The 57,671-nt window shown below is 56.4% G+C and carries 54 protein-coding genes (1 of these 54 running past the window's edge); 34 read left to right on the top strand and 20 right to left on the bottom strand.

Annotated features, from left to right (window positions below; all coding sequences use genetic code 11):
• The 5 genes from ACESLM_RS10955 to ACESLM_RS10935 form a co-directional block, all read right to left on the bottom strand.
• A protein-coding gene (locus ACESLM_RS10955) for a trans-sulfuration enzyme family protein (protein ID WP_372631617.1) crosses the window boundary here: on the bottom strand, positions 1 to 461 show its start. Its footprint begins 745 nt before the window's first position; only the first 461 of its 1,206 coding nucleotides appear in the window; it begins with the start codon at positions 459 to 461; its stop codon lies beyond the left edge, outside the window.
• Positions 462 to 513: 52 nt separating this feature from the next.
• Positions 514 to 1,341: a carbohydrate ABC transporter permease gene (locus ACESLM_RS10950; protein ID WP_372631616.1), complete on the bottom strand. Its 828-nt coding sequence runs from the start codon at positions 1,339 to 1,341 to the stop codon at positions 514 to 516.
• Between the two features lies 1 nt (position 1,342).
• On the bottom strand, positions 1,343 to 2,272 hold the full coding sequence (locus tag ACESLM_RS10945; RefSeq protein ID WP_372631615.1) for a carbohydrate ABC transporter permease: 930 nt from the start codon (positions 2,270 to 2,272) through the stop codon (positions 1,343 to 1,345).
• Positions 2,273 to 2,344: 72 nt separating this feature from the next.
• Positions 2,345 to 3,697: an ABC transporter substrate-binding protein gene (locus ACESLM_RS10940; protein ID WP_372631614.1), complete on the bottom strand. Its 1,353-nt coding sequence runs from the start codon at positions 3,695 to 3,697 to the stop codon at positions 2,345 to 2,347.
• 163 nt (positions 3,698 to 3,860) lie between these two features.
• Positions 3,861 to 4,538: a FadR/GntR family transcriptional regulator gene (locus ACESLM_RS10935; protein ID WP_372631613.1), complete on the bottom strand. Its 678-nt coding sequence runs from the start codon at positions 4,536 to 4,538 to the stop codon at positions 3,861 to 3,863.
• 189 nt (positions 4,539 to 4,727) lie between these two features.
• On the opposite strand from ACESLM_RS10935, the gene ACESLM_RS10930 reads away from it, so the two are divergent.
• Positions 4,728 to 5,201 carry a MarR family winged helix-turn-helix transcriptional regulator gene (locus ACESLM_RS10930; RefSeq protein ID WP_372631612.1) on the top strand — a complete coding sequence of 158 codons (474 nt, stop codon included), beginning with the start codon at positions 4,728 to 4,730 and terminating at the stop codon, positions 5,199 to 5,201.
• 121 nt (positions 5,202 to 5,322) lie between these two features.
• On the opposite strand, the gene lspA is transcribed toward ACESLM_RS10930, so the two are convergent.
• Positions 5,323 to 5,775: a signal peptidase II gene (gene lspA / locus ACESLM_RS10925; protein ID WP_372631611.1), complete on the bottom strand. Its 453-nt coding sequence runs from the start codon at positions 5,773 to 5,775 to the stop codon at positions 5,323 to 5,325.
• Between the two features lie 140 nt (positions 5,776 to 5,915).
• The gene (locus ACESLM_RS10920; RefSeq protein ID WP_372631610.1) at positions 5,916 to 6,470 is read right to left on the bottom strand and encodes a hypothetical protein; all 555 of its coding nucleotides are present in this window, start codon (positions 6,468 to 6,470) and stop codon (positions 5,916 to 5,918) included.
• A gap of 181 nt (positions 6,471 to 6,651) precedes the next feature.
• On the opposite strand from ACESLM_RS10920, the gene ACESLM_RS10915 reads away from it, so the two are divergent.
• The 7 genes from ACESLM_RS10915 (at position 6,652) to ACESLM_RS10885 (ending at position 15,645) form a co-directional block, all read left to right on the top strand.
• On the top strand, positions 6,652 to 8,751 hold the full coding sequence (locus ACESLM_RS10915; RefSeq protein WP_372631609.1) for a GAF domain-containing sensor histidine kinase: 2,100 nt from the start codon (positions 6,652 to 6,654) through the stop codon (positions 8,749 to 8,751).
• A 10-nt stretch (positions 8,752 to 8,761) separates the two neighbouring features.
• Entirely contained in the window at positions 8,762 to 9,460 is a 699-nt protein-coding gene (locus ACESLM_RS10910; protein ID WP_372631608.1) for a response regulator transcription factor, read from the top strand.
• Positions 9,461 to 9,532: 72 nt separating this feature from the next.
• Positions 9,533 to 10,096, top strand: coding sequence for a cupin domain-containing protein (locus tag ACESLM_RS10905; RefSeq protein WP_372631607.1), 564 nt, complete (start codon positions 9,533 to 9,535; stop codon positions 10,094 to 10,096).
• A 302-nt stretch (positions 10,097 to 10,398) separates the two neighbouring features.
• A complete protein-coding gene (locus ACESLM_RS10900) occupies positions 10,399 to 11,157 on the top strand; it encodes an IclR family transcriptional regulator (protein ID WP_372631606.1) in 759 nt (252 codons plus the stop codon).
• A 93-nt stretch (positions 11,158 to 11,250) separates the two neighbouring features.
• Positions 11,251 to 12,126, top strand: coding sequence for a fumarylacetoacetate hydrolase family protein (locus ACESLM_RS10895; protein ID WP_372631605.1), 876 nt, complete (start codon positions 11,251 to 11,253; stop codon positions 12,124 to 12,126).
• Between the two features lie 30 nt (positions 12,127 to 12,156).
• Entirely contained in the window at positions 12,157 to 13,620 is a 1,464-nt protein-coding gene (gene gucD, locus ACESLM_RS10890; RefSeq protein ID WP_372631604.1) for an alpha-ketoglutaric semialdehyde dehydrogenase GucD, read from the top strand.
• Between the two features lie 33 nt (positions 13,621 to 13,653).
• The gene (locus ACESLM_RS10885) at positions 13,654 to 15,645 is read left to right on the top strand and encodes a YjhG/YagF family D-xylonate dehydratase (RefSeq protein WP_372631603.1); all 1,992 of its coding nucleotides are present in this window, start codon (positions 13,654 to 13,656) and stop codon (positions 15,643 to 15,645) included.
• Between the two features lie 139 nt (positions 15,646 to 15,784).
• Here ACESLM_RS10885 and ACESLM_RS10880 read toward each other — a convergent pair whose 3' ends face one another.
• Positions 15,785 to 16,357 carry a Uma2 family endonuclease gene (locus ACESLM_RS10880; protein WP_372631602.1) on the bottom strand — a complete coding sequence of 191 codons (573 nt, stop codon included), beginning with the start codon at positions 16,355 to 16,357 and terminating at the stop codon, positions 15,785 to 15,787.
• A gap of 612 nt (positions 16,358 to 16,969) precedes the next feature.
• On the opposite strand from ACESLM_RS10880, the gene ACESLM_RS10875 reads away from it, so the two are divergent.
• Positions 16,970 to 17,428: a hypothetical protein gene (locus tag ACESLM_RS10875; RefSeq protein ID WP_372631600.1), complete on the top strand. Its 459-nt coding sequence runs from the start codon at positions 16,970 to 16,972 to the stop codon at positions 17,426 to 17,428.
• Between the two features lie 23 nt (positions 17,429 to 17,451).
• Positions 17,452 to 17,739 carry an RpnC/YadD family protein gene (locus ACESLM_RS10870; protein ID WP_372631599.1) on the top strand — a complete coding sequence of 96 codons (288 nt, stop codon included), beginning with the start codon at positions 17,452 to 17,454 and terminating at the stop codon, positions 17,737 to 17,739.
• A gap of 120 nt (positions 17,740 to 17,859) precedes the next feature.
• On the opposite strand, the gene ACESLM_RS10865 is transcribed toward ACESLM_RS10870, so the two are convergent.
• From ACESLM_RS10865 to ACESLM_RS10855, 3 genes are all read right to left on the bottom strand, one after another.
• Positions 17,860 to 18,582, bottom strand: a complete 723-nt coding sequence (locus ACESLM_RS10865; protein ID WP_372631598.1) for an amino acid ABC transporter ATP-binding protein — start codon at positions 18,580 to 18,582, stop codon at positions 17,860 to 17,862.
• Positions 18,575 to 20,080, bottom strand: coding sequence for an ABC transporter substrate-binding protein/permease (locus tag ACESLM_RS10860; RefSeq protein WP_372631597.1), 1,506 nt, complete (start codon positions 20,078 to 20,080; stop codon positions 18,575 to 18,577). Before ACESLM_RS10860 ends, ACESLM_RS10865 begins: the two co-directional genes overlap by 8 nt.
• Positions 20,081 to 20,238: 158 nt before the next feature.
• Entirely contained in the window at positions 20,239 to 21,240 is a 1,002-nt protein-coding gene (locus tag ACESLM_RS10855) for an alpha/beta hydrolase (RefSeq protein WP_372631596.1), read from the bottom strand.
• Positions 21,241 to 21,503: 263 nt separating this feature from the next.
• On the opposite strand from ACESLM_RS10855, the gene ACESLM_RS10850 reads away from it, so the two are divergent.
• From ACESLM_RS10850 to ACESLM_RS10810, 9 genes are all read left to right on the top strand, one after another.
• Positions 21,504 to 23,291: a sensor histidine kinase gene (locus ACESLM_RS10850; RefSeq protein ID WP_372631595.1), complete on the top strand. Its 1,788-nt coding sequence runs from the start codon at positions 21,504 to 21,506 to the stop codon at positions 23,289 to 23,291.
• Positions 23,266 to 24,903: a response regulator gene (locus ACESLM_RS10845; RefSeq protein ID WP_372631594.1), complete on the top strand. Its 1,638-nt coding sequence runs from the start codon at positions 23,266 to 23,268 to the stop codon at positions 24,901 to 24,903. Before ACESLM_RS10850 ends, ACESLM_RS10845 begins: the two co-directional genes overlap by 26 nt.
• A 77-nt stretch (positions 24,904 to 24,980) precedes the next feature.
• Positions 24,981 to 26,525 (top strand): ABC transporter substrate-binding protein, encoded by a 1,545-nt coding sequence (locus ACESLM_RS10840; protein WP_372631592.1) that lies wholly within the window; start codon positions 24,981 to 24,983, stop codon positions 26,523 to 26,525.
• An 84-nt stretch (positions 26,526 to 26,609) separates the two neighbouring features.
• Positions 26,610 to 27,539: an ABC transporter permease gene (locus ACESLM_RS10835; RefSeq protein ID WP_372631591.1), complete on the top strand. Its 930-nt coding sequence runs from the start codon at positions 26,610 to 26,612 to the stop codon at positions 27,537 to 27,539.
• Between the two features lie 15 nt (positions 27,540 to 27,554).
• Positions 27,555 to 28,439, top strand: a complete 885-nt coding sequence (locus ACESLM_RS10830; protein WP_372631590.1) for a carbohydrate ABC transporter permease — start codon at positions 27,555 to 27,557, stop codon at positions 28,437 to 28,439.
• 25 nt (positions 28,440 to 28,464) lie between these two features.
• Positions 28,465 to 30,990, top strand: coding sequence for a glycoside hydrolase family 3 N-terminal domain-containing protein (locus tag ACESLM_RS10825; RefSeq protein WP_372631589.1), 2,526 nt, complete (start codon positions 28,465 to 28,467; stop codon positions 30,988 to 30,990).
• 24 nt (positions 30,991 to 31,014) lie between these two features.
• Complete coding sequence (locus tag ACESLM_RS10820) at positions 31,015 to 33,276, top strand: glycoside hydrolase family 3 C-terminal domain-containing protein (protein WP_372631588.1); 2,262 nt, start codon at positions 31,015 to 31,017, stop codon at positions 33,274 to 33,276.
• A gap of 106 nt (positions 33,277 to 33,382) precedes the next feature.
• Positions 33,383 to 35,314 carry a beta-N-acetylhexosaminidase gene (locus ACESLM_RS10815; RefSeq protein WP_372631587.1) on the top strand — a complete coding sequence of 644 codons (1,932 nt, stop codon included), beginning with the start codon at positions 33,383 to 33,385 and terminating at the stop codon, positions 35,312 to 35,314.
• Between the two features lie 182 nt (positions 35,315 to 35,496).
• Positions 35,497 to 36,174: an MIP/aquaporin family protein gene (locus ACESLM_RS10810; protein WP_372631586.1), complete on the top strand. Its 678-nt coding sequence runs from the start codon at positions 35,497 to 35,499 to the stop codon at positions 36,172 to 36,174.
• Positions 36,175 to 36,222: 48 nt separating this feature from the next.
• On the opposite strand, the gene ACESLM_RS10805 is transcribed toward ACESLM_RS10810, so the two are convergent.
• Both ACESLM_RS10805 and ACESLM_RS10800 read right to left on the bottom strand, forming a co-directional pair.
• Positions 36,223 to 36,513 carry a transporter gene (locus tag ACESLM_RS10805; RefSeq protein ID WP_094050557.1) on the bottom strand — a complete coding sequence of 97 codons (291 nt, stop codon included), beginning with the start codon at positions 36,511 to 36,513 and terminating at the stop codon, positions 36,223 to 36,225.
• A gap of 35 nt (positions 36,514 to 36,548) precedes the next feature.
• Positions 36,549 to 36,872 (bottom strand): hypothetical protein, encoded by a 324-nt coding sequence (locus tag ACESLM_RS10800; protein WP_372631585.1) that lies wholly within the window; start codon positions 36,870 to 36,872, stop codon positions 36,549 to 36,551.
• A 206-nt stretch (positions 36,873 to 37,078) separates the two neighbouring features.
• Between ACESLM_RS10800 and ACESLM_RS10795 the strand changes: the two genes are divergently transcribed.
• The 3 genes from ACESLM_RS10795 (at position 37,079) to lgt (ending at position 39,140) form a co-directional block, all read left to right on the top strand.
• Positions 37,079 to 37,489, top strand: a complete 411-nt coding sequence (locus ACESLM_RS10795) for a BlaI/MecI/CopY family transcriptional regulator (RefSeq protein ID WP_372631636.1) — start codon at positions 37,079 to 37,081, stop codon at positions 37,487 to 37,489.
• Entirely contained in the window at positions 37,486 to 38,289 is an 804-nt protein-coding gene (locus tag ACESLM_RS10790; protein WP_372631584.1) for a M56 family metallopeptidase, read from the top strand. The genes ACESLM_RS10795 and ACESLM_RS10790 overlap by 4 nt, the downstream gene beginning before the upstream one ends.
• Before the next feature lie 62 nt (positions 38,290 to 38,351).
• Positions 38,352 to 39,140 (top strand): prolipoprotein diacylglyceryl transferase, encoded by a 789-nt coding sequence (lgt, locus tag ACESLM_RS10785; protein WP_372631583.1) that lies wholly within the window; start codon positions 38,352 to 38,354, stop codon positions 39,138 to 39,140.
• Between the two features lie 282 nt (positions 39,141 to 39,422).
• Here the strand turns inward: lgt and ACESLM_RS10780 are convergent, their stop codons facing one another.
• The 4 genes from ACESLM_RS10780 to ACESLM_RS10765 all read right to left on the bottom strand — a co-directional run bounded on the left by ACESLM_RS10780 (position 39,423) and on the right by ACESLM_RS10765 (position 42,420).
• On the bottom strand, positions 39,423 to 40,277 hold the full coding sequence (locus tag ACESLM_RS10780) for a helix-turn-helix transcriptional regulator (protein WP_372631582.1): 855 nt from the start codon (positions 40,275 to 40,277) through the stop codon (positions 39,423 to 39,425).
• Positions 40,278 to 40,385: 108 nt separating this feature from the next.
• Positions 40,386 to 41,516 carry a glycoside hydrolase family 88 protein gene (locus ACESLM_RS10775; protein ID WP_372631581.1) on the bottom strand — a complete coding sequence of 377 codons (1,131 nt, stop codon included), beginning with the start codon at positions 41,514 to 41,516 and terminating at the stop codon, positions 40,386 to 40,388.
• 228 nt (positions 41,517 to 41,744) lie between these two features.
• Positions 41,745 to 42,059 carry a hypothetical protein gene (locus ACESLM_RS10770; RefSeq protein ID WP_372631580.1) on the bottom strand — a complete coding sequence of 105 codons (315 nt, stop codon included), beginning with the start codon at positions 42,057 to 42,059 and terminating at the stop codon, positions 41,745 to 41,747.
• Positions 42,052 to 42,420 (bottom strand): DUF6864 domain-containing function, encoded by a 369-nt coding sequence (locus ACESLM_RS10765; RefSeq protein ID WP_372631579.1) that lies wholly within the window; start codon positions 42,418 to 42,420, stop codon positions 42,052 to 42,054. The genes ACESLM_RS10770 and ACESLM_RS10765 overlap by 8 nt, the downstream gene beginning before the upstream one ends.
• 199 nt (positions 42,421 to 42,619) lie before the next feature.
• Between ACESLM_RS10765 and ACESLM_RS10760 the strand changes: the two genes are divergently transcribed.
• The 10 genes from ACESLM_RS10760 to ACESLM_RS10715 all read left to right on the top strand — a co-directional run bounded on the left by ACESLM_RS10760 (position 42,620) and on the right by ACESLM_RS10715 (position 53,346).
• Entirely contained in the window at positions 42,620 to 44,242 is a 1,623-nt protein-coding gene (locus tag ACESLM_RS10760; protein WP_372631578.1) for a transglutaminase domain-containing protein, read from the top strand.
• Between the two features lie 79 nt (positions 44,243 to 44,321).
• Entirely contained in the window at positions 44,322 to 45,221 is a 900-nt protein-coding gene (locus ACESLM_RS10755; RefSeq protein WP_372631577.1) for a GyrI-like domain-containing protein, read from the top strand.
• Positions 45,222 to 45,514: 293 nt separating this feature from the next.
• Complete coding sequence (locus tag ACESLM_RS10750) at positions 45,515 to 46,375, top strand: ankyrin repeat domain-containing protein (protein WP_372631576.1); 861 nt, start codon at positions 45,515 to 45,517, stop codon at positions 46,373 to 46,375.
• Positions 46,376 to 46,491: 116 nt separating this feature from the next.
• Entirely contained in the window at positions 46,492 to 47,481 is a 990-nt protein-coding gene (locus ACESLM_RS10745) for an aldo/keto reductase (protein ID WP_372631575.1), read from the top strand.
• Between the two features lie 46 nt (positions 47,482 to 47,527).
• Positions 47,528 to 48,895: an LLM class flavin-dependent oxidoreductase gene (locus ACESLM_RS10740; protein ID WP_372631573.1), complete on the top strand. Its 1,368-nt coding sequence runs from the start codon at positions 47,528 to 47,530 to the stop codon at positions 48,893 to 48,895.
• Between the two features lie 19 nt (positions 48,896 to 48,914).
• Complete coding sequence (locus tag ACESLM_RS10735; RefSeq protein WP_372631572.1) at positions 48,915 to 49,724, top strand: ABC transporter permease; 810 nt, start codon at positions 48,915 to 48,917, stop codon at positions 49,722 to 49,724.
• Between the two features lie 32 nt (positions 49,725 to 49,756).
• Positions 49,757 to 50,788 (top strand): ABC transporter substrate-binding protein, encoded by a 1,032-nt coding sequence (locus tag ACESLM_RS10730; protein WP_372631571.1) that lies wholly within the window; start codon positions 49,757 to 49,759, stop codon positions 50,786 to 50,788.
• Between the two features lie 18 nt (positions 50,789 to 50,806).
• Positions 50,807 to 51,580, top strand: a complete 774-nt coding sequence (locus tag ACESLM_RS10725) for an ABC transporter ATP-binding protein (protein ID WP_372631570.1) — start codon at positions 50,807 to 50,809, stop codon at positions 51,578 to 51,580.
• Positions 51,581 to 51,610: 30 nt separating this feature from the next.
• Positions 51,611 to 52,468: a sulfurtransferase gene (locus ACESLM_RS10720; RefSeq protein ID WP_372631569.1), complete on the top strand. Its 858-nt coding sequence runs from the start codon at positions 51,611 to 51,613 to the stop codon at positions 52,466 to 52,468.
• Between the two features lie 266 nt (positions 52,469 to 52,734).
• Complete coding sequence (locus ACESLM_RS10715; RefSeq protein WP_372631568.1) at positions 52,735 to 53,346, top strand: phosphotransferase; 612 nt, start codon at positions 52,735 to 52,737, stop codon at positions 53,344 to 53,346.
• 81 nt (positions 53,347 to 53,427) lie between these two features.
• Here the strand turns inward: ACESLM_RS10715 and ACESLM_RS10710 are convergent, their stop codons facing one another.
• Positions 53,428 to 54,252 carry a helix-turn-helix transcriptional regulator gene (locus ACESLM_RS10710; protein WP_372631567.1) on the bottom strand — a complete coding sequence of 275 codons (825 nt, stop codon included), beginning with the start codon at positions 54,250 to 54,252 and terminating at the stop codon, positions 53,428 to 53,430.
• 120 nt (positions 54,253 to 54,372) lie between these two features.
• On the opposite strand from ACESLM_RS10710, the gene ACESLM_RS10705 reads away from it, so the two are divergent.
• Together ACESLM_RS10705 and ACESLM_RS10700 are read left to right on the top strand one after the other, a co-directional pair.
• Complete coding sequence (locus ACESLM_RS10705) at positions 54,373 to 55,152, top strand: SDR family NAD(P)-dependent oxidoreductase (protein WP_372631566.1); 780 nt, start codon at positions 54,373 to 54,375, stop codon at positions 55,150 to 55,152.
• 536 nt (positions 55,153 to 55,688) lie between these two features.
• Positions 55,689 to 56,321 carry an ATP-binding protein gene (locus ACESLM_RS10700; RefSeq protein WP_372631565.1) on the top strand — a complete coding sequence of 211 codons (633 nt, stop codon included), beginning with the start codon at positions 55,689 to 55,691 and terminating at the stop codon, positions 56,319 to 56,321.
• Positions 56,322 to 56,346: 25 nt separating this feature from the next.
• On the opposite strand, the gene ACESLM_RS10695 is transcribed toward ACESLM_RS10700, so the two are convergent.
• Both ACESLM_RS10695 and ACESLM_RS10690 read right to left on the bottom strand, forming a co-directional pair.
• Positions 56,347 to 56,715, bottom strand: coding sequence for a hypothetical protein (locus ACESLM_RS10695; RefSeq protein ID WP_372631564.1), 369 nt, complete (start codon positions 56,713 to 56,715; stop codon positions 56,347 to 56,349).
• Between the two features lie 158 nt (positions 56,716 to 56,873).
• Positions 56,874 to 57,671, bottom strand: a 798-nt coding sequence (locus tag ACESLM_RS10690; protein WP_483862597.1) for a DUF7507 domain-containing protein, incomplete at its 5' end; no start/stop codon positions are given.

Raw genomic sequence — 57,671 nt, 5'->3', positions numbered from 1 at the left:
TACAGCAGCTTCGTATTCGGCCGCAGCGCGGTTTCGATTGCCTCGATGGAGCGGCCGTCTACGAACGTCGTCTCCACCTGGAACCGGGCCACATAATGCTGCAGGAAATGCCGCGTCGGCCCGTAAGCCTGATCGATGCAGACGACATGATCCCCCGCTTTCACGTTCGACAGAATCGTCGACGAGATCGCCGCCATGCCGGACGCGAAGCATTTGGACATCTCCGCGCCTTCCAGCTCCGCCAGCTTGTCTTCGAGATACCGTACGGTCGGGTTGTTCCCCCTGGAGTAGACATGCCGCTGCTGTTCGTTCGCGTGCGCCTGCGTAAACCGTTCGTAGGTGTCGAAGGAAAACAGACTCGTCTGGTAAATCGGAATATGGATCGATCCGTGGTGCCTGGCGTCGTACGGATCGTGCGCGACCGACGTGTGGAGCCGTTCTCGATGATTGTCCTTGTGCATGATACGCATACCTCTTTCTTCACTAGCGTCAGTGCTTGCCGGCTCGTTCAAGTTATCCTTTGACCGCGCCTTGCGTCAGTCCTTCGACGATATACCGCTGCGCGATCGCGAACAGCACGACGGTCGGAATGACGGACATCATCGTGCCCGCCGACATGGCGCCCCAATCGATGTCGAACTTCATGACGAACGAGTTCATCGCCACGGGCAGCGTCTTCAGCGCCTCATTATCGATGAACATGACCGCCATGAACAATTCGTTCCAGTTCTGAACGAACGCGAAAATAAACGTGGCGGTAATGCCGTTCATCATCACCGGCAAGATGACGCGCACGAGCGCCGACAGCCGCGAGCAGCCGTCGATCATGGCGGCTTCCTCCAGACTCTTCGGAATTCGCTCGAAAAACCCTTTCAGCAATATGGTCGAGAACGGGATCAACCCGACGGTGTACATCAAGATGAGCGAGAAACGCGTGTTGACCAAGTCCAGACTTGTCATCATCATGTATAGCGGTCCCAGCGAGATGAATCCGGGCAGCATCTGGGTCAGGAAGAAGCCGAGCATGACCTGGCCGTGTCCCCGGAACGAGAACCTCGCCATGACGTAGGCGCTAAGCACGGAAATGACGGCGACGATCAGTGCCGCCGTGAGCGCCACGAGCAAGCTGTTAGCGATATAGATTTGAAACTTGGAAACCCGAATGATGTCGGCATAGTTTTGCCAAGTCAGAGTTTCTGGCCAATAGCGGATCGGGTACGTGAAAATATCCTTCTGCGGCTTGAGGGACGTGATGGCGATCCAGAGAAGGGGGAACACCATCAGCGCGAAATACACGGCCAAGGAGACGACTTTTAATCCTCTCAACGAATATCGCTTCATGCTAGAAATCCCCCAGTTTCCCGGCTTTCGTGACCGTCAAATAGAAGATCGTGTACAACAGCAGCAGGCCGATCATGACGAGGCCGATCGCGGAAGCCGCTCCGTAATCGCCGCCGTACATGATGCGGTCAAGCATAAGCGAGGACAGAATGTGAGTCTTGCCCGCCGGACCGCCGTTCGTCAAGCCGTAGATGATCGCCGGATCGTTGAAAATCCAGATCGCCCGCAGCAGCGTCGTCGTCAGCACCGTCGGCATAATATAGGGCAGCGTAATGTTGAACAGCTTGCGAATCCCGCCTGCTCCGTCCATGCTGCCCGCTTCGTACAGCTCGGAAGGAACCGACTGCAGCGCGGCCAACAGCATGATCGCGAAGAAGGCGATACCGTACCAGACGTTGGCGACGATGACGGAGAACATCGCCCATTGCGGGTCCGACAGGAAGCCGATCCGCTCGTCGATCAGGCCCGTTCGCAGCAGCAGGTCGTTAATGACGCCGATCTGGGAGTTGAACAGCCACTTCCAGATCAGGCCGATCAGGAAGCCGGACAGCGCCCACGGATAGAAAACGAAGCCCTGGAACAAGCCGCGCCCGCGAAACCTCTTGTTCAGCATCAGCGCGATCGCCAGTCCGATCACGAACTGGAAGATGAGCGACAGGAACACCCAGTACGCGCTGTTAGTCAGAGCATCGAGGAATTTGGGATCGTTGAAGATGCCCTTGAAATTGTCGAAGCCGATAAACCGAACGTTCGTCAGGTCGAACAGCGTATAGTTTTGGAAAGCCATCACGATTCCGCGTCCGAACGGGTAATACGTAAAGACTGCTACCAACAGCACGGCCGGCAGCAAGCTTAACGCGATGAACTTGCGAGACGAGTTGCGCGAGCCCGCCAACCGCCGCCTCGACAGGAAAGAAAGCCGACCGTTCATGAAGATCTCCACCTTTGATCGAGAAAGGTGACGATGGACGGCAGCCGCCGCCCATCGCCCGTCTGACAGAGCCTATTTGGCGTTGTAATTCTCTCTTTCCTTCGCCCAGTATTCGTCCCACTTTTTCAACGTATCGTCGATAGACGCGCTGCCCAGAAGCATCGCTTGGCCGGTCTCCATGGCGACTTGCCCCCATTTGCCCGTACCCGGATATTTCGTATTCGCTTTAAGATTGACGTACTCGTCCGGCTTGCCTCCCATCTCCAGCAGCGACTTGTACATCGCGTCCTGGAAGAACGGGTCTTCGCTTGCGCTCGTATGAATCGGAACGAGTCCGGTCGCTTTCGCGAATGCGGTGTTCTCCTCCGCTCCGGACAGGAACTGGATCAGCTTGAAAGCCGCGTCCTTATTCGGAGAGTAGCTGGTCACGCCCCAGCCTGCGCCGCCGGCGAACACGAACGACTTGCCGCTCGGCCCCTTCGGCATCGGCGCGGTGCCGACCGTGCTGATGTCCATTTTCTCCTTCAGCGACGGAATCGTATCCGGATCTTGCAGCAGCATGGCGGTTACGCCCGACGTAAAGGCTTGAACCTGCTCGGAGAATCCCCAGTTGATCGAATCCTTCGGCGAACCTTCCTTGAACAGCTTGACGTAGAGCTCCAGCGCCTGCTTCGCTTCCGGCGTAGAGAACATCGTCTTGCCGTCATTCAAGAAGTTCGGATCCTCATGGTCGATATGGTCGAAGTTGTAATTCTGGATGATCGCATCCGGCACGGCGTTGGCTCCCGAGCCTCCCCGGAAAGAGAAGCCGTAGCGGTTCTTGTTCGGGTCCGTCAGCTTGATTGCGCTTTCAACAAGCTCTTCGTAGTTGGTGGGCGGAGTGAGCCCGGCGTCCTTGAACCAATCGGCGCGGTAGAACAGCTGGCGCTGGTACATCCCGTTCGGAATGAAGTACAGCTTGTCGTCCAGCGAACCGACCGACTTGGAAACGTCGGTGATCGTGTTGTATTCCGCCCAACTGGCCACGTATTCGCCGAGCGGCTCGATGTAGCCGTTGTTGACGAACTCGGCTACCGTCAGGTCCCGTACCTCGAGCACGTCGAGATCCTGCTTGGCCGCCAGCATCGTCTTGATCTTGTTGTCGGCCTGATCGAACGGAGGAGAGATCAACTCGACCTTGATGTTCGGGTTTTGCGATTCGAATTTGGCTAGCATTTCCTTCAAGTAAGTCGTGCGGTCGGGACTCGTCAAGCTCTCGATCATCCGCAGCTTCACCTGTTTCTCCGCTTCGTTGCCGCTGGCGCCGCTGCTTCCGGAAGGCTCCGCTTTGCTGCCGCTGTTGCCGCCGCAGCCCGCCAGGACGCTGAACAACATCACCCCTGCTACCGTCCCCGTTAATGCCTTTGCCCTTTTCTTTACCGTCATCTCTTTTCGGCCTCCTTTTTCCAAATCGACCTCAAATGTACAGCAATCTGACAGTCATCCTGTCTGATAGGTATTAGTGTAAAGAAACGGTTAAATGGCGTCAATACTTATTTCTTGAATTGTAAAGCTCCGCTAGAATAAGAGGGGCGCAGAGCCGCGAGTTTTAATAGGTTTTGATAATTTCTTCGATCCGATTCATCATCTTGTCGAATTCCGACAGCGCCTTCTTCGGATCGCGGGCGGCAATGCCCTCGAACATCGAGCGATGATAGGGGTACGTCTCGTCGAATAGCCGCTTGTCGCCGAGCGGTTCGTTGAAGAATTTCTCGTACATGCCGGAGATCGATTCAAGCACGCTAAATAAAATCGGGTTGGACGCCGCGCGCATGACGCTGCGATGGAACGCCAAATCGATTTTCGACGTGTCGAGGTCGGCTTCCCTCAGCTTGTCGTATTCGCGCAAAATCTCCGCCAGTTCCGCGACTTGGGCCGGAGTGATCCGTCTCGCCGCCAGTTCAACCGCTTTGCCTTCGAGCGCCCGCCGCACGTCCAGAATCGACAGCAGGAAACGTTTCTCGTTCTCTACTTTGACTTTGCCGGCGAAGCGGTACGTGCCGACGTCGCGAACGAAGATGCCTTTGCCGTTGACGACGTTCACGATCTCGATCGTCTCCAGATGGCGAAGAGCCTCGCGCAGCGAAGAGCGGCCGACGCCGAACATCCTCGTCATTTCCTCGACCGAGGGCAGCTTCTCCCCTTCCTGGAGCTCTTTTTCTTCGATATATTTTTGAATTTCTTGAGACACCAATTCGTGCATCAGTTGTTTGTGGATTTTCGCCATAGCCGGGGTCACTCCTAGCCGAACGACATAATTTCCTCGCCCTGATCAGGAGAATCATAGATGATCGAAGCGCACGTTGTCAAGACGGACGGGCTTGCGCCTGACAAGCGCCTCGATAGTTGCAATGGCATTCTATATGCTTTATCCTTTAATGGGTTGCAATGACATTCTACTGAGGGGGAGAGTCGTTTGACCGAACGCCAAAAGCCGGCCGCAACCGGGACGGACGCAACGGAATCCCACGGTCCGTACATTTCGGCGATTTATCGTCACATGCAGGTGTTGATCTCCGGCGAGCTTGCTCCTTATCGAATTGGAAGCGGGCAGTACATCTTTCTGATGGCGATAGCGTCCAAGGAACCTCTCACTCAGAAAGCGCTGAGCGAGAGACTGCTGATCGACAAGACGACGACCGCCAAGGCGATCGCCAAGCTCGAAGCCGAAGGATACGTGCGGAGAGAAGCCGATCCGGCCGACAACCGTTACCAGTTGCTTTACTTGACGGAGGCAGGACGCGAAGTCGTTCCGAAGGTGCAGGAGGCGCTGGGTCGCGTCAAGAATCAGACCCGCAAGGGCATTTCCGACGAACGGTATGACCAGCTGTTGGAGTTGCTGAAGATCGTGCTTCTCAATCTGAGCGAACGGGATAGACCAGAGGAGTAACGGAGTGAGAAAAGAGTTGCAGGATGGCCGCGCGGGAAGGGGGAGCCTGAAGCCCAAGCGGCCAAGCCGGTCGTCGTTAACGACCGCATCGGCGTGTGCCGAGTACGGATCTGCTGCGAAGCTAAGCGGCTTTTGGCGGTCTGAACGCTTGAACGATCTGCTGAACGATCAGCAGCAGCACCCCCGCGAACACCCAGATATCCGCGAAATTCATCGTTGCCATTTCGGAGAAATAGAGGAAGTCCGTCACCTGATTGTACAGGAGCCGATCGATGGCGTTGCCGAGAGCGCCGCCGATGATGAGGGCTGTGCAGACCTGCACGAACGTTCCGCGCAGCTTGCCCTTCTGCCGCATGTAGATCGCCGCAGCCGTCAGCGCAAGCACCAGAACGGCAAGGGCTCTTCCCCACCCGTGGAACAGGTTGCCGGTAGAGCCCGTGTTGACGAGGTGGATCAGCTTGAGGCCGATGCCCGGAATTTCCGCCGTCTGTCCCAGCTCGAGCTGCATGCGGATCGCGACCTTGGTCGCGATGTCGATGACCAGCGCCGCCGCGATAATCAGATAGAAGTACATCGCAATCTCCTTGTACCTTAAGACTTGTCGGATAAGGTGTGTTTTCCTCATTAACGTACTCTATTTCTCCTTATCTTACAATCCAAGGCTCCAGAGATTGCAGAGGAAGGTTTCTTCTCCGATGCGCAGGGACATTCCGCTTACGAGTCGGTCTGCCGCAGCTTGCCCCTCCAAATACAGTAACCCATACCGACGTAAGTCAATCCCCAGAACAGCGCGAAAAATTTGTACTCCGCAATGGGAACGAACATGAACAGCAGCATGAGAATGAGAAGACCCACGATCCAGCGCGGAAACACCCTGGCTCGATAGGTGACGAATGCGAACAGCACAGTGCCTCCCGTCAAGGCGGCCAGACTGACCAGCGACGACGCCATGACCATCGGGGCTTCGCCGGACAATTGCGACGGATCGGTTACGGCAAACGTGGAGAAGACGAACGCCGCCGTTACGATATTGCCCAGCGTGATGGATAGGACGCTAATCAGGCCGAGAGCGCCGCTTTCCTTTGCTTGCACGGCGTAAAACACAATCGAGCCAATCGACATCAGGATGCAGGCAATATAGCCGCATACGAGCTCGGGCAGGCTGTCCGTTCCCCAGATCAACGACGTCGGCGTCATGCCCATGCGGGCTACCCCGGCCAATAGACAGATGATAGAAAACCATTTGATCGATCTTGCGTCAATGCTCACCGTAAATCGACTCCTTTGTTTTCGTCTGCCCCTAATCTTATTCGCCGCTCCGGTCGTTCGAAAGAGGAGGCTCTTATCCTTCGGCAGGAAGATCGGCTCCCGATTCCGGGAGCACGGGAAAAAATCGGGAAATTCTCGCGCCGCACGCTCGGACAACCCGGGAAAGCCTTATAATAGAAGCATGAAAACGATGCGAATTCTGCGGCTGCTCGTCGGCCTCTTCTTTGCGGCAACAGCCGTTCTATATTTAAAAACGATACCGGGCTATTACGATACGCTTCTGTCGCAATGCTTCGTCGACGGTTGCGGCCTGTCCGTGCCTCCGCTTGTTTTCGTCTACGGTTTTCCTGCCGCGAGCACGACGGCCGCTCTCCTCGTCGCGATCGACTGCGCCTTGACTGCGGCTTACTACGCCTCCGCGGCGACCCTGCTATGGAAAGGAGCCCGCGAGCCGATGGGCATCGTCGCGGCGCTGGCGATGGTATCGTTCGGCACTTCGTTCCCGGTGCTTGCGGTTGTCGGCACCGCTCCCGAATCCTGGACAAGGCTGTGGTTCGACGGAGTATCGGCAATCGGCTGGATGTCCCTATCGCTGTTTTGCCTGCTGTTCCCTAACGGCCGGTTCGTTCCTTCCTGGTCTCGCTACTCCTTACTTCCTGTGGCGGCACTAGTCGTCGCGAACCTCGCCTACGGAGGAAACTTCTGGGAGAGTGCGGGTTGGCCGGGCTATTTGCAATTGATCTGGTTTCTGTGCTGGATGGGCTTGCTCATTAGCGCTCAAGCCTTTCGGTTCCGCCACATTTCTTCGCCTGCCGAGCGTCAGCAGACGAAGTGGGTCGTCTACGGAGTTGCCGTAGGCATTGCCGGCTACTGCTTCGTCGCTCTGCTGTTCGAGCCGGCATTCCATCAGGGCAGAGCCTTGTACTTCATCGGTCTGAATGCCTCGCTCCATCTGGTTCTGTCCGCTATTCCGGCGACGCTTGCTCTGGCTGTTCTGCGCAAAAGATTATGGGACATCAATCCGCTCGTGAACCGGACGATCTTGTACGGAGCGCTCACCGCCTGCGTGGTGCTGATCTATACGGCAATCGTACTGTACTTGGGAGCGCTGATCGAGCATCGAAACGACTTCATCGTCTCGCTGATCGCGACCGGCATTGTCGCTGCGGCGTTCGGGCCCCTCAAGGAGCGGTTGCAGCGTCTGGTGAACCGGTGGATGAAAGGGCGTCACGACGATCCGTACGCCGTGCTGCTGGAGCTGGGAAATCGCATGATGCAGCCGATCACCCCGCAAGAGATGCTGGAGGCGACCGCCCGCCAGGTGAAGGAGGCGCTTCGCTTGCCCTACGCCGGCATTGCCGTCGGTATAGCCGGGCAGGAGACGTTGCTGGCGAAGGCCGGAGAGCTTCGCGATCAATCGGCGGCGCAGGCGTTTCCGATCGTGCTGCGAGGGGACACTCTCGGTACGCTGTACGCAGCCTGCCGATCGGAAGGAGAAGCTTTCTCGGTCGAGGACGAGATTTTCCTGCAGGTGCTGCTGAGGCATATCGCGCCGATCGTCAACAATGCCGACATGCTGAGGAGCCTGGCGCGGCTGGCCGAGGACCTGCAGGATTCCCGCGAGCGGTTAATTGTTGCCAGGGAAGAGGAGAGGAGGCGCCTGAGGAACAATCTGCACGACGATCTGGCGCCGAAGCTGGCCGCCTTGGCGCTCCACGCGGCGACCGCCCGCAAGTTCGTCGACAGGGACCCCGCCGCCGCGTCGGCCATGCTGGATGAGCTGGCCCGCATGATCCGCGCCTCCGTCGAGGACATCCGGACGCTCGTTCGCGACATGCGGCCGACGGCGCTCGACCAGTTGGGGCTGATAGGGGCCATTCGCGCCCGAATGGAGGAGATGGCCCATTCAACGTCGCTGATCGCGGGGGTCGCGGAGCGGCCCGGCCCGAAGTTCCGGTTCGAACCGCCGGAGTCGCTGCCCGGCTTAAGCGCCGCGGTCGAGGTGGCGGCCTACCGGATCGTCACGGAATCGATCGTCAACGTCGTCAAGCACGCTCAGGCCAGCGTATGTGAAATCCGACTCGGCCTCGACGGCGACAGCTGGCTAAGAATCGAAGTGACCGATGACGGCATCGGCGTAGCGAGCCGGTCAGATTACGGGGCGTCTGGCGGAATCGGGCTGTTGTCCATCCGGGAGCGGGCTGCCGAGATCGGCGGGGAATGCGGCATGGACCGGCCGGCCGGCGGAGGTACCCGCGTATGGGCCATATTGCCTCTGTAGGAGTGGAAAAATGAGAATTATCATCGCCGAGGATCATCCAATGTTTCGCAGCGGAGTGCGAAGATTGCTGTCGACAACCGAAGATCTGGAGGTGGTCGGGGAAGCTTCCAGCGGGGAAGAAGCCGTCGAATTGACCGAGCGGCTGCAGCCCGATCTCGTGTTGATGGATATTCGCATGCCCGGAATGAACGGCATTGAAGCGACGCAGGCGATCAAGGAGAGGTGTCCGTCCGTATCGGTGCTGATGCTGACCATGTACCGCGACGACCATTCGGTATTTACGGCGTTGCGGGTCGGAGCCGGAGGCTACGTGTTGAAGGACGCGGAGGAAGAAGAACTGCTTCAGGCGATCCGCATGGTCGGCAACGGAGGGGCCGTGTTCGGCAAAGGCGTAGCGGAGCGCATGATGCGGCATTTCGCGGCGCAATCCGCTCCTTCGCCGCGTATGGCGGACGAGGTTGGCACAGAGGAGGACGATTCGGCCGCGGCGTCGACACTGCCCGAGATTCCGATTTTCGAGGAATTGACCCGGCGCGAAGCGGAAGTGCTGCTGCGGATCGCCCGCGGCGATACGAACGCCCAGATCGCCGAGCGGCTGCGGATCAGCGTGAAGACGGTGGCCAACAACGTCTCCAATATTTTGAACAAGCTGCAGGTTATCGACAGGCGCGAAGCGCGCCGACTTGTACAAAAGCATCGTTTGACGTGAATTTTGCGCGCGAGGGGGCAGATCACGACCATGGGCATATAATGGGTTTATCAACTTATGGAGGGAAACCAAATGTATCTTGCCCCTGTCGCTTATCCGACCCATGCCGGCTTTAACGGCCCCTACTACTACTGCGGCTATGCATTCGGATATCCCGCTGCTTACCGGTATCCTGCGACATACCGGTATCCCGCGGCGTATCAGGGAATTACGCGATCTGAAGGCAGTGTCGTGTTGAAGGATTACGGGAAGGAGCCGTTAGCCATCGACATCGAGGCGGCCGCGGAGCAGAACGACGCTTACCGGACCGCTTTATGGACGGGGGATCATCTGCAAGTCACCTTGATGAGTATCGGCGTCGGAGGCGACATCGGTCTGGAGGTGCATCCGGACACCGACCAATTCATTCGTATCGAAGAGGGACGAGGCGTCGTTCGAATGGGGAAGGCCAAAGGCAAACTGGACTACGTACAGCCGGTTTCCGGAGGCTATGCCATCATGGTGCCTGCGGGAACGTGGCACAACCTCGTCAACACCGGAGACGAACCGCTGAAAATCTATACGATCTATGCGCCGCCGCATCATCCACCGGGCACCGTTCACAAGACGAAGGCCGATGCGATGGCCGCGGAGTGATGGATAGAATGGCCGCCACATAACCAACGGACCCGAACTATTCTCAATACGGAGTAGTTCGGTTTTTGTTGTATAGTCTTACAATCCGAACCGCTTGATTACATCGCAGGGAAGGTTCGCGCGACATTCGTAATCCATGACCGCGCCTGCATCGAGTTTATCCCGTATCTTGTACCCGTCGCCCATATTTTGATCGCATGATGGACATCGAAACTATGGTTTGCTATTATTTAGATGCAACAATTCCAGAACGAGGTTTTATAATGTAAAACTATTGTAAGGGGGTCAGACAGAGAAGAAACATGCCCATCATTCAAGCATTGGATAGAGCCTTGAAAATTATCGATTTATTCGACGAGCATCGTATGGAGTACAAGCTGTCTGAAATAAGCTCGGCCATGAACTTGCATAAGAGTACGGTTCATGCTCTGTTGAAAACGCTCCAAACCCACCATTACATCGTGCAGGACGAAAATTCCGGGAAGTATCGCCTTGGGATGCGATTTGTAGAGAAGGGGCAATTGCTTCTCAATCATTTCGACATTCGGGAAATCGCCAGACCCCATCTAAGAGCGTTGTCTGCTGAGACCGGCCAAACGACGCATTTGGTTATTATGGATGGAAAAGAAGGCATATATATTGACAAGGTAGAAGGGCATAAGGCTGCAATCCGGTATTCGCGTATCGGGCGCAGAGTACCCTTGCATAGCAGTGCTGTTGGTAAGGTGCTGGCGGCTTTCCGGCCTGTCGATGAGCAGAAGCAGATGATGGCAGGGTATACGTTTGTTAAGCATACGGATAAGACGATCGACAACCTAGAAGCTTTTATGGAAGAGTTGGAGAAAGTAAGGGAGCAAGGATATGCGATTGACAACGAGGAGAATGAGCCGGGGGTCCGATGTGCCGCTGCTCCGATATACAATCATAACGGTCAAGCGATAGCGGCGTTGAGCGTATCCACGATGCTAGCACACGTTGATGATGACGAACTCGCACATTTAATCGAATTGCTTGCATGGGAAAAGAGTGAAATTTCCCGGCAGCTTGGTTATCGAATCTAGTTCAAGATAGATCGAATCGTAATGAAATTACGGCTCGATCTATCTCCAAAAACAAGAACGAAGTTTTATATTATAAAACAAGGAGATGCAAAGATGAGAATTATTCGATATCGAAATGGCGCGGAGCCATGCATGGCAGCAGTAACCGACGAAGGTAAGGTCTACCCGTTGGCGGATTCGGACTTCCTATCCTTCCTTGAACGAATCGAGAAGGCTGGGAAGACCCCTCTTGAAGACGTGAACGATCAGATCCGTTCAACTCGGCAGTTGGACAGGGAGTTTGATACTCTTGAACTGCTTACCCCCGTAGATGCCCCGGAGGTATGGGCGGCCGGCGTAACGTATGAGCGCAGCAAGGAAGCAAGAAATTATGAGGCGACGGACGGTAGAATGGATGCAACCACCTTCTACGACAAGGTGTACGATGCGGAGAGGCCGGAATTGTTCTTGAAATCTACGGCGGCCCGAACGGTCGGCCATCTTGATCCGGTTTGCTTAAGAAGCGACTCGAACTGGCAAGTTCCCGAGCCGGAGCTCGGTTTGGTATTAAATAAGCGCGGCGATATTATAGGGTACATCATCGGCAACGATATGAGCTGCCGCGATATTGAAGGAGAAAATCCGTTATATCTTCCGCAAGCCAAGGTCTGGAAGCAATCCTGTTCGGTCGGACCGATCATCCGATTAGCCGAAACGGTTCAAGATCCCTATCAGCTGCAGATTACTCTGAAGATCTATAGAGATGGAAAGAAAGTCGTAGATGAATCGGCAAGCACCGGACAACTTAAGCGCAAGCTGGAGGAACTCGTTTCCTTCCTGCGCAGGGATAATCTCGTGTTCGACGGTACCGTTCTCCTTACGGGGACTTGCATCGTTCCGCCGAATCAATTCACGCTTGCGCCTGGAGATAGGATTGAAATTGAAATCACAAGCCTTGGAACTCTGGTGAATACCGCTGTAACGGCCTAATTATTAGTGATTAAAGAGAGGACGATTATCATGACTAACAACCTCCCCCCAGTATATGACAACTACATTGATGGCGAATGGAGAAGCTCCAAGGGCGGCAGAACGCAGAACAGTATCAATCCGGCAAATAAGAATGAAATCGTCGGGATCATTCCGGAATCGTCTAAACAGGATTTAGAGGATGCCGTTGCAGCCGCGAAGGCGGCCAGGCTCGCATGGCGTAAGCTTGCTGGAACTGAGCGGGGAAATCTGTTATTCAAAGCCGCCGATATTATGGAAAGCAGAACGAATGAAATCGGTGAAGCGATGACCTTGGAAATGGGGAAGACATTACCCGAGGCGAAGGGCGAAACCGCGCGCGGCGTAGCCATTCTGCGCTATTATGCAGGAGAAGGCATGCGTAAAATAGGCGATGTTATCCCTTCTTCCGATGCGGCTGCTTTCCTGTATACGACCAGATCGCCGCTCGGAACGGTAGGGGTGATCTCTCCTTGGAATTTCCCGGTTGCCATTCCCGTTTGGAAGCTGGCCCCTGCACTCATCTACGGCAACTCGGTCGTATGGAAGCCGGCAACGGAAACAGCGGTCACGGCCGCAAAAGTAATGCAATGCTTCCATGATGCCGGATTCCCGGCAGGCGTGTTGAATATGGTCGTTGGGAGCGGCAGCGTCATTGGGCAAGGGATTGCCGAACATGCAGACATTAACGGAATCACCTTCACCGGCTCCAATGCGGTTGGTCAAGCGGTAGGGCAAGCGGCGCTGTCGCGCGGAGCTAAGTATCAACTCGAGATGGGCGGGAAAAATCCGATCATTATTGCGGCGGATGCGGACGTCGATCTGGCGGTGGATGCGACGATTAGCGGAGGCCTTCGTTCTACGGGGCAGAAATGTACGGCGACCAGCCGAGTCATCGTGGTGAGGGATGTTTATGAGGAGTTCAAGTCAAAGCTGGTTCAGAAGGTTGCCGAACTAAAGGTTGGGCATGGATTGGACGGACAAACGTGGCTTGGGCCGTGCGCGAATGAAAAGCAAATGGAAACGGTGCTCTCTTATATCCGCAAAGGTGTAGAAGAAGGGGCGGTATTGTTGCACGGGGGCACACGTCCGACGGATAGCGCTTTATCCGATGGCTTCTATGTGACTCCCGCGATATTTGATAAGGTGACTTCGAAAATGTCGATTGCTCAGGAAGAAATATTCGGGCCTGTGCTTACCTTAATCGAAGTGAACGACATTCAAGAAGCGATAGAACTAGCGAACGATACGGATTATGGTCTTAGCGCTTCGATCTACACTCGCAATATCGGTAACGCGATGCAGTTCGTTCAAGAAATGGAAGCGGGTCTTGTCCGTGTTAATGCAGAAACAGCCGGTGTTGAACTTCAAGCGCCGTTCGGCGGCATGAAACAGTCCAGCTCGCATTCAAGAGAGCAGGGCCAAGCGGCTATTGAATTCTATACCTCGATTAAAACCGTATTCATTAAGCCGTAACGTATGAACACACAAGGAATGGATGGGGTAAGGATGAACTCGGGTTTCGAAACGATTATAGGCAGGGACATCGATTCTTACTTTGACATCTATACGCATGCTTCGGGACCAAGCGGCTCATTGCCGCTTACCCCGGATATGCTGCGCCATTCGCCTAGCGGCGATCTATTCGGCTTAACACAGAATGTTGGCATGGGATGGGATCCCGCGAAACTTCTAGGCAAGCAAATTCTCATTCTTGGAACGCAGGGTGGAATTCGAGATGAAGACGGTCATCCCATCGCGCTTGGTTATCATACTGGACATTGGGAAGTTGGAATCTTGATGAAAGCCGCGGCTGAAGAAATCGCGAGCCGCGGCGGAGTGCCCTTCGCGGGCTTCGTTAGCGATCCTTGCGATGGCCGTTCTCAAGGGACGACGGGCATGTTCGATTCTCTGCCGTTCCGAAACGATGCCGCAATGGTATTAAGACGTCTGATTCGATCCTTGCCGCAACGGTCGGCCGTGCTGGGAGTTGGAACATGCGACAAGGGATTGCCGTCTATGATGCTGGCTCTGGCCGGGATGAGCAAACTTCCAGGCGTAATCGTTCCAGGCGGCGTTACCCTTCCGCCGACCCATGGCGAGGACGCAGGCCAAATTCAAACGATTGGCGCGAGATATTCGAACGGTGAACTGTCGCTTGAAGAAGCGGCTGAACTTGGCTGCCGCGCTTGCGCAACTCCTGGCGGAGGCTGTCAGTTCCTAGGTACGGCGGGAACGGCACAAGTTATAGCGGAAGCTCTTGGCTTGACTGTACCTCATGCGGCGCTGGCGCCGTCAGGGCAGCCGGTGTGGGAAGAAATGGCAAGGCAATCCGCGAGATCCGCTCTCGGGATGGCGGAAAGCGGACTGACTACAGGCATGATTATCACGGATAGCGCCATTCGGAATGCGATGGCCGTTCATGCGGCCTTTGGCGGCTCTACAAATCTGCTCCTCCATATTCCTGCGATTGCGCATGCGGCGGGACTTTCCCTGCCAACGGTCAAGGATTGGGCAGAGATTAACCGCGCTGTTCCGCGATTAGTCAGCGTTCTTCCTAATGGACCTGAGCATCACCCGACCGTAAGAGCTTTCCTTGCCGGCGGCGTACCTGAGGTTATGCTGCATATGCGTAAGCTTGGCGTATTGGATGAAAAATCGCTCACGGTAACGGGCAATACCATTGGCGAGACGCTGGATTGGTGGGAATCGTCCGAACGACGTCGCCGCATGCGCCGCCATTTACTGGAGAACGAAGGGATCGATCCCGACCGGGTGATCTTCAGTCCGGAACGAGCCAAACAAGCAGGACTGAGCTCGACGGTGACCTTCCCGACCGGAAATATCTGTCCCGAGGGCTCTGTCATCAAATCGGCAGCTATTGATCCGTCTATGGTTGATAGTGAGGGCGTCTATCGCCACGTCGGCAGAGCGAAAGTGTTCACGACCGAACGCGCGGCTATCCATGCAATTAAGAATAAAGGCATCGTTGCCGGAGATATTATGGTGCTTATGGGACGGGGGCCATCGGGTACCGGGATGGAAGAGACTTATCAGTTGACCTCGGCTCTTAAGCATCTGCCATTCGGTAAAGAAGTATCGCTGCTTACGGACGCTCGCTTCTCGGGAGTGTCGACCGGCGCTTGTATTGGTCATATTGGGCCCGAAGCCTTGGCTGGCGGACCTGTTGGCAAGCTTCTCAATGGCGATTGGATCGATATCCGTATTGATCTGAATCGATTAGAGGGGCATATCGAGATGGTGGGCTGCGGCGAGGAACCGGAGGATTCGGAAGCGGGAACGAAAGTATTAGCTTCCAGAATGCCTCATCCCGATCTCGCGAAAGACCCTGAGCTTCCTGACGATACGCGTCTATGGGCAGCGCTGCAAGCTGCGAGCGGCGGCACATGGCGGGGATGCGTCTATGACGTAGATCGGATAGTCAAGCTGCTGGAAGCCGGAATGAACACGGCGGAAGGTCGAGAGATAATGAACGGTTAACCGGAACATGGAGGGGGCGAGAGTGTGATTAGCAATCCCATACGGCGTGGATATCATCCTGATATCCGTCCATCGTGCGCGTAGGAGAAGACTTCTAATCGGCGCGTCAACTTGAGTTGTTGTCTTGACTGGAGGATCGCTATGTCCATATTTCATTCGCATGAATGACGAAGTCCGGAAAAATCGAAACAGGGATCGCGTCGTCCACACTATAAGATTCGAATAACTCATACTTGCCGTTCTCTGATAGCGTATATACCGTAACGATCTTTTCCGAGGGGTACACGATCCAGTATTCCTTCACGCCTGATGATTCATAAAGCGACTTCTTCGTCGAGATGTCCAGTTTGAGACTACCCGGCGAAATAATCTCGACAACCAGATCCGGCGCCCCCTTGCAGCCCCGATCGTCCAGCTTGGATACATCGCATACAACCGTAATATCCGGCTGTACGACCGTATCGGTATCTTCATCCGACATACCGGGCTTCGGCAGACGGACGTCGAAGGGAGCAGGGTAAACTTCGCATGTTTTGCCGCGAAGGTAGGTTGCAAATCGGGAGCTTAATTCCATGAGTATTTTTTGGTGCATCCGCGAAGGCGCTGGGGTCATATTGTAGACGTCACCATCGATCAACTCAATCCGTGCACCTTCCGGCCATCGTAAGTATTGCCGATAAGTCAGCTTGGGTTGTTCTAGTGGTCTGCTCATCTTCTTCCCTCCATTCGGAAAATACTCTTATTCCCATTATAGCATAGATCGTAAAACGCCAACCGTAAGCGGATAGCCTGGCAGAGAAATGCTTATTGCAGATCAAAAAACGGTTGATCGTTAGTCGTGATCAGGCACCCCTCGACTTTCTTCAATGGAAATCAAAATCGCATGCCCGAGCTGTTGAGGCGCAACGTTCCAGACTATCCCTTCGTCTAAGTTAGCAAAGAGGTATCAGCGACTTGTAGGGGGCTGGTGGCGTGGTGCGGAAGGGGATATTGCTGCTTTTGGTGGTGGTGACGATTCTGTCGGCGTGCAGTTCGGGGAGGTCGGAGGAGGCGAAGAGCAACGAACGGGTGCCGATCCCGATTCCAGAAGACGTCGTATCGATAGCGGTGTTGGATCGGAAAGGCAGCGTTCTGCGGGAGCACCGGGAGGTTGATGTTCTTCAGCGTTTGCTGGACGGAACGCAACGGCCGATTTATGAATCGGGGAGTTCCATTTACGGCATGGCAGTGTCTCCCGACGGGCAGCATATCGCCGTCTTGACGGATTCGGAGTCCAACTTAGGCCCCTGCCGATCTGACGATTGTAGACGTGCAGGGTCAGGTGGTGTCGGCATTCCCTAAAGCGGCGTATATGGGGCACAGCGAGGGCTGGCACTTGATCTATCCGGTTGAATGGACCGATCGGGATACGGTTGCGGTTCCTCTGCTTGGCACCGCGGATTTCTCTTCCGCCAGAGGCAAAGCGCTGTTTCATTATCGCCAAGGGCTGCTGTCCAAGGTAGAGGCGCCGGTATTGCCGGAAGAAGCGTTGGCTCTACTGAAGTCGGAGCTCGGCGAGCAGGCGTCCTCGCAGATCGTGCGCACGCTTCCCAATCCGGACGATGAGCAAGCTCGTTATTATGCCGTTTCGCTGGCGGATATGGGGAGCTATCTGATCGTTCTTGACCACGATAAGGTTATGCGGCTGGGTACCGGGAACCCGCTCGTGTGGACTTCGGATGGGCAAATCGTCGTATGGCACTCTACGGAAGGGAATTCCGTGAGTCTTGCGAGTCTGGAGTAGGACAGGAATTAGACCCTGCGAGGATGAAACTGCTGACGGTATTTTTCGAAACGTATTTGCCGTTGACGGAAGCGGAGAATGAACAGTTGGCGAAGAAAATAGAGCGGACGGAATTAGAGGAGGCTGCGGTTATGGAGTGGTTAACTTCCTGGGAGAAGAAAGGTATGGAGAAAGGGATAGAAAAGGGTATGCTGAAAAGCAAAGAGGAAATCGCCGCCAAAATGCTGGCAAAGGGGCTTGATCCGGCAATGGTAGAAGAAATGACCGGTTTGCCGGCGGAGCGGATCGATGAGCTTAAGACATCGGTGTAAGAGCTAAGCCTATTTAGTCTGGGCGCGAACGGCTTCGGGGAAGGGTATGGCGCAACGGCACAGCCGGGAGCCCTGCAGAGAAAATCTGCTGAGGCTCCCGGCTGTTGTTCGTGTAGGAATTTACAGCACCTGCTCCAGAAACCGGGTCGCGCGCTCGCTCTGGGGCCGGCTGAAGAACTGCTCCGGCGCCGCCCGCTCGACGAGTCTGCCCTCGTCGAGGAAGTAGATCGTATCGGCGGCTTCCCGCGCGAACTTCATCTCGTGGGTGACGATCAGCATCGTCATTCCGCTCTCTGCCAGACCGCGAATGACGTTCAGAACTTCCTTGACCATCTCGGGATCAAGCGCCGAGGTCGGCTCGTCGAACAGCATGATGTCCGGCTCCATCGCCAGGCTTCGCGCGATCGCGACGCGCTGCTTCTGTCCGCCCGAGAGTCGGGACGGATAGCTGTCGGCCTTATCGGCCAAGCCGACGCGGGAGAGCAGCGCATGCGCCTTGGCGCGGGCCTCCTCCACGGACATGCCCTTGACCTCCACGGGGGCGAACGTAATATTGTCGAGCACCGTCATGTGCGGAAACAGGTGAAAATGCTGGAACACCATGCCGATTCCTTGCCGCACGCGGGCGATATCGGTTTTGGGGTCCGTCAGCTCGACGCCGTTAATGGCGATTGTCCCGGAGGTCGGCGTCTCGAGCAGGTTCAGGCAGCGGAGGAAGGTGGACTTGCCCGAACCCGACGGTCCGATCAGGGCGACGACCTCTCCTTTGTCCACTTGGGTCGTGATGCCCTTGAGCACCTGGGTTTTGCCAAAGGTTTTCGTCAAGTCGGTTACGTTAATCACTTCGGCGCAGCCTCCTTTCCAGCATGCGGGCAAGAGATGTCAGAACGAGCACGAGCACGTAATAGATCGCGGCGACGAGCAGCAGCGCCTCGAAGGAGCGGAAGGTGCTGGCCCGGACGACGTCCGCGCGGCGCATCAGCTCGGTGACGCCGATGACCGAGACGAGCGAGGATTCCTTCAGCAGCGCGACGAACTCGTTCACGAGCGCGGGCAGAATATGGCGGAGCGCCTGGGGGAAAATAATGCGAACCATCATTTTCCGGTAAGGAACCCCAAGGGCGATCGCAGCTTCGCGCTGGCCTTTGTCGACGGCCATGATGCCTCCGCGGATCGTCTCCGACAAGTACGCGGCGGAGTTGAGCCCGAACGCAAGGCCGGCCGCGAGCAGAGCGGGAATGTCGAAGCCGAACAGCTGCGGAGTCGCGTAGTAGATCAGCGTGAGCTGCACGAGCAGCGGAGTTCCGCGGAACACCGAAGTGTAGGCGGTGGCGAACGCGATCAGCGGCTTGACGCCGGAGATTTTGAACAGGGACAGAATCGTGCCCCAGATCAGCCCGAGCAGGGCCGAGACGAGGGTGAACAGCAGCGTGACGTAGACGCCTTTCAGAATGTACGGCACGTACCCGTCCAGCACCCGGAAGTCGATGTTCAGGAAGCCGCTCTCCCGCCCGGAAGCGTCTTCCTTTTCTCCAAACCATTTGCCGATAATGTTCTGCAGTTCTCCGTTTTCTTTCATTTCCGCAAGCACGCGGTTGAAATCCCCGACGAGCTGCGTCTGCTTGGGGAAGGCGATGGCGTAGCCGTTGTCCTCCTCCGAGACGGGCAGGAAATTCATGACGAGGCCGGGGTTCGCACCGACCATCTCCAGCGCGACGGCGTCCTCGACGATCGCCGCGTCGATGCGCCCGGAGTTGAGCTCCTGGATGAGATCGGCGATTTTGTTGAGCTTCTTCTGCCTGGCTCCCGGGATCGTCTCGGCGAATTGATCCTGAATCGAGCCGAGCTGCGAGCCGACGAGCTTGCCCGAGAGCTGATCTACGGTCTCGAACCCGTCGGCGCTCCGGGAGACGATCGTATTGCGGGCCGTGTAATAGCTGTCGGAGAAGGCGACGCTCATCTTGCGCTCCTCCGTCACCGACATTCCGGACATGACGAAGTCGACGCGTCCCGTCTGGAGCGCCGCAATCAAGCCGCTGAAGTCCATGCTGGCGATCTCCAGCTCGTAGCCGAGCCGGCTGGTGATGTACTTGGCGATGTCGATGTCCATGCCGACAATATCGCCGTTGTTCTTCGCGTCTACGCTTTCGTAGGGCGGATAATCGGGCGACGTGCCCATGACGAGCTTCTTCGTCCCTGCGGCCGGTTCGCTTGCCGTCGGCGCATCGGCGGCGTGAGCCCAGTGGATCCAGGGCCCGACTGCCGGACCGAGCGACAGAAGCAGCAGCGCGAACGCGATGAGCGGCACGCACAGGGCGGCGCGTAGGTTGTTCCGGTCCATAGTATCCTCGTTTCTTGTGCGCATCTATCTTATAGTCATCTCCAAAGTATAAGCCGTTCATTGGAGGATGTGAAGAAGCGAGGAGGGATAAGCCTTGTTCCAAATAATCCCTATGAAAACGGAGGCCGGCAGCTCATGTCGACCGTTCTCGCCGGCGTCTAGCCGTCAAGGCATTCCGCGAGGAAAGCGAGCGTCATGTCCAGGCAGACGGCGGCCTCGGGCGTATCCAACCGGAACTGGTACTCATGATTCACGACGCCTTCGGATAACGGGAAAAACAGAGAAGCGACCCGAACGCCCAGCGTCCTCAGCCTTGTCTCCAGCTCCTTGCCGTGCATCTCGAACGAACCCGTATTGCCGTCGGTAATAAACGCGGGAGGAAACCGATCCGTCACGTAGTCGACGGTCGAAGCATTCCGCGCATGGACGCTGTCCCTCCATTTCCGTTCCCCGATATAGGCCCATCCGATCTGGTGCATGAAAAACCTGCCGGCCCTGTCTTGCACGTTGGCCAGCCGCTTCACGTCATAGGGCCCGCAATACAGGAGCGCGGCTTTCAGCGCGCGCGGCGGTACCGACGGCGCAATTCCGGTTAGCCGCGCCAGCTCGGAATTGGTCTGAATCGCTGCGAACTGGGAGGCGATCTGTGCGCCCGCGGAATCTCCTCCGATAATGAGGCGATCCAGGTCCAGCGTCGGATAGCTCTCGGCCTCTTCGGTCAAATAGCGGACAACCTCCGCCATCTGCAGCACGGGAACCGGATAACGCGCTTCGGGCGCAGTCTCATAGTTCATGCTGACGACCGTATAGCCTTGACTTGCCATCACGGCGCACCAAGAGGCAGTACCCTCCTTGTCGCCCGCCACGAACGCTCCGCCGTGGACCCACAAGATCGTCGGAAGCTTGTCCTCGCCGTCTGCCGGCCAATAAATATCCAGCTTATTCGCCCGATAATCCGAAGGGTACGTCACGTTCTCCGCCTTCCTGATCCGCTGCTCGTACTCGGCGATATGGCTAGGCGGAACGAGCCCCGGGTCGGGCTGGCGCCGAAGCCACCGGACGAACGGCTCCGGCGACGACCGCACGGCGATTCTTATTTTCATAACCGTCATAAAACCGGTGAAAGCAACCGCTTTAACGATGCGTCCGAATAGGGCCAACTGGCAATCACTCCTCGTCATACCTGACTGATGCCCTTATCCTATCAGGCCGCTCGGCGAAAGATCCACCCTTGTTCCGACGGGGACAAGGTCGAATTCCGACTAACGGAAGCCCGATGCGGCAAAAGGTCGCAAAATGCGAGGGTTTTGGTCGGATGAGGAGCAGAAGCGCTCTCCGGAAGAGCGTTACGATGGAGCGGGGCAACGCTACGGATGAGATATAATAACCTAGAAGCTCTTATCATCCGACAGGGGGAACCATCATGTTCAGACGCTTCGCTTCAATCCCTTGGGGCTCGATCAGGGTCAAGCTTGTGCTTGGCCTATTCAGCATTACGGTTCCATTGATCGCTTTGCTCCTATACAACAACGATTACAGCGTGCGCGTCATTCACAATCAGGTGGCGATGTCCAATAAGACGCTGATCTCCATTCACATGAGGCAGATCGACGATCAGCTGTCCGAGGTGGAGCGTCATCTGACGGGTTTGGCGTTCTCGGATTTCAATCTGCTGACGATGGGCGACCAGCAGGCAACGGAAGATCAGTACATGATGGCCAAGAGCGGCGCCTCTCGCCTGCTGACCTCCGATCTTATCGTCTATCCGTATATCGACGGCTTCTTCGTCTACTCCCTGCCCAAGCAGGATATGATGGAGGCGTACAAGCCGGCTGTAAGCTACAGCCGGCTGACCGGGCTTCGTCAAGCGTTGACGGAGCAGATTTTGCGGCTGACGCAACAGCCGCTGCACGTCAACACCGAATGGGCGTCGATGCACGTTGACGGCGACCCCTACATCGTGCGTCTGCTTAGAAGCGGCGAGCTGTATATCGGAGCGTGGGTGAAGGTCCAGACGATGCTGGCGCCGCTGAGCGAGATGAACACGGGGAAGACGGGGGCCGTTCTCATCGTGGACGGAGCGGGTGAACGGCTGGGAGGCACCCAGCCGCTGGAGGTCGAAGGCCTGGATTTCACGCAAGGTTTCCACGATTATTACTTGTCGGGCAGCCGGGGCGACTATCTCGTCGTCGGGGAATCGTCGCGCAAGGGCGCTTTCAGCCTCGTCGCGGTCAGTCTGGACAAGCAGATTCTCGAAAATCTCCCCTATCTGGCGAACGCGGCCAACTTCGTCATCGTAGTGGCGGTGGCGATGCTGCTGCTGAGCGCGTGGTTTCTGCGCAAGGTGCTGCTTATGCCGCTGCGGAAGCTGATGGTCGGGATGCGCCTGATCGGAGAAGGGAACCTTAATCTTCAAATCGAGGAATCTCCCGTGCCGGATGAATTCCAGCTCGTCAATCGCACGTTTAACCAGATGATCACCCAGATCGAAGAGCTGAAAATTCACGTATACGAAGAACAGCTAAGCAAGCAGCGGGCCGAACTGAAGCATCTGCAGCTTCAGATCAATCCGCATTTTTTCATGAACTCGCTGAACATTTTGTACAATCTGGCTCAGGTCAAGCAGTACGAGCTGATCCAGGAAATGACGATGTGCCTCGTGCAATATTTTCGTTACATGTTCCAAAGCAATCATCCGCTCGTACAGCTCAAAGACGAGCTGAAGCATATCCGCAATTATTTGCACATTCAGCAGATGCGGCTGCCTAATCGTTTCGACTGCGATATTCGGGTGCCGGAATACCTTCAGGAGACGCCGATTCCGCCGCTCATTCTGCAGACGCTCGTCGAGAACACGATCAAGCACGCCGTCCGCATGGACGGTTCGATCTCCATGCACCTCGAAGCCTCGCTGGACACGCTGGCCGACGAACCGTTGGTTTGCCTCTCGGTTCGCGATACGGGCAAAGGCTTTTCCGACGAAGCGCTGGATACGATCCGCAGCGGCAGGCAGATCGCGGACGAGAACGGCGCGCATATCGGATTGTGGAACGTGCGGGAGCGCCTGCGGCTGCAATTCGGGGAGCGCGCATGGATGGAATGCTATAACGACGATCCGCACGGCGCGGTCGTTGAGCTTGTGATTCCGCTGCGACCGGAGCCGGAAGGGAAGGAGGGAGACGAAGATGAGCCGATTGCTGATCGTGGATGACGAGCCGATTGCCGTCGAAGGGCTGAAGTCGGGAGTGGATTGGCCCGGGATCGGGATTACCCGCTTGTTCGAAGCTTACAGCCCCGATCAGGCCAAGGAAATCTTCCGCAACGAGCCGATCGATATTTTACTGTGCGACATCGAGATGCCCCAGGGAACCGGGCTGGAGCTGCTGGAGTGGGTCAGACGGCACTACCCGCGGACGGAAACCATTTTCTTGACCTGCCACGCCGATTTCCAATACGCCAAGCAAGCGATGCAGCTCGGCAGCCTTGACTATTTGCTGAAGCCGATCCCGTACGGCGAGCTTACCGAAGCCGTTCGGAAGGCGATGCGCAAGCTCGACCAGGACAACCGGCTGAACGAGTTCAGCCAATACGGCAAATATTGGGTCAAGCATCAGCCGCTGATCGTAGAGCGGTTCTGGCTGGACATTTTGAACCAAGCGATTCCGGGCGACGCGGCAGCGCAGAAGAAGGCGGCCGAGGAACGGAATATTCCGTATTCGCAAGAGATGACCTTTGTTCCCGTTCTGATCCGCATCAGAAGATGGTATAAGGAAGTTTCGCTGCGAGACGAGAAAGTGCTGGAATACGCCATTCGCAAGTCGGCCGAGGAGCTTCTGCTGAGCGACCTGGAGAGCGGGCTGCTGGTGTCGCTTGGCGGCGGCTGCATGCTGGCGCTCGCCAGCGGAGAGTCGGTCATGGCAGACGAGGAGCGGCTGCGCGCGGCCTGCGAGAAGTTCGTCGAAGCCTGCGGTTCCTTCTTCTACGCGGGAGTGGCCTGTTATATCGGCGAAAGCGCGCAGGGGCACCACATGGCGTCTATCTATTCCAGGCTGCGCAGACTCGACGCGAATAACGTGGCCTACGACCAACGCGTATTCTCGCTTCACGACCCGCAGGCCTCCATGAGCGGGCATCTGCCGCCGGATATGAGCATGTGGGCCGTGCTGCTGAAGGAAGCCAAACGGGCCGAGCTGTCCAAAGCCGTGGAGGAATACCTGAAGTCGCAGGCGGCCTCCGGGCAACTGAATTCCGATACGCTGAACCGGTTCATACAAGACTTCCAGCAGATGGTATACTACGTGCTCCAAGTCAAAGGCATCCAGGCGCATCAGTTGTTCGGGGACGAACGCTCGACGGAGCTGATCGCCGCATCGATGCGTTCGGCCAACGATTCGCTGAACTGGCTCAGGCATATGATCGGCAGGTCCATGGAGGTCATCGCCGACGTCGATCAATCGCAGAGCGTCGTGGACAAGGTCAAAGCCTACATTCGCGAAAATTTGGACAAGGACATTTCCCGAGAGGATATCGCTCATTCCGTTTATTTGAATCCGGACTATTTGACGCGTATTTTCAAGAAGGAGACGGGATTGTCGATTTCCGATTATTTGCTTCAGCAGCGCTTGGAGATCGCCGCCGGCCTTCTGATCAATACGGAGATGTCCGTCGCCTCGATCGCGGGCAAGATCGGCTACGCCAACTTCTCGCACTTCTCGCGCATGTTCAAGAAATATATGCAGCTCAATCCGGTCGAGTATCGCAGCAAGCACCAGGGAGAACGCTTCGCGGACGGAAGTCGGGAAAGTGGCAGGGAGAAGTCGTAAGACGGGCAGAGTCGTTCCCATCGCCCCCGTACAATAGAGACAGCAACATCACAACGATTAACAGCGGGGGGATTAAGTTGAAGAGAGTCATGCAAGGGTCATTATTGCTTCTGCTCAGCTTTGCGCTGATCTTGTCGGCATGCGGCGGCAGTAACAACAAAGACAACAACGGTGCGGCAAGCGGAAATAGCGAAAATAGTGCGGAGAGCGGCAAACCGTCCGCAGCGGAAGACGACGGGCCGGTCGAAGAGTTGATCGTCGCGTTCCCGATCGTCTCCCCCGATCTTACGGGGCTGCAGCTCGTGGAACAGGAAATGAACAAAATTACGGAATCGAAGATCAAGGTTCGGGTCAAGTTCATGCCGATCAACGCCGGCGAATGGCTGCAACGGACAAACCTGATTTTCAGCTCGAATGAGAAATTGGATCTAACCTACGTGCATGGCACCATGTACAGCAACATGGTTGCCAAGGGCATGCTCAGTCCCCTTGACGATCTCATCGGGGAGTATGGCAGCGGAATTACGGCTTCCCTCGAACAAAAATACCTGAACGCCACGAAGATCGGCGGCAAGATCTACAGCGTTCCGTCCGTGCGCGACTTGGCGGGCAGCTACGGGTATACCATTCGTAAAGATCTGGTGGAAAAGCACAACATCGACATGAGCGCGATCAAGACATTGGACGATGTAGCGAACGTACTGCAATTGCTCAAAGAAAAAGAGCCGGATAGGGTGCCGATCTCGACCGGCGGAACGCAGTCGTTCCGCGACGTGTACAAGTTCTATGACGAGCTTGGCGACAATATGGGGGTTCTCCCGCATTACGACAACGGCTTGAAGGTCGTTAACCTGTTCGAAACGCAGGAATACGCGGACTTCGTCAAGAGAATCCGCGAGTGGTACAAAGCGGGATATATTTTGAGCGATGCGGCTACGAACAAATTGAGCTTGGTCGAGCTGATGAGTTCGGGTAAAGTCGCCTCGTACATCGGGATGCAGAAACCGGGATTCGACGTGCAAGAAACGAAAAACAACGGAGTCGAGGTCGTTTCCGCGGAATTGAATCCTCCATACAGCACCACTTCGAACATAACGCTTGCAATGTGGGGAATTCCGGTGCACTCGAAGCTTCCCGAGAAAGCGATGAAATTCCTGAACCTGATGTATGAGGACGAAAACATCGTGAACCTGTTCAGCTGGGGGATTGAAGGCACGCACTATGTGAAGGTGCAAGACAAGATCATCAAGTATCCGGAAGGCAAGGATGCGAACTCGGTGGGCTTCAACAGCTTGCAATGGATGTTCGGCAATCAGTTCAAAGCCTATGTGCTGGAAAGCAACGATCCTGAAATTTGGAGCAAAATGAAAGAGTTCAACGAATCGGCGACGCCATCCAAAGCGCTCGGGTTCATCTTCGACGGCTCCAACGTGAAGACGGAATACGCGGCAGTCTCCAACGTGATCAACGAATACAAGCTGTCTCTGGAGACGGGCAGCGTCGACCCGGACAAAATTCTCCCTCAATTCATCGATAAGCTGCAAGCGGCCGGAATCGACAAGATCGTCGCAGAGAAGCAGAAGCAATTGGATGAGTGGGCGGCGGCCAACGGCGTAAAGTAAATTTTCATAACAAGCAAGCGCCCGATCAGTCGAAGATTGGTCGGGCTTATTATTCCGCAGCTGTCATCCAGTGGGGGGAACGTGATGAATACAGAAGTGAAACGAAAAAGAATCAACCTCCGTCGGTATATCCCGCTTTATATCATGACCATACCGGGACTGGCCTATTTGCTGATCAACAACTATTTGCCGATGTTCGGCCTCTCCATTGCCTTCAAGGATATCAATTACGCGAAAGGGATATGGGGCAGCGACTGGGTCGGGTTCAAGAACTTCAGTTATTTATTTGCGACAAGCGACGCTTACATCATTACGCGCAACACGATTCTGTACAACGCGGTATTCATCGTCCTTGGACTTGGTTTTGCGATCCTGATCGCCATATTGCTCAACGAGATTCGCAGCAGGTTCTCGCAGCGTTTCTATCAGAGCGTCATGATATTGCCTCATATGATTTCCATCATTCTGGTCAGCTATCTCGTGTATGCGCTGCTCGGTCCGGCCACGGGCTTTGTGAACAAGACTATTCTGCCGATGCTTGGGGTCGAACCGATCTCCTGGTATTTGGAATCCAAGTATTGGCCTTATATTTTAACGATCGTGCATATTTGGAAAGGGGCCGGGTACTCGTGCATCGTCTTCCTGGCCGCCATTATCGGGATTGACCGGGAGTACTACGAAGCGGCCGGGCTTGACGGCGCATCCAAGTGGCAGCAAATTCGCAAAATCACGCTTCCGATGATCTCTCCGATCATCACGATGCTCACCTTGCTTGCGATCGGCCGAATTTTCTACTCCGACTTCGGTTTGTTCTATCAGATCCCGATGAACTCCGGTGCGATATACGATACGACCAACGTTATCGACACCTACGTATTCCGCGGTCTGATGCAGCTCGGCGATATCGGGATGTCCGCTGCGGCAGGGTTCTATCAATCCATTGTCGGCTTCGTCCTGGTTCTGGTGTCGAACTATATCGTCCGTAAAATCGACAGAGACAACGCACTGTTCTGATAAGGGGGGAGTCTTATGAAGAATCAATACCGCGGATGGCAGGTCGCGTCTCATCTCGTGCTCGGTTTGTTTTCGCTGGCCTGCATCCTTCCGTTTGTCCTGCTGTTTATCTCCTCTATTACGGATGATAAAGCGATCGTGAGAGACGGGTATTCCTTCTTTCCGTCGGAATTCAGCTTTGGCGCATACGAATATTTGTGGAAAAACTCCGACACCATCCTCCACGCTTACGGCATTACCATCCTGATCACGGTTGTCGGTACGGTGACGAGTCTTGCGATCACGTCCTTGCTGGCTTATCCGTTGTCGCGCAGGGACTTGCCGGGGGGCAAGGTGCTGGCCTTCATTGTATTTTTCACCTTGCTGTTTAACGGCGGCCTGGTGCCGACGTATATGGTCTACACCAAAGTATTCGAGCTTCAAAATACGCTCTGGGCGCAATTGATCCCGTGGCTGCTGATGAACGGATTTAACGTGCTGTTGATGCGCGCTTTCTTCACCAACACGATTCCGACCGCGGTGATCGAATCCGCCAGTATCGACGGAGCGAGCGAATTCAAGATCTATTACCGCATCATTTTGCAGCTGTCGCTGCCGATTCTCGCGACGATCGGTTTGTTCCAGGCGCTTGCTTTCTGGAATGACTGGAACAACGGACTGATCTTTATCAACGATCCGAATCTGCTTAATCTTCAGAACGTGCTAAACCGCATTATGAGCAACATCGAGTTCTTATCTATGAACAGCAGTATGGGAGCTACCGACGCTTTGGCGATGCTGCCCAAAGAAACGTTTCGCATGGCGATCGCCGTCGTGGCGATCGTACCGATTCTGCTCGCTTATCCGTTTTTCCAGAAGTATTTCGTTAAAGGTTTGATGATCGGCGCCGTAAAAGGCTGATGGGATGAAGAGTGGAGGGACAGCCATGTTGGGCTTGTGGCATACGGTTGTAGCGACACCGTTAATGAAGCTGAAAATCCAATTCAAGGTGACGAAGAAAGCGGGCTACTCGTTGGATATCGCGACGGAACCGCTGGCCATTCCGATTCAGATCGAATCGCTTGCGGTGGAGGGCAATCGGCTCCATGGCCGGGCGAAAGCGTTCTGGAGACCGGACGAGGAGATCGTCGTAGATCTGGCGTTCGAAGATGACCGCCTGAGCGGAGAGATGCGCATGCCCGGTCTCGGAAGCTTGCCGATCGAGGCGGCCAGGGGCCGCGGACTTGCTCTATCGGAAGCGCTGGCCGAGCAGGTGAAGCCTTATCGGAAGGATGACGTGGCAAAGCGATCCGACGAGGAGATTCGGGAAGCGGTGGACGCTCTTCTGGGCCGGCTGTCGCTCGAAGAGAAGATCGGCCAGATGTTCCAGGTTCCCGCGTCGAACTTCTCGTTCGGCCATGCGGTGGAGACCGATCCGCCGGAGAAGCTGATCGCCGAGGGCCGAGCGGGTTCGGTGCTGGGCGCGTTCGATGTCAGCCGGGTATTCGAGCTGCAGAAGATCGCGGTGGAGCAATCGCCGCATCGTATTCCTCTGTTGTTCAATGCGGATATTATTCACGGCTCGCAGACGATCTTCCCGATTCCGCTGGCCTGGTCCTGCAGCTGGGATCTCGATGGGATCAAGGAAGCGTGCGCGATCGCGGCGAAGGAAGCGAGCGCATCGGGTACGGTGTACAACCACGGGCCGATGATCGATGTGAGCAGGGACCCGCGATGGGGCCGAGTGTCCGAGGGGGCGGGCGAGGACCCGTACTTGGGCGCGCTGATTGCGAAAGCGCAGGTTGAAGGTTTCCAGGGGGATTCGCTGCTGGACCCGGAAACGATCGTGGCTTGTCTGAAGCACTTTATCGGTTACGGCGCAGCCGAAGGCGGGCGCGATTACAATACGGTCGATCTGTCGGAAGCGACGCTGCGCAATGTATACTTGCCGCCGTTCCAGGCGGGCCTGCAAGCCGGAGCGGGTTCGGTCATGAACGCGTTCAATATTTATCAAGGCGTGCCGGTGGCGGCAAGCAAGGCCGTGATGAAGGACCTGCTGCGCGATGAGCTCGGCTTCGACGGCATCTTGATCTCGGACTACGGCGCGGTGGACGAAATTGTCGTGCATGGCCTGACGGACGATGTGAAGGAAGCCGCGAAAATGGCGGTCGACGCGACGATGGATATCGAGATGGCGACGCGCACGTTCGAGCACTTGCCGCAGCTGGTGGGGGAAGGGAAAATCTCGGAGGCGCAGATTAACGATGCCGCTCGCCGCATTTTGACGCTGAAGTATAAGCTCGGTTTGATGGATGATCCGTTCCGTTATGTTCGCCCGGAGAAGGAAGCGGAATATCATTTTCACGAGGATCATCTGCAATCCAGCCGCGATCTTGCGCGAAAGTCCATCGTGCTATTGAAAAATGACGGAGTACTGCCTATGGCGGGCAACGGCGGAGGTAAGGTCGCGCTGATCGGCCCGTTCGCGGACAGCCGGGATTTGCTCGGTCCGTGGCAGTTCTCGAGGTTCGGCCATGAGACGGTGACCTTGTACGAAGGCTTGCGCGACAAGGGAATCTCGGAAGAGCGATTGCTGTATGCCAAAGGGTGCGGGGTTCATGAGCCGATAGAGGGCGGGATCGAGGAAGCTTTGGAGAAGGCGGAACAGGCAGACGTTGTCCTTCTGGCACTCGGGGAGAGCAGCGACATGTCCGGGGAAGCGGCTTCGCGGATGAGCATCGAATTGCCGGAAGCGCAGAAGAAGCTCGCGGAAGCCGTGGCCGCGCTTGGCAAACCGGTCGTGCTCGTGCTGACGAACGGTCGCCCGCTGGTGCTGGATTGGTTTGACAGGAACGTGAATGCAATTGTGGAAACGTGGTTCCTGGGCTCCCAGGCCGGACATGCGATTGCCGACGTGCTCGTAGGCGATTACAACCCTTCGGGGAAGCTGACGATGAGCTTTCCGGCGCATACCGGGCAAATTCCGGTGTATTATAACCATTTTCGCACCGGAAGACCGCTTACGGAAGCCAACCGTCATCAGAAGTTTATCTCCAAATATGTGGACGGCCCGAATGATCCGCTGTATCCGTTCGGCTTCGGGCTCAGCTATACCCGGTTTGAATATTCGGATCTGAAGCTGGATCGCGATCGGCTTGCGGTGGGCGAGGAGATTCGAGTGTCAGTCACGGTGAGCAATGCGGGCCGGATCGGCGGAGAAGAAACCGTGCAGCTGTACATCCAGGATTGCCATGGCAGCATCGTGCGTCCGGTGAAGGAGCTGAAAGGGTTCAGCAAGCTTCATCTTGCCGCAGGCGAAAGCAAAGAAGTGGAGTTCCGGATTGCCGAAGAGAGTTTAACCTTCTGGACGCCGGGAGTCGGTTATGCGGCAGAGCCGGGCAAGTTCTTCGTATTTGTCGGCTCCAACAGCAGGGACGTACGATCGGCCGAGTTTATATGGGTTGGGGCATAAGCAGAATGAGGGGAGAAATTCGGAATGAGCAAACAACGGGACATTAAAAGCTTGATTGCGCAAATGACCTTGGAGGAGAAAGCAAGCCTGTGCACGGGGCGCGACGTCTGGCATACCCAAGCCGTGGAGAGATTGGGCATCCCCTCCGTTATGGTGACCGACGGCCCGCACGGGCTGCGCAAGCAGGTCGAGAATGCCGATCATCTGGGGTTGTTCGACAGCGTACCGTCCACTTGCTTTCCGTCCGCAGCAGGCATTGCCAGCTCGTGGAATCGGGAGCTGATTGCGCAGATGGGAGAGGCGCTGGGCATGGAATGCCAGGCGGAGAACGTCGGCGTGCTGCTCGGTCCGGGAGCCAACATCAAGAGATCGCCGCTGTGCGGACGCAACTTCGAGTATTTCTCCGAAGATCCGTACCTCTCTTCCGAAATGGCTACCCACCATATCAAGGGGGTACAAAGCCAAGGCGTAGGGACTTCGCTTAAGCATTTCGCGGCGAACAATCAAGAGTTTCGCCGGATGAGCGCCGACTCCGTCGTGGACGAGCGGACGCTCCGCGAAATTTATTTGGCCAGCTTCGAGGGAGCGGTGAAGAACGCGCAGCCATGGACGGTAATGTGCGCGTACAACAAAGTCAACGGCGAGTATGCGGCGCAAAATGAATGGTTGCTGACGGATGTGCTGAAGAACGAGTGGGGCCATGAAGGCTTCGTCGTGTCGGACTGGGGCGCGGTCGTTGATCGAGTGCAAAGCCTTGCGGTGGGCTTGGAGCTCGAAATGCCGCGCGAAGGCGAAGGCATCAAGCAAATCGTCGAGGCGGTTCGAAGCGGACAACTCCCGGAAGAGAAGCTTGATGCAGCTCTGGAGCGGCTTCTGACGATCGTATTCAAAGCCGTGGATCATCGCAAGCCCGGCGCGACTTACGATCGGGAGGCGCATCACCGGCTTGCCCGCGAGATCGCGGCCGAGAGCATGGTGCTGCTGAAGAATGAGAACAACGTATTGCCGCTTAAGCGCGGCGGCAAGATTGCCGTCATCGGCGAGCTGGCCCGAGCGCCGCGATATCAAGGAAGCGGAAGCTCGCAGATCAATCCGACCAAGCTGGACGATATCGTCGAAGAGCTGACCGCATCGGCAGGAGAAGGCGCGCAGGTTGTCTACTCGCAAGGATATGACTTGAAGGTTGACGATATCAACGCTCAGTTGAGCGAAGAAGCGCTTCGCGCGGCGAAGGAAGCAGAGGTTGCGGTCGTGTTCGCCGGACTGCCGAAGCGCTACGAATCGGAAGGCTACGACCGGAAGCATATGCGCATGCCTGCCAACCAAGTCGCGTTAATCGAAGCGGTTGCGGCCGTACAGCCGAACCTGGTCGTCGTGCTCTGCAACGGCTCTCCGATCGAGATGCCGTGGCTGGACAAAGCCCGAGGCGTGCTCGAGGCTTATCTTGGCGGTCAAGCGCTTGGCGGCGCCGTGGCCGATCTTCTGTTCGGCGATGCGAATCCTTCCGGCAAGCTGGCGGAGACGTTCCCGGCGCAACTGAGCGACAATCCGACGTATCTCGACTATCCGTGCAAAGGCGATCGCGTGGAGTACAAAGAAGGCCTGTTCGTAGGCTATCGTTACTACGACAAGAAGCAGCTGCGGCCGCTATTCCCGTTCGGCTACGGTCTCAGCTACACGACCTTCTCCTACTCCAACCTGATTGTGGATAAGAAAGAGCTTGCGGACACGGATACGCTGAAGGTAACCGTTCAAGTGAAAAACACGGGCGAGCGCGCTGGCAAAGAAATCGTGCAGCTGTATGTCCGAGATATGGACAGCAGCGTTCTCCGCCCGCTGAAGGAGCTGAAAGGCTTCGACAAAGTTTCCCTGGAGCCGGGTGAGGAAACTGCGGTTTCCTTCGAGCTCGACAAGCGCAGCTTTGCTTTCTACGAGGTCGGCGAGCAGGATTGGATCGTCGAAACGGGACAATTCGAGATTCTGATCGGGCGCTCCTCGCAGGATATCGCGCTGTCGGAGACGGTGACGGTTCGCTCGACATCGGACCGCAAGGTTGTGTACGACCGCAACTCTACGCTGGCCGACTTGATGCTGTCGGACAAAGGCATCGCCTTCATGCAGAAGCTTCGCGAACTGCTTCCGTTCGGCCATGTGGCCGACGAAGACAGCAAGGCCATGCTGGAAGGCTTCCGAGAGAGCTTCCCGCTGCGATCGCTGGCCCAGTTCAGCGGCGGCAAATTCGGGGAGAAGGAATTGGCGGAGCTTCTGGAGCATCTGAACAGCTGATCGCTGATAACCTGTCCGAAGCCGGCAAAGCCATCCTTTCGGAATGCAATGGACTTTCTCTTGTGGGTTCAACCGATTACAGTTTATGCAAAAGGGGCGGGCTTAAATGACCGAGTTCATGAACTTGTATCCGAAGCCGCGCAGCTTCAAGTCTCTGGGAGGCTCCTCGGTGCTGTCTCCGCATTTGAAGCTGCGTGCAATTGGGGATGAGGCGCAGCGGCTCATTGCGAACGTACAAGTCGAGCGGCGTTATCATAGAGCGATGAAGGGCGGCTTCTCGGTAAAAGGCGCTTCCTCCGCCGAGACGGCATTCGAAATGGAGTTTCTGCCCGATCTGCAGCCGCAAGGGTATGTATTGGAATGGAGCAACGATAGGTTGAAGGTCGGCGCCGGCACCGAGATCGGCTTGCACTATGCGATGGTGACCTTGGAGCAGTTAGTAAGTCGGGAAGGAACAACACTGGGGCATTTCCGCATCGAAGACGAGCCCAGTTTCCCGGTGCGGGGTGTCATGCTCGACATTGGCCGCAACAAAATTCCGAAGATGGATACGCTGTACGCGCTGATCGACAAGCTGTCCGAGCTGAAGTTCAACCATCTTCAGCTCTACATGGAAGGCTTCTGCTTCGACTACGCCAAGTACAGATCGTCGTTCCCGGAGGCCACGCCGCTCTCCGCGGCGGAATTCCGGGAGCTGGACGCCTACGCCCGAAGCCGATACATCGATCTGGTGCCGAATCAGAACTGTCTCGGCCATATGGGGCCGTGGCTGGCCAAGCCGGAGTTCCGCGAGCTGGCCGAGCACCCGGACGGGATGGAGCCGCCGATTCCGCTCCCGTTCAAGCTGCCGCCAACGACGATGAATCCGGCGAACGAACGCTCCGCCGCGCTGGCGAAGGATTTGTTCGACGAGCTGCTGCCGAATTTCTCGTCCGAATACGTCAACCTCAACATGGACGAGCCGTTCGGACTCGGATCGGGCAAGAGCAAGGAGCGGGCCGACGAGATCGGCGTCGGGGAGCTGTACTTCAACTACGCGGAGAAAATGTTCGAGGCCGCGCGCAGCCACAGCAAGAAAGCGATGATGTGGGGCGACGTGCTGGCGCATCACCCCGAGCTGATCCGGCGGCTGCCGTCCGACGTGACGGTGCTGCACTGGAACTACGACGCTCCCGTACCGTTCGAGCCGCATTGCCGCAGGCTCCGGGAGAATGGCGTTCGCTACTATGTATGTCCCGGCACCAGCGGCTGGTCCTCGATCGCGGGACGCACGGACAATATGCTCGGCAACATTGCGGACGCCGCGAGGAGCGGCCTGGCGCACGGAGCGGAAGGACTGATCGTCGCCGATTGGGGCGACGGCGGACATTGGCAGGTGCCGGCTGTCGGCTATCCGGCCATCGCCTACGCGGCTGGCGCAAGCTGGCAGACGGAGGCGAATGTGGACGAGTTAGAGGCGCTGGAAGAGTATGTCTCGGCTCGGATGCTCCGGGACCGCAGCGGTACCGGAGGACGCTTCCTTCTGGAGTTGGGCCGGTACGGCCGTCTGGAGCGAAGCACGATGGAGAACGGCACCTACACCGCCTATTTGCTCGGCCGGGGACTGTCCGATCGGGAGACGCTGGAGCGGGATACCGCGATCCGGACGGAAGTGCTGAAGCTGATCGGCGGCAGCGGCACGCCGTTTACGCAGGACTACCGCTTCGACGAGACGGAGAGCTGGCTGAAGGAGCGGCAGGAGGAATTGAATCGCCTTGAGCTTGAAGGACCGGATGCCGCGATCGTGCGCGACGAGTTGGCCAACACGTTGCGGCTGATCGAGCAGGGCGCCGGCCTACACCGGTATATTTACCGGCAAGGCTTGGAGGGGGCGGCCGCCGAGCGGGAATGGCTGGAGCGGCTCCGGGAGCAGCTCGAGACGGCGCTCTCCGAGTTCAAGCGACTCTGGCTGGCGCGCAATCGCGAAGGCGGCCTGTCCTCAAGCGCCGCGGCGTTCTCCAAGCTTCTCGCGCAATACGAAGAAGCGTTACAAGAGTAGACAACAAGGAGAGATCCGCCTCAAGCCGAGGGGGTCTCTTTTTGTTGTACAGGGCGCTTTCCCGGCTCGATAGCGGAACGACGTTAAGCGGACCCCTGTTCAGAAATTATTCAAATCCGGAAGCTACAATGGAATAGGTGTTCTGATTTTGAATGATTTTATAATTGTGACGGAGGGTGAGTATGGGTTCTTCTGTGAAAAAAGGCTTGGCGGAATTCATTGGTACATTCGTGCTCGTATTGTTTGGCTGCGGGAGTGCGGCGACTGCCGGAGGGAATCTGGGCAATCTGGGGATCGCTCTGGCGTTCGGACTGTCCATCGTGGCGATGGCGTACGCCATCGGCCCGGTGTCCGGGTGTCACATTAACCCTGCGGTATCCTTCGCCATGCTGATCAGGCGCAAGATATCGGGCGCCGACTTCATTCTGTACGTCGTCTCTCAGATCGCCGGCGGCTTGGCGGGCGCAGCGCTCCTGTACGCGATCATCGATTCGACGGGCGCAGCCGTCACCAGTCTGGGCGCCAACGGCTTCGGAGAAGGCTACGGCATCGGAATTTCGCTGGCGATGGCAATCGTCGTGGAGATCGTTCTAACCTTCGTCTTCGTATACGCGATTCTCGGCGTCACTTCGACGGAGAGCAACGGCAGAGTGGCAGGGCTGGTCATTGGGCTTACGCTTGCGTTCGTGCACATTTTGGGTATCGCTTTGACCGGCACCTCGGTGAATCCGGCCCGCAGCCTGGCTCCGGCCGTTCTGCTGGGCGGCACCGCTATGGAGCAGGTTTGGGTGTTCCTGACGGCTCCTTTGGCGGGGGGCTTCTTGGCAGCCGTCGTGCACAGGTTCTTGAATCGCCAATAGGATGCGAAACCGGGACCCCCGCAAGCCTCTGCGGGGGTCCCGGCTTTCCTAGAAACACGTAAAAGATTGAATTCTCCTCAGGTCGAAACCGGAGAACATCCAGAAAAATCCGTTCCAACGAAATCCGGAGACGGACGTGCGTCCGACGAACACCGGGTAGAACCAGAAACCCGGTCCGCTCTGCGGCCAAATATAGGTTTGGCGGAACAGGCATCCGGAGATGGCTCCCGGGTCTACCGCAAGCGTCGAAGCGAGCGGCTGCTGCGGAACGGTCTGCGGAGGCGGAGCGGTCGGGGGCTGCAGTCCGCCTTGCGGTCCGAGAGGGGGCGTAATGGCCAAGAGGATCTCACCTTTCCTGTTCGTGATCGGAAATCTTAAAGCAGCGAAATCGTGAGCAGATTAAACAGCACCAACGGAAGCACGAAGTTGGCATAAGGATTAGGCGGAAGCGGTCCCGGGAAAAAGGCGCGGGAGCAGCCCTCGTTCGATAGAGACAGATACAGAACTCCGTTATGGCAATAGCGGATATGTCCTTCGAATACGTCGCCGTCCATCGTCTCGACGACGACCAACCGATTGGAATGACGAGAGCACAGCTGATGCAGTTGATCCCTCACCGAGCGCAACGTCTTGTGAACCTGGGAATCGCATTGATAGATCGGCGTCAGCTGATGCTGAACCTGATTTGACGAGCTCATTCTAACGACCTCCGTGTGCAGAGCATGGAACATTCTATGCGGAAGCCCAGTTCGGGGTTACGGGAAAACGCCGACCGCTTTCTTGTGCAAAATACGCCGTCCGCGACGATCCGAGTTGACGGAGAAGTCAACGTTGACAGCTCCGCCCAAACGAACTACACTCTGTAGTATGGGGTGAGATCAAGTTGCCAATTAAGAGGCTGAATATGAAGGGCGAAGGCTTGAACCGCTTTTTCGGACCGCTGGAGGCCCGGATTATGGCGATTCTCTGGTCTTCGGAAGGGTTGACCATCAAGGAAGTGCAATCGATCCTGAACCAGGAGAGTCCGATCTCGGTCAACGCCGTCATGACGGTCATGAATCGTCTGGTGGACAAAGGCCATCTGAAGAAGACGCTATCCGGGAGCGGCAGAACGCAGGCGGCGAAATTCTCCACCGTGCAGACGAGAGAGCAGTTTCTCTCCGATCAGACGAAGGAAGTGTCGCAGGGGCTGATCCAGGAATACGGAAGCCTGGTCGTCAACCATATGATCGACGCGCTGGACGAGGTCGATCCCGAGGTCATCGCCAAGCTGGAACGCAAACTGCAGGAAATCAGGGACGGGAAACGAAGATGAACGGTCCCATCGCGAAGCTGAGATGGATCTATGCGCTGCTGCTCGTCTTCGTTGCCGCCGTCGTCGCGCAGATGGCCGCGTTCGCGTATCATCAGATCGCGTCCGGGGGACCGTCGTATCTTTCCGCGATCGCCGTTCTGGTCGACTTGGTCATCGTCTATACGATCGTTAGAGCGGCATGGCGCTGCGCCAAACAGATCTACGGGTCCCGGGTGTGGCGCAGGCGCTTCCGCAGCAGCATGCACGGACGTTTAACGAAGCGCCTTAACTATAAGTATCGGAGTTGGGGAACGGAAATCATCGTAGTGCGGGACGCTGCGTTCATCGCCCTGACAATCGGAACGCTGCGGCCGCGAATCGTCGTCTCGACCGCCTTGTTCGAGATGTTCGGCGATAAGGAGATCGAAGCGATTCTGCTGCACGAATGGCATCATTGCCGGAACCGGGACGGTCTGAAGCTGCTCGCGTCGGCCGTGCTGGAAGACGCTTTCGGCTACTGGCCGATCATTAAGCCGATCGTCAGACACTACCGGACGTGGAAGGAGCTGTTCGCCGACAGGTTCGCGATCCGGCGGATGGGGACGGAGCTGTATTTGGGCAACGTGCTGTTGAAGCTGGCAAAGCTCGGGGGCGTCCGGCAGCGCGAAGGAGCCGTCCATTTCGCCGACGGCACGATGCAGTACCGGATCATGCAGGTTCTTGAGCCCGGCCAGGCGGTCAAGGTTCCGCTTTCGCTGCTGAGACCTCTGCTGGTCTCTTGCTCATTGCTGCTGTTGCTGATGCTTGGAGGGGATTCTTAGTCCCTTTTTTTTCGAGAATTGCACTACATATTGTAGTATAAAAATGTCGGGAGGATACAAGGATGAAAGTGGTTTTATTTGCGATCGGAGACTTCCAGGTGCATTCCTACGGGGTCGTTGTCGCGCTGGCCGTGCTGCTAGCGTGGGGGATGGCGCTCTATCTGGCGGAGGGAACCTCCTACCGGGAGCATATCCCGAATATGGCGTTCTACTTGATCGTCGGGGCTCTGGTATTTGCCCGGGTATGGCACGTTTTCTTTTTCCAATGGGGGTATTACTCGAAGCATCTGCACGAAATTCCTTACATCTGGCATGGAGGCATCGCGATCCAGGGGGCGTTGGTCGGAGGAGCCGCGGCTATGGTGTATTACACGAGGAAGCACGGCCTGTCTTTCTGGAAAATGGCCGATATCGTGGCGCCGGCGGTCGTGCTGGGGCAAGCGGTCGGGAGAATCGCCTGCTTCCTGAACGGGGATGCTTACGGGGCGCCGACGGGCAGGGGATTCGGCATCGTATACCCGGAAGGCACGATGGCCTATGACAGGTACGGAGCGGAGCCGCTGTGGCCGGCGGAGATCTGGGAAGGACAGTGGGATCTGATCATATTCGTGCTGCTTATTTTGCTGAAGGGCAGGAAGCTGCCGACAGGGGCGTTGTTTCTAACCTACGGCATCCTCTACTCGAGCGGGCGATTCCTGCTGGAGTTTCTGCGGGGAGACTCCCCTCGCTATCTGTTCGACTGGACGGCAGGGCAATGGACAAGCTTCTGCGCCGTTGCCGTAAGTCTGGCGATGCTGGCCGTTCTGACGCTGCGGGAGCGGCGCTTGAGCGCGAGTAAGCGCGCAGGGTAAGTCTTTTCTCCGGCTCGACGGTACAGTAAGGCAGGCGCGACGTCAGCTTTGGAATGCGACCCCGCTACTCTGCCGAGCCATGCCGGTCCAGATGCTGCTCGCGGAAGCTCCCCGGGCTCGCGCCGTGGTGCTTGCGGAACACCTTCGAGAAGTACGAGAGGCCTTTTCGCCCCCTGATTCGTCACTTTTGCTTGACGTACCCCCGGTACGCCTTCACAAAAGTTCCTTGCATGGAACGAAAATTCGGCAACATCTGCCGTCCTCGGAGTATGCATACATGCCCTAGTATATGCTCTTGCGATACTGATCGGGCGACACGCCTTTCGCTTTCTTGAACATTTGGCAGAAATAAGAGGAGGTGAGTCCCCCAAGCTGCGAAGCGATCTCCCCGACGGAGAGCGAGGTGTTGGCCAGAAGCGCGCATGCTTCGCGGATGCGGCGTCTCGTCAAATAGTCGGACGGCGTCATGCCGGTGGATTTCTTGAATACGTGGGAGACGTGGTAGGGGGACAGATGAAGGCTGGACGCCAGCTCTTCGAGCTTGAACGGTTGTTTGTAGTGAGCGTCGAGCCATTCGGCGATCTTCTCCGAGTGCGACCGCGCGCGGGAGGGGATATCTTCGGCCTCGGCCTCGCGGGTAATCAGATGCTTCTTCAGCAGGCGAAGCAGTGAGAGCATGAGAAGGCCGACCTCCTCTTCCCGGCTCGGGGAGGCCCCTTCGGCTGCGTCATGCAGCTCCCGCAGGAGCTCCGCCAGCGGGATATCCTGCAACGAAGGGAAATACTGCCGCTGGAGATGCCCGTTCCAGAGCATCCGGAAAAACCGTTCCAAGTCCGGGAAAGGGGCCAGATAACGGACGACGAATTGCGGATCGAACGTCAGGTTGGTGCGGACGTAAGCGCGGTTCGGCCTCGCAGGGACGGAAACCCGGTGCAGCTGATAGGGCTGGAACCAGACCAGGGAGTGATCCTCGATCGGGTAGGTCTGGTTGTCCACTCGGATTTCTCCCTGGCCTTCGTAGATATATAGAATTTCGATTCCCCGGTGCGCATGGTGCCAATACGATTCCAGGTCGCGCTTCCTGTAAGTGTACAGGAACGAACCGGGCTCCAATCCGATCTGCGTATGCTTGTTCATTACGCCAAGCTCTCCTTGTCGGGTGCGAATCCGCTTTCTTACATTATAGGGAGCACCCGCGAGCGCGCGCAACCGCTGGCTATGGGAACGTCCTCGGCCCAGCGCGGACTAACGTTCGTACCAGTATCCTGGCGTGCCCTTGTGAAGCCGGAGCAGCGCTTCGAGGTAGAAGTAGTCTCCCCAGATGACGAAGTCGTCGGGAGAGATGTCGCCCCTGACCGAATAGGAGCCATGGCGCAGGAAGCCTTCCTCCTCGGAATCGCCCGCCGTAAAATAACGCTCGGTCAACGAGGCCATAGATTCATTCGCCGAATCCAGCAGAAATTGCCGTGCGGGATCGTCTTGGGGAAGATGCCCGGCGATCTCCAGCATGCCGCACGCGGCGATGGCCGAAGCGGAGCTGTCCCTCGGCGTTCCCTCCTTCTGCGGAGCGTCGAAGTCCCAATAGGCGACTCGGTCCTCGGGGAGATGAGCGATAAAAAATTTCGCCAATCTCACGGCCGTTTCCAGAAACGAAGGCTCTTTCGTATAGCGATAGGCCAGCGCAAAGCCGTAGATGCCCCAAGCCTGACCCCTTGTCCAAGTAGATCCGTCCCGAAAGCCCTGGTGAGTTCCTCCGCGGACGGAGTCTCCCGTCTTCTGATCGAAGTAGAACGTGTGATAGGAAGAGTCGTCGCCTCTCACGAGGAAGCGTCGGCTCTTCTCGGCATGGATGCGGGCTCGCTCGGCATAGAGAGGATCGCCCGTCTGCTCGGTCGCCCAGAAGAGCAGCGGAAGATTCATCAGACAGTCGATAATGATACGCCCGCCGTTATCGGGATCGCCTTCGGGCCCCCATGCCTGGAACAGCTGCGAGTCCGGTCTCCACCTCTTCATCAGAACATCCGCCGCCTGCAGAGCGACTTCCTTGGCCTGCCCGTCCTTTTCCAATATCCACTGCGCCTTGGCGGACAATGAATACAGAAAGCCGATATCGTGGTGATCCAAATGCCGGTTCTGCTCCAAACGGCGCTTCATGGAAGCGCCGGCGCCGACCGCGGCTTCGCGAATAGCCGGGTCCTGATTGTACTCGTAGGAAAGCCATAGAATGCCGACCCAGAAGCCTTCCGTCCAGGACGTTTGATCCTCCAGCTCATACTTCTCGGTTCCTTTGCTGACGATCGGGAATTGGTTCCCGAAGCGGGCGATGTTGGCCGTTGTCGTGCGCAGAGTCCGTTCGATAGCCGCTTGCCAATTCATTGGGGGATGCCTCCTCGTCGTTTGGGACGCTTTGTTTCTTTCAATTCACATTATAGGGGGAGCGGCGTTTCGGTTTGTTGCGGGAGTCTGTCGCTGTATTGCGCTTATATGAACTGCTGGAACGAATGCGGTCGTTTCTTTCGAGAAGCTGATGGCTCGATCTGATCATCCTGATGACGTCCAGATAAACTCCCTCCTCAGCCCGAAGGGCTGCGGCGGGGTGATCGGTTATCCTCCGCTCTCTTTCGAGCGAGACCCGATCAAGTAGCCGATAATCGTTGACTCGACGGGCAGAACGACGAGCGTCCACATTTCCTTCAGGCCGAAGTCGGGAGAGCGGTACTTGTCGGGCGTCAGCGTGTAGACCAGGGCGATCAGCAGAACGGCGAGCGCAATCGTGCCGACGATGTACAGCCGGACGTTGTCCCCGGAGCCGAAAAAACGGCCCAGGAAGCCGAGCTCTGCTTTGCGTTTCTCGCTCTCGGAATTGGCGGCGATGATTTTGCTGGCCACTTTCGGGTCCTGAATTTCGATTTTATTCATGCTCAGGGACCCCCTCTCCCGCAAAAAAGGTGAACGTAAGCGACCAATTCGTCGCTTCGTAGTTGATCGTAACCTCATATCGGAGAGAGAGCCTGCGATTGTTCAGCACTCCGAGGTGGATCATGTCCCGGTTGCCGGTCGGCTTGCCTCTGGGGAAGTTAACGCAGGCGATTCGCACCTCGTTGTAGCGGACGAGCCGGATGTCGGTCGTGAAGTCGTTCCTCTCCGGCTCGTACTCGACGCAAAATAAGAACGTAAGCGGATCGTGCTCTTCCGACAGAACGATCTCGATCGGGTTCATGTCGTAGGCGAATACTCTTCCGTGATAGACGGCCTCGAATCCTCCGGACGTAATTTTCATCTCGTTTTCCTCCCCGGCTTTGTCGTCGTACGAGCTTCGTTCTTCTATAATTACGAGTAAAAATAACGCCGCATGACAAAGAAACCCTCCCTATTTTTCCCTTCAATTTCCATGAGTCGTATGGTAACCTTGATCTATTGTCGGCCTCTCCACAAATGGGCGCCGGCTGAAGGAAACATCTTGCAAGGGGGAAGACGAGTTGTTGAAGAAAGTCATTTCCACGATTCTCGTCGCGTTGTTCGCGATGCAGATGCTTGCGGGGATTTCCGCGTATGCCGAAGACCGCAACACCTTTCCTGCGGATATTCCGTCGGACGATGCGAAGGAACGGATTGCCGAGCTGATCGCCCGGGGAAGCCTCCCGGAGGCATTCCAACGGAATTTTCGCAAAGCGATAACAGTGGACGAGCTGGCTCGGCTCTATTATCGCGAGGAGCGGAGTCTGGATCGAATCGAGATCGATCACCCTGGTTTCGACGAAAATACGCCGTATTACGTTAAAGCGGCTTTTTTTTACGGACTAATCGACGACCTAGGAGATTTGAAGCTGACGATGACCCGCGCCGAGGCGGCCAAGCGGATCTCCAAGAGCTTGACCTACGTGCTGGGAAGGGACGTCTTTACCAAGGATTTTGCCTCTGTTCAGCCGGAGGATTTCCACGCGGTCGGGAACGTGCTGTCTTACGGCGTCATGCCGGCCATTCAAGGCAACTTTCATCCGAATAAGCCGTTTACCCGGGAACAGGCGATCTTAGGAATGGAGGCGCACTCCTCAGGCAGAATCCGCGGAATTCTGCCGACGGCAGGGAAGGCCCGTGTAACGGTCGGCTCCAACTTCGCTTACTTGGACTTCGATTCCGATAAGGACGCCAAGGACTACATTCAGTATCAGGTCGAAAACATGACGAAGGGCGTGAAGCTGACCTCGGGCAAGCCTCAAAGGATCGACGTCGGCTTCGCGATCTTGGAGCTGTGGACTCCGACGCACGAGGTGAAGTTCACGTTCAAGAACGGGTTGGAAAATGTTCGTTTCCGGGGAGATTCCGTTCTGTACGGCAGCTTCGTTTACACGAACTGGCATGGCGAAGGCTATATGGCCGAGCCGAGAGCGCTGAAGGCGGGAGAGAAGGCGGTCCTGGAGCTGCAGCCGGACTCCGTTCACCGCAAGCTGTACGCCCGGACGGATGAAATTCTCAAGAAGATTCTGAAGCCGAACATGACGGACGAGCAGAAGGTTAAAGCCATTTTCGATTACGTCGTTACCCGGATCAAATATTCCAGCGGAACGGACTATATCTCGGCGGCCAACGCGTTGAAAGCGATCGAGGAAGGCAAGGGCGTGTGCGTCCACTATACGTCGCTGTTCCACTATCTGGCCACGCGGGCGGGAATTCCGTCGATTCCGCTTTCCGGGCCTTCCTTTGTCGGGCAGCATGCCTGGAACATGGTGTATTTGAACGACAAGTGGGTTTATGTCGATGCTACGCTGGCGGACGGCAAGAAAAACATCGATTATACGTATTACCTGAAAGACGCCATGTTCATGATGAAGACGCGGACGTGGATGGGCTTCGGCTACCCGGACATTTACGTCTACCCGGAAGTGGACGGCATGAACCTGAAGACGACCGAGGAGCTGCGCGTGTATTTGCTGCGGAAGATGGAGGAGAGCGGACCCGAGCCTCCCAAGAAAGTGACGTTCAAGGTGGCGAACGGGAAGGTCGACACGGACTTGAAGTTTCTGTCCGTTATCCGCGAGGATTACAAATACAAGCTGAGCTACGATTCGAAAAAGAAGCTGTATACGATGACCAGGGGCTGACCGAAACGGATAGAGCAAGAAACGTCAAGAACGTAAGTTCGCCTCCGGCTACAATGACTTATAGAAGGGAGGACGCCTGGTGTCAACGTATGAAGAAGCGATTCAGCGCGTCGTGGACGAGATCGAAGACAGGCTGGGCGAGGAACTCAGGTTCGCCGAACTGGCGCGGCTGTCGAACTTTTCGGAGTTTCATTTTCACAGGGTGTTCCATGCCCTCGCGGGGCTGCCCGTCATGGAATACGTTCGCGTCCGCAGATTGGTGCGGGCCGCGGCGCGGGTCGCCTACTCGCAGGATCGGCTGCTGGATATCGCGATCGACTGCGGGTTCGGGACTCCGGAGACGTTCATTCGCGCGTTTCGCAAACTGTACGGCATGACGCCGGGCGACTACCGGAAGAAAGGCTTTCGTCCCCCGGACTATCCCAAGGTCGACGTGAGGCAACGAAAGCTTAACCCCTACTTAGGAGGAATTCGCATGGAATACCGCATCGTAACCAAGCCCGCTTTCGACGTGATCGGCTATTCGCTTCGCACCAGAACCCACGAAGGCGAGAATCACCGGGACATTCCCGCGTTCTGGGGCCGCTACATGGAAGAGAAGATGGGGCAGAATCTGCACGGGCTGGCCGTCTCCAGCGCGGAGTACGGCATCTGCGACGACTTCGACATGGAGTCGGGAGAGTTCAGCTACATCATCGGCGTGGAGGCCAAGGAGGGTGCGGAGGCTCCGGAAGGAACCGTTAAGCGTCATTATCCGGAAACGACATACGCCGTCTTCACGACCCCGAGAGTGACTCCCGACCGGTTCTCCGAGTCGATTCAGAGCACCTGGGGCGTCATCTTCAGCGAATGGTTCCCCAACTCCGGCTACGAGCATTCCGGCGGCGCGGAGCTGGAGTATTACGACGAGCGCTGCTGGCAGGACCGCAACGAACTGCTGGAGATGGACATCTACATTCCGGTCAAGCCGAAGGCGTAGGCCAAGCGTTGTGTGACGGCCGTATTCAAGTCAGGCCATAAGCGAATAAAGTTCGGATGATGCGCTCGCCCTTCACTGGGCGAGTGTTTTACTTTTTCACCCCCGTCGCCCCGCAGGCGAGGTCAGTAAACCCGTGTCGCGTGCTTATCCCAGAATGGACTTCGGGAAAAGGCCCTATAGCTGCCCATTATTTATTCCTCCTAAAAAAATCGGAATAAACGGCTATTCAAATGATTAATCTCGTGATATAGTAATTTTGTAATTTTAATTACACGTAAGCGATGAGGAGAACCATGCCTAAGAAAAAAAGCACCGCCGTACTCTCCATCCGACTGGACGACGAAGCGCTCAAGGCCGTGGATCTGCTCGTGGAATCAGGTCTTGAATCCAATCGCTCGAGAGCGGTCACCCACTTCGTGAACGTAGGAGTGCGGGCTTCCCACGATCTGCTCGTGCGGGCGAGGGAGCAGGCCGACAATCTTCAACGGCTGCGCAACGAGATGTTCGAAGCGGTCAAGCTCAGGGACATCGACAAAGTCGCCGAGCTGATTCATCGGGACGCAAGCTTGGTGAACGCCAGCAATCAGCAAGGGGAGACTCCCGTTCTGCTGGCCGCGTTCCTGAGAGCGAACGACATCAAGGAGCTGCTGCTTCGCAACGGAGCGGGCAAGCTGAACGTGTTCGAAGCCGCCGCAGTCGGGTACAGCTCGCGAGTGAAGGAGCTGCTCGACCAATCGCCGGAGCTGCTGAACAGCTACAGCCACGACGGGTTCCCGCTGCTGTCCCTGGCCGTGCATTTCGGCAACACCGAGACGGTGGAGCTGCTGCTCAGCCGCGGGGCCGGCGTTCATGCCCGGAGCCGCGACGGCAGCCTCAACAACACGGCGATCCACGCGACCGTATTCGGGGGCTACGACCATATCGTCGATCTGCTGATGAAGTATGGCGCGGACATTCACTCCCAATGCGAGGGCGAGCTGAGGAAAGGCTTCAATGTCCTGCACGTAGCGGCTTACTTCGACAAAGCGCCGCTCGTCGAGAAGTTCCTCGGCTACGGGGCCGACAAGACGGCGAAAAACGCCGATGGCCGGACACCGTACGAACTGGCGGAATCTCTCGGGCACGCCGCTTCCGCGGAACTGCTGCGAATTTAATCAGTCACTAAGGCCAACTACATACGACAACTCGACCGGACAGACGGAGAGTCGCTGAATTGCAAAGCGGCTTACGTCTGTCCTTTTTGTCGTATCCGAAAGAGAGGGAATGCGTCATGCAGTACCGGAAATTAGGAAGAACGGGGTTAAAAGTATCGGAAGTCAGCTTGGGCACGATGGCGTTCGGGAGATGGATCGACGAGAGAGCGTCCGGCGAGGTGCTGGATGCGGCCTTGGAAGAGGGAATCAACCTGATCGACACCGCGGACGTATACGGAAGCGGGATGGACACGGGCGACCGGTCGCAATTCGGCGAGTCTGAAGCGATATTGGGGCGTCTTCTTCGAGGGCGCCGAGACGAGATTCTGCTCGCAACGAAATTCCACGCCCATGTAGGTCCCGGCGTCAACGACGGCGGCCAGAGCAGGTATCATGTATATCGGGCGCTGGACAACAGCCTGCGTCGGCTGCAGACGGATCACGTCGATCTCTATCAGGTTCATTCGTTCGATCCCGAGACGCCGATCGAGGAGACGCTGGGGGCGCTCGACGATCTGGTGAAGCAGGGCAAAATCCGCTATCTGGGCTGTTCCAACTACGCGGCCTGGCAGCTCGCCATGGCGCACGGAGTCAGCGCGCTGCACGGCCTGCATCGGTTCGAGAGCGTTCAGCCGGAGTACAGTCTCATTACGCGGGAGATCGAGCGGGAGCTCGTGCCGTTCGCCGAAACGGAGAAGGTCGGCATCATCAGCTACAGCCCGCTGGGAAGGGGAATTCTGAGCGGCAAGTATCGCAAGGACGAAGCGCCTCCGGCCGATTCCAGACTCGCTCTGGGCGAGAAAAGGCTGGAACTGCTGCTGGAGTCGAACCCGGCGTACGCACTCGTCGAAGAGATTCGGCCGTTGGCCGAAGCGAGGGGCTGGACGCTCGCGCAGTTCGCGCTCTCTTGGGTGCTCAGCCATTCTTACGTCACCTCCGCGATTCTCGGAGCCTCGAAGCCGGCGAACATTCGCGACTCCCTCCAGCACGCTCACGAGAGGCTGACCCTCGAAGAGTTGGCGGAGATAGACGCGATTTCCCACCGCATCGGTCTATTTTTGAGATAAAACCTTGTTATCCCATAGATAAACTAAGCATAGGAGGATGAAAACCATGACTCAATCCAAGCGTCAACTTCATCTCGGCCTGTTTCTGTTCTCGACAGGCTATCACCCGGCGGGCTGGCGGTTGCCGGAAGCGGTCGCCGACGGCGCGTTCGATCCCAAGTTCCTGCACCGGGTCGCCCGCCGATTGGAGGAAGCGAAGTTCGACTTCTTCTTCCTCGGAGACGCCCTCGCGACGAGCGCGGACATGCAGCACACGTTCCCGTCGCAGATGGTGCGCCTCGAGCCGTTCACCATGATCGCGAGCATCGCGGCGGTGACGGAGAAGATCGGCTTGATCGTGACGGCGAACACGACGTATTCCGAGCCGTACACGGTCGCGCGCCAGACGGCTTCGCTCGATTACTTGAGCGGAGGGCGTCTCGCGTGGAACGTCGTAACCGGCATGGATGTGCGCGCGGCCCAGAACTACAGCAGGGAGAAGCATTGGGACAATTCCCGCCGCTACGATTACGCGGACGAATTCGTGAAGATCGTGCAGGAGCTGTGGGATTCCTGGGAGGACGATGCATTCGTCCGGGATAAGGAGAGCGGCACGTTCGTCGACGGAAGCAAGGTGCACCGGATTGACCACGTCGGCGATCACTTCTCCGTTGCCGGTCCGCTGAACGTGGCGCGGCCGCCGCAAGGGCAAATTCCGCTGCTCAACGCGGGCACGTCGGAACGCAGCCGCGACCTGGGAGCGAAGCTCTCGAGCGCCGTATTTACGGGGCAGATCTTGATCGATCTGGCCGAGGAGTTCTATGCCGAGGTCAAGTCGAAGGCCGAGAAGTACGGCCGGAAACAGGACGAGGTGTTCATCCTTCCGGGCCTCGTGCCTCTCGTAGGCCGCACCTCCGAAGAAGCGCGGGCCAAGTACCGCGAATTGAACGGCTTGCTCGTGACGAACTACGATCTGGCTCCGCTGTCCGCGAAAATCGGCATCGATCTTTCGTCGTATCCGCTGGACGGGCCATTGCCGGACCTGTCGCTCTCGACGCTTCCGGGCAACGAGGCGAGGGGACTCGTCGCATTGGCGCAGAAGGCGGAAGGACGAGAAGACATCACCGTGCGGGAGCTGTTCCACTACTTTGCCGCCACGTCGCGAGGCCATCTGCTCATCGTCGGGGATCCGGAGCAGATCGCGGATCAGATGGAGGAATGGTTCGTCCGGAAGGCGGCGGACGGCTTCAACATCTGCCCTCCGTACATGCCGGGCGGACTCGACTTGTTCCTCGATCTGGTCGTGCCGGTGCTTCAGCGACGCGGGCTGTTCCGGACGGAGTACGAGGCGGACACGTTCCGCGGACACTTCGGCTTGTCCCGCCCCGAGAGCCGTTACGCCCGGAAGGCGACGCTGCAGGGCGCTGGCGAATAGAGGGGGAGAAGGTCCCGCCGTGCGGCGGGCCGCATGGAGAGGGGCGAACAACCGTATGGTCAACAACAAGCGCTACAGGTGGCGCATCGTACTCGGACAAGTCGCGCTGCTGCTCGCTTGCCTGGGCATTATCGAATACCTCGTACGGGCAGGAATCGTCGGCAGCCTGTACCTGTCGAAGCCGACACAAGTCGTCGAAGAGATCTACAAGCTGTTCTCGAACGGCGAGATTTTTCACCATTTGATCGTCACGCTTAAGGAATTTTCGGCGGGGTATCTGCTTAGCGCCTTCGCCGGAATCGCGACCGGCATGTTCCTCGTTCTCGTGCCGCACGCGGAGACGTTTTTCCGACCGTTCCTGTCGGCGCTCCTGGCGGTCCCGAAGGTCACGATTATCCCGCTGTTGATGCTCTGGCTCGGTATCGGGTTGTCGCATAAGGTGGCTATCGTGTTCTTGTTCTGCTTTTTCACGATTGCATTCAATACGATTACCGGCATCAAGCAGACGGCGGAAGCCCACCTCAAGGTGGCAAGAGTATTCGAAGCTTCCAAGCTGCAGACGATCGTCAAAGTGATTCTGCCGTCGGCGGCGCCTACGATCTTCGTCTCGCTGAGGGTGTCGGCGGCAACGGGGCTTGTCGGAGCGCTGTTCGGAGAGATGGTGGCATCCAAGGACGGGCTCGGCAATCTGCTCGTTCAGGCGACTTCGCTGTACGACACGGCCAAAGCCTTCGCGATCATTACGGTCGTGACGGTCGTATCGGTGCTCATTATCGCGGTGATCGATCTGCTGGAAAAGCGGGTCGTGCTTAGATGGAAGTCGGCGTAAAACACATTCATTTTATAGAGGAGAGAGAAACCATGTTGAAGAGAAAATGGACAGGTTCGGGAATCGCCGCGGTGGCGCTGGCGCTCGTGCTCGCGGGATGCGGAAACGGCAATAATTCGGGAGGAGCGGCATCGCCATCGGCGTCCCCAAGCGCTTCACCGTCGGCATCGGCTTCGGAGAGCGCTCCGGCAGAGCTGCAGAAGATCAGATACGCGCCGTTTAACGGGGTGAGCGGGCTGGCGGTTCGCTACGGAATCGAGAAAGGCTTTTTCAAGGATGAAGGGCTGGAAGTCGAGCTCGTCTCCACGCAAAATCCGATCGAAGCGCTGACGAGCAAGGACGTCGACATCGTCGACGTCGCGACGACCAACGCCATCATGGCCGCGGGCAAAGGCGCCCCGATCAAGATCGTTTCCTCGATGTTCCGCACGAAGGGACCGTTCTATCTGGTTGCGAAGACGGGCATCGAGAGCGTGGAGGATTTGAAGGGCAAGACGGTCGGAGCGGCGGCGCTCGGCAGCGGGCTGGACGTGTACACGCAAACGATTCTGAACAAGCACGGCTTGAGCAAGAGCGACGTGACGTACCTGGCCAACGGAGTCAACGAAGCGGCTTACGCCAGCCTGACCTCCGGTCAAGTCGACGCTACGATCATTCACGAGCCTTTCGCCTCGCTGGCGGAAATCGAAGGAACAGGCAAAATTCTCGCTAAAGGTTGGGATTACCTGCCGACGTTCCACACGGGCATTCTCGCTTCGCGGAATGATTTTATTAACGACCATCCGGACCTTGTGGAGAAGCTGCTGCGCGCCTACTTCAAATCGCAGGACTATGCGAAGAGCAACCTGGACGAGTACAAGGAGTTCTTCCTCAAGAACGTCAAAATCGACGCGAGTGCGGTAGACAAAGCGTTCGAACGCGAAAACGTGCTCTGGGAGAACAACCCGGACGTCGATCTGAACGCTCTGCAGGACACTCAGCAGGTTCAAGTCGATCTGGGCTTCCAGGATAAGGTGTATGAGGTCAAAGATTTGCTGGATTTGCGGTTCATTCCGAAAAATTAAGCGGGACGAGGTGATCGTATGGCAGGGTTCTCGATTCGGGGCGTATCGAAGGTATATGGCGGGTCGACTCCGACGGAGACGCTCTCCGACATCGATCTGACGATCGAGGACGGCGAGTTCCTGAGCATTCTCGGTCCCAGCGGCTGCGGCAAGAGCACGCTGCTTGAGATTTTGGCCGGCTTGCAGCTGCCCACCTCGGGCGAAGTGTGGTTCGGCGGGGAGAAACTGAAAGGGCCCGGCATCGAGCGGGGCGTGGTATTCCAGGACCCGTCGCTGTATCCGTGGAGAACGACCTATAAGAACGTGGAGCTGGGCCTGGAGCTGAGGGGCGTAGCGAAAAATGAGCGCAGGGAGGCGGCGCAGCGGTATCTGGACCTGGTGGGGCTGCGAGGGTTCGAGCATAAGTATCCTCACCACCTGTCCGGCGGAATGAAGCAGCGGGCCGGTCTCGCCCGGGCGCTCGCGAACGCTCCGGAGGTGCTGCTCATGGACGAGCCGTTCGGCGCGGTGGACCACCTGACCCGGCTGCAGCTGCAGGACGATCTGTTAAAGATCTGGGAAGCGGAAAAGAAGACAGTCGTGTTCGTTACGCATGACGTGTCGGAGGCGGTGTTCCTGGGAGATCGGGTGGTGCTGCTGTCGCCGAGACCGGGGCGGATCAACCGGATTTTCCAGGTTTCGAAGCCCCGTCCGCGCAAGCGCGACGATATCGAGCTGCTGAAGATTCAGAACGATATTTATGCCGCTATTCATGAAGTGAAGTCGCCGGAAAGCGTGGAATTTACGATTTGATTCTATCAACGCGGAGGAGCGTGGAGAAAAATGTCGTCGACTAACGTGGTGAGCGTGGAGCAGTTGAGAAGCAGGCTGGAAGGCGGCGAGCGGATCGCGCTGCTGGACGTTCGGTTTAACCCGAAGGAGCCGGCGTACGGCCGGGAGGCTTATACGAAGGGACATTTGCCGGGCGCCGCATTCATCGACTTCAAGGCGGATCTGACAGATCCGGCGCAGGAGCACGGAGGGCGCAGCCCGCTGCCAGCTCCGGAGCGGCTGGCAGCGCTGTTCGGCTCGCTGGGCATCGACCGCGAGACGGCCGTTGTAGCCTACGAGGACGGCAATGGGCCGGCCGCGTCGAGGCTGTGGTGGGTGCTCCGATACTTGGGAGCGGAGCGCGTGCAGGTGTTGGACGGCGGCTACTCGGCCTGGACGGCCGCCGGAGGTGCGGTTGAGGCGGGGCCGGCTGGGGTCGCGGCTCCGCGGGAGTTTGTGCCCTCGCCGAGAGCCGATTGGCTCGCGGGCGTGGAGGAGGTGCGGCGAGCGTCCGCTGGCGGCGGGGCGAAGCTCGTGGATTCTCGCGACGCGGCCCAGTTCTCGGGGCGTGAAGCGCCGTTCGATCCGGTAGCCGGGCACATTCCGGGAGCGTCCAACTACTTCTGGAAGGACGCGCTGGAGGCGGATGGAGCCTGGAAGTCGCCGGAGCAGCTTCGCGAGCGCTTCGCCGACCTGCCGCAGAGCGGCGAGATCATCGTCTATTGCGGCTCCGGCATCTCGGCTACTCCGAACGTGCTGGCTTTACAGGAAGCAGGGTACGAGAACGTGAAGTTGTATGCGGGGAGCTGGAGCGATTGGATTTCGTATAGCGAGAATCCGGTCGCGGTGGGGGATGAGGAGAAGATTTAAGAGGCATATTAGTACCTGATTTGACTGAGGTGCACCATGCTGAAGAATTCGGTCGGATTGTCGGCGAAATCACATCTGCACTTGGGAAGTACGCAGACGCAGACGGGTCTCTTACCTACTACGGAATCCCGTTTTCGAACATATACAGTATTCATCCACTTGCAGACATTCCTTCTGTAAAGTCTTTTTTCGAGGAGCCTCCTTTTCACATACCGGGGGGCGATGTCGCTTTCTATCGTGAAATGATATTATCCATAGAGAATTCAATGGATCTGTTAGAAAAGCTGCCTAAACAATTTGTTCATCATGATTTATTGGTTTTCAACTTATTGGCTCATGAAAATAAAATTAAAGGTGTTTTGGATTTCGATTTCATTTCGCTTGATGTTAGTTTCATGGAGTTTGCTATTTGCCTTAATCATGTTTTACAGATGTCTAACGGATCTCTGGAAATGGCTGAGGCATATATAAGGGGGTATGCTAAATACCGCAAAGGCTCATCGGAAGAGATTACTTACCTTCAACTCTTGACTCAGATTTATCATATTGCAGTTCTTCATATTTATATTGGTCAGCATTACTCTGGAGTAAATGTTGAACAAAATTTCAACTATATCCTCAATCAATTTAAAACGAGAAATGATTGGTTAACTGAACAAAGCTCCCCCCCTGCAGCGAATGTTCGAATCCTACTTGCTATGAAATCAACAATCGTATGGTATTTAAAGAGATTTTCAGGGCAAAAATCAACAGCTGGAGCGATTGGATCAGTTATGAGGTGGCAACGGGGGAAGATTAGGTACGGAGCACAAGTCTACAGTATCTCAAAGACAAATACACCGCCATGCAGGCTGATGCCTGGAGCGGTGTATTTTTAGTGCCTGAACGTCACCCGAGAATACGGGAGAGATAGAGGCATCGTTGCACGGGATGGCTAATCCAACCAGATCCTTTCCCGCTCAATGAAACAGGATCTGCTCTAAACAGGATTTTGTTGCCGGATGAGGCATATAAATCATAATTCGCTGATCTGGTTCATTTGGGAATTGAAGGGTGACATGCTCAAATTCAATAACTCCAAAAGTGGGGTGCAAAAGCTTCTTGTAGCCATCAAGGGAGCCTGGCACTTCATGATACTGCCACATCCTCGTAAAATCAGCACTTGTCCTCTTCAGATCTTCAATTAACTTGTCGAATGAATCATCGTTCAGATAACGTGCTCTTGACGTTCTAAACTCAGCAATCATTCTTCGTGAGATACTTTCCCAATCCTCCGATCCTTCTTTCCACATAGGGTCGGTAAATTGGCGCCACATCAAATTATAATCATGAGGCGGTGACACCCTATTAATCATAAATACAGCATCTGCCGCTTTATTCCAAGCTAAAAAATCCCACTTTTTCCCGATTACATAGGCCGGATTAGGATTCAGTTCATCCAGCATGTCCTGAATGGATGGGCTGATTTTCTCTTCAATGATCGTTGATTGAGGAGGCAGTGATTCTCCAGCAAGCAGGAAGAGATGTCTTCGCTCATTGGGTGACAGCTTGAGTGCTGAAGCCAAGCTTTCCAGTACACCTACCGACGGACGAATATCACGACCTTGCTCAAGGCGCGTGTACCATGAGAGTCCTATATTAGCGATCCCGGCGACCTCCTCTCGCCGCAAGCCTCGTGTGCGACGACGATTGCCAGGCAAAAGGCCAACATCAAGGGGAGAAACTGAGGAGCGTAAATCTCTTAAAAAATTACCTAGCGCTAAACGGCGCTCACTGTCGTTCAAGTAAAACCTCCCCCTTATCCTATCACTTGCAATCCTACCATCAAGCAGGTTCTCGTGAACATTTAGTAGTCAAATTATACTGAAGGCAGTTGATGAGATCAACAATTCCAGGCAAGGAGAATGAATATGACAACCATTGCAGGACAAATGTTGGCAAACAAGGTAGTAATGATTACAGGTGCGGGGCGAGGCATTGGAGCTGAGGCAGCAAGGCTGTTTGTACAGCAAGGGGCTTCTGTGATGCTCGTCGCGAGGACAGAGTCTGAGTTGCGTAAAGTCAGGAATGAAATTGTGACATCGGGTGGAGATGCTGCATATTTCACAGCCGATCTGTCAGATGCAGGCAATGTTGAAGAAGCTGTTAAAGCTACAGTGGAGCAATATGGCCGTCTTGATGCTGCTTTTAATAACGCAGGTATCGGAGTCACGGTATCATCGCTGGTGGATGAAAGAGAAGAAGACTTCGACCTGATTCAGTCCGTAAATTATAAAGGAATCTGGATGTGCATGAAAGCCCAGATTAAAGTTATGATGGAGACTTCGGGGTCAGGCTCTATTGTTAACACCAGCAGCGTGGGTAGTCTGAAGGGTAATCCGGGCTTGGGAGCTTACGGGGCATCTAAACGAGCGGTAAACAGTCTGACTCAAACAGCTGCGGTCGAATACGGGCCAGCGGGTATCCGTGTCAATGCAATTGCTCCGGGGACCACAATGACGGATATGATTCAGCAGTGGGTTTCTATTGACCCCGATATCATTGAACAAATTCGTGCCAAGACACCTCTCAGGCGTCCGGCTGAACCTATTGAGATTGCTAACGCAGCCGCTTGGCTGCTTAGTGATTATTCATCTTTTGTTACTGGAGTCGTTTTGCCTGTGGACGGTGGACTTAGTGTATAAGATTCGGTGATCAATGTCGAAATGCCTGAATTGATGCAGACACATCTTCGATCACAATCGCAAACGAGTCATGGAAAGAATAAAACTCTGATGATATTCTGAGAAGAGGCTTTAAGGACTAAACAGGGAAATTAATACACTCCCAGTTCAGTCCTTTCCTTTTTGTTACAGCTTCGCCAAACGGCTCATTTCGTTTCCTAAACGCCTGCGCCACACTCGAACCTTTCGCCACATCCACACCGACAACTGGTTCCAAATTCCTTATCCTGAGTAGCCATAAAGTGGAGCACCAGGGTTATAGGAGTTGTAGGGGGCTTCTAAAACTGGCCAACAAACACGGCGTTAGCCGACTTGAAGCTGCGTGCGCCAGGGCGCTATCGTATACGCCAAGACCTAGTTTTCAAAGCATCAAGACGATTTTGACGACCGGACAGGATCTCCTCGAAACGCCAACGCTAGTCGAGAGCCAGACGGCCGCTTGCTCCGAAACCCACAGCTTTATCCGCGGCGCGGATTACTACGGGAGGGGCTAAGTCGTGGTGAATGAACAAACTGTCCGTAAGCTACAAGAAATGCGCCTCGCCACCATGGCGGAGTCCTTCCAAAAGCAATTGCTGGACACCAGCTATCAGGAGCTTTCATTTGAAGAGCGTTTCGGCATGCTGGTGGATCTGGAGTGGTCGAGGCATAAAAATAATCGTCTGACTTCTTTGATCCGCAAGGCAGACTTTCAGCAATCGGATGCTTGTATCGAGAACATCGAATATCACGCTGACCGCAAGCTGGATCGTACGCAGATCCTCCGTTTGGCAAGCGGCACCTACATTCACGACAAGCTCAATATGATCATCATGGGCGCTTCAGGTGCAGGGAAGACCTATCTGGCCTGTGCTTTCGGGATCTCCGCCTGCCGCAACTTCCTCCCCGTGAAATACATTCGCTTGCCGGAATTACTCAATGATTTGGCGGTAGCACGCGGGGAAGGCATCTTTGGACGGGTGATGAAGGCGTACAAAAAAGTACCGCTGCTTATCCTGGATGAGTGGTTACTCGTATCGCTTAAGGAAATTGAAGCACGGGACTTACTAGAAATCGTAGAGGCACGTCATCAAACCGGTTCCACTGTCAGCGCTCACGTACTTTGTCGGTGTCCTAATCACCGTCATTGACGTGAGCGTTTGTGCGTCAGGCACGTCAGCATCTTGAGAAGTCTAACGCCAGCCAGTGTGGGGGGCGAAAAACGGCGGTTACCCCCGCCGTTCCTCGTTGCCGGTCTATGTCCGCAAGTACGCGGCCAATCTGCGCTTCCTCAATCACTTCGGCGGCATCCGTATTCTCCATTTCAAACAGCGCCTGGCTACAGATCTGGTTTACCACCCGCGGAATCCCTTGGCTCGCTGCGTAGAGCATCTGCACCGCGCTCTCGGCAAACACTGGCCGCATCAGCTTGGCCTCTTCCATATGGTGCTTCACATACGCCGACGTTTCCTCACGGTTCATGCCGCTCAGGTGGTACTGGATCCCAATCCGCTGGCTAATCGCCTCGTACTTCTTTAATCGCAACTTCTTACTCAGCTCCGGCTGCCTATGCCTCGATGTATGCTAGGACGGATTCCGAAGTTAATTCTTAAGTTGGTCGGATTGGATTTCTTACGAGGGGAATCCGGTTGCGACAAACCGAATCTAATGAGAATGCTTGCCGCTTCCTTGAATTTGCGAGGTTATTCCTCCTCCTCGGTTATCCGAATCTCATTCGTGTTCGAGGTCACCGTGAAGAGCGGACCTGTCATTGTCACCTGAAAGGTGACGATCGCCTGGTTCGCTACTTTCTCGTCCGCGGGCATGCTTTTGAGCCTCGCCTGGAACTCGACCCGGACCGAGGTGTCCGGCTGAATCGTTCCAAGCGAGAGATCGGCTGGATCGACGCCGCGTCGCGGCTGGTTGTTCACCCGCAGCGTATCCGGGAAGAACTCGAGAGGCTCGGGCAGGACATCGACAAGCCGCACGTCCAGCAATGGAATCGGGCCGATATTGGAGACGACAATGAAATAGGTGATGCGTCCATCCAGCGACAACTCGTCGGATGAGGCGGATTTCGTCGCCTTCAGCGGCGGAACGATCGTCACTACGTTCGTAGATATCTTGGGGGGGACATCTAGGACAACGGCCGTGACGACGTTGGAGATCGATGTGCCGTTCGCGGCGTCCAGCGGCACGGTGTAAGAGCGCTGAAGGTGAACGGTCTCTCCTTGGCCAAGCGAGGGAATCGTCTCGACTAACCCCAACAGAGGATCCGTGATCTGCACGGAGGTCAGCGTCGAGTTCCCGGTATTCGTTACTTCTATCGTGTAGATGATCGTATCGCCGGGAAAGGCGGTAGTCCTGTCTGCCGTCTTGCGAACGACGAAGTTCGGAGCCGCAAGCACTGTCAGGATGGCCTCGGCGGACACGGGGCCAGTTTGATCCGATACCGCGATTGCAGTGTTCAGAAGCTGCGTATTCGCGGTTGTTCCGGGAGG

Origin of the sequence: Cohnella sp., from assembly GCF_041641335.1 — a bacterium.
GTDB lineage: Bacteria > Bacillota > Bacilli > Paenibacillales > Paenibacillaceae > Cohnella.
The sequence above is the reverse complement of the archived record's forward strand: the minus strand, read 5'-3'. Positions and strand labels throughout refer to the sequence as shown.

Coding starts and splice junctions, on each gene's coding strand:
- ACESLM_RS10795 (WP_372631636.1), top strand. CDS start 37,079: ATGAAGGGCGAAGGCTTGAACCGCTTTTTCGGACCGCTGGAGGCCCGG.
- ACESLM_RS10850 (WP_372631595.1), top strand. CDS start 21,504: ATGTTCAGACGCTTCGCTTCAATCCCTTGGGGCTCGATCAGGGTCAAG.
- ACESLM_RS10950 (WP_372631616.1), bottom strand. CDS start 1,341: ATGAAGCGATATTCGTTGAGAGGATTAAAAGTCGTCTCCTTGGCCGTG.
- ACESLM_RS10905 (WP_372631607.1), top strand. CDS start 9,533: ATGTATCTTGCCCCTGTCGCTTATCCGACCCATGCCGGCTTTAACGGC.
- gucD (WP_372631604.1), top strand. CDS start 12,157: ATGACTAACAACCTCCCCCCAGTATATGACAACTACATTGATGGCGAA.
- ACESLM_RS10810 (WP_372631586.1), top strand. CDS start 35,497: ATGGGTTCTTCTGTGAAAAAAGGCTTGGCGGAATTCATTGGTACATTC.
- ACESLM_RS10940 (WP_372631614.1), bottom strand. CDS start 3,697: ATGACGGTAAAGAAAAGGGCAAAGGCATTAACGGGGACGGTAGCAGGG.
- ACESLM_RS10780 (WP_372631582.1), bottom strand. CDS start 40,277: ATGAACAAGCATACGCAGATCGGATTGGAGCCCGGTTCGTTCCTGTAC.
- ACESLM_RS10895 (WP_372631605.1), top strand. CDS start 11,251: ATGAGAATTATTCGATATCGAAATGGCGCGGAGCCATGCATGGCAGCA.
- ACESLM_RS10880 (WP_372631602.1), bottom strand. CDS start 16,357: ATGAGCAGACCACTAGAACAACCCAAGCTGACTTATCGGCAATACTTA.
- ACESLM_RS10740 (WP_372631573.1), top strand. CDS start 47,528: ATGACTCAATCCAAGCGTCAACTTCATCTCGGCCTGTTTCTGTTCTCG.
- ACESLM_RS10885 (WP_372631603.1), top strand. CDS start 13,654: ATGAACTCGGGTTTCGAAACGATTATAGGCAGGGACATCGATTCTTAC.
- ACESLM_RS10915 (WP_372631609.1), top strand. CDS start 6,652: ATGAAAACGATGCGAATTCTGCGGCTGCTCGTCGGCCTCTTCTTTGCG.
- ACESLM_RS10945 (WP_372631615.1), bottom strand. CDS start 2,272: ATGAACGGTCGGCTTTCTTTCCTGTCGAGGCGGCGGTTGGCGGGCTCG.
- ACESLM_RS10775 (WP_372631581.1), bottom strand. CDS start 41,516: ATGAATTGGCAAGCGGCTATCGAACGGACTCTGCGCACGACAACGGCC.
- ACESLM_RS10870 (WP_372631599.1), top strand. CDS start 17,452: ATGAAACTGCTGACGGTATTTTTCGAAACGTATTTGCCGTTGACGGAA.
- ACESLM_RS10730 (WP_372631571.1), top strand. CDS start 49,757: ATGTTGAAGAGAAAATGGACAGGTTCGGGAATCGCCGCGGTGGCGCTG.
- ACESLM_RS10745 (WP_372631575.1), top strand. CDS start 46,492: ATGCAGTACCGGAAATTAGGAAGAACGGGGTTAAAAGTATCGGAAGTC.
- ACESLM_RS10835 (WP_372631591.1), top strand. CDS start 26,610: ATGAATACAGAAGTGAAACGAAAAAGAATCAACCTCCGTCGGTATATC.
- ACESLM_RS10720 (WP_372631569.1), top strand. CDS start 51,611: ATGTCGTCGACTAACGTGGTGAGCGTGGAGCAGTTGAGAAGCAGGCTG.
- ACESLM_RS10770 (WP_372631580.1), bottom strand. CDS start 42,059: ATGAATAAAATCGAAATTCAGGACCCGAAAGTGGCCAGCAAAATCATC.
- ACESLM_RS10830 (WP_372631590.1), top strand. CDS start 27,555: ATGAAGAATCAATACCGCGGATGGCAGGTCGCGTCTCATCTCGTGCTC.
- ACESLM_RS10705 (WP_372631566.1), top strand. CDS start 54,373: ATGAATATGACAACCATTGCAGGACAAATGTTGGCAAACAAGGTAGTA.
- ACESLM_RS10750 (WP_372631576.1), top strand. CDS start 45,515: ATGCCTAAGAAAAAAAGCACCGCCGTACTCTCCATCCGACTGGACGAC.
- ACESLM_RS10825 (WP_372631589.1), top strand. CDS start 28,465: ATGTTGGGCTTGTGGCATACGGTTGTAGCGACACCGTTAATGAAGCTG.
- ACESLM_RS10765 (WP_372631579.1), bottom strand. CDS start 42,420: ATGAAAATTACGTCCGGAGGATTCGAGGCCGTCTATCACGGAAGAGTA.
- ACESLM_RS10935 (WP_372631613.1), bottom strand. CDS start 4,538: ATGGCGAAAATCCACAAACAACTGATGCACGAATTGGTGTCTCAAGAA.
- ACESLM_RS10715 (WP_372631568.1), top strand. CDS start 52,735: ATGGATCTGTTAGAAAAGCTGCCTAAACAATTTGTTCATCATGATTTA.
- ACESLM_RS10910 (WP_372631608.1), top strand. CDS start 8,762: ATGAGAATTATCATCGCCGAGGATCATCCAATGTTTCGCAGCGGAGTG.
- ACESLM_RS10815 (WP_372631587.1), top strand. CDS start 33,383: ATGACCGAGTTCATGAACTTGTATCCGAAGCCGCGCAGCTTCAAGTCT.
- ACESLM_RS10860 (WP_372631597.1), bottom strand. CDS start 20,080: ATGGACCGGAACAACCTACGCGCCGCCCTGTGCGTGCCGCTCATCGCG.
- ACESLM_RS10900 (WP_372631606.1), top strand. CDS start 10,399: ATGCCCATCATTCAAGCATTGGATAGAGCCTTGAAAATTATCGATTTA.
- lspA (WP_372631611.1), bottom strand. CDS start 5,775: ATGTACTTCTATCTGATTATCGCGGCGGCGCTGGTCATCGACATCGCG.
- ACESLM_RS10845 (WP_372631594.1), top strand. CDS start 23,266: ATGAGCCGATTGCTGATCGTGGATGACGAGCCGATTGCCGTCGAAGGG.
- lgt (WP_372631583.1), top strand. CDS start 38,352: ATGAAAGTGGTTTTATTTGCGATCGGAGACTTCCAGGTGCATTCCTAC.
- ACESLM_RS10800 (WP_372631585.1), bottom strand. CDS start 36,872: ATGAGCTCGTCAAATCAGGTTCAGCATCAGCTGACGCCGATCTATCAA.
- ACESLM_RS10820 (WP_372631588.1), top strand. CDS start 31,015: ATGAGCAAACAACGGGACATTAAAAGCTTGATTGCGCAAATGACCTTG.
- ACESLM_RS10790 (WP_372631584.1), top strand. CDS start 37,486: ATGAACGGTCCCATCGCGAAGCTGAGATGGATCTATGCGCTGCTGCTC.
- ACESLM_RS10725 (WP_372631570.1), top strand. CDS start 50,807: ATGGCAGGGTTCTCGATTCGGGGCGTATCGAAGGTATATGGCGGGTCG.